Source organism: Anaerovibrio lipolyticus DSM 3074, assembly GCF_900141865.1.
Lineage (GTDB): Bacteria > Bacillota > Negativicutes > Selenomonadales > Selenomonadaceae > Anaerovibrio > Anaerovibrio lipolyticus.
Map to the genome: position 1 here is coordinate 1 of NZ_FQYW01000004.1, position 57,671 is coordinate 57,671.

69 protein-coding genes and 1 tRNA gene (1 of these 70 running past the window's edge) are annotated in these 57,671 nt (G+C 45.1%); 6 read left to right on the forward strand and 64 right to left on the reverse strand.

Going from position 1 to position 57,671, the window contains the following annotated elements; all coding sequences use genetic code 11:
* Positions 1-418 precede the first annotated feature (418 nt).
* The 3 genes from murQ to B6K08_RS01070 are packed head-to-tail and all read left to right on the forward strand — an operon-like array spanning position 419 to position 3,825.
* Positions 419-1,327 (forward strand): N-acetylmuramic acid 6-phosphate etherase, encoded by a 909-nt coding sequence (gene murQ / locus B6K08_RS01060; RefSeq protein WP_080325196.1) that lies wholly within the window; start codon positions 419-421, stop codon positions 1,325-1,327.
* 28 nt (positions 1,328-1,355) lie between these two features.
* Positions 1,356-2,744: a PTS transporter subunit EIIC gene (locus B6K08_RS01065; RefSeq protein WP_039211319.1), complete on the forward strand. Its 1,389-nt coding sequence runs from the start codon at positions 1,356-1,358 to the stop codon at positions 2,742-2,744.
* A 1-nt stretch (position 2,745) separates the two neighbouring features.
* The gene (locus B6K08_RS01070) at positions 2,746-3,825 is read left to right on the forward strand and encodes a DUF871 domain-containing protein (protein ID WP_080325197.1); all 1,080 of its coding nucleotides are present in this window, start codon (positions 2,746-2,748) and stop codon (positions 3,823-3,825) included.
* Positions 3,826-3,906: 81 nt separating this feature from the next.
* On the opposite strand, the gene phnD is transcribed toward B6K08_RS01070, so the two are convergent.
* The 4 genes from phnD to B6K08_RS01090 all read right to left on the reverse strand — a co-directional run bounded on the left by phnD (position 3,907) and on the right by B6K08_RS01090 (position 12,654).
* Positions 3,907-5,832, reverse strand: coding sequence for a phosphate/phosphite/phosphonate ABC transporter substrate-binding protein (gene phnD / locus B6K08_RS01075; RefSeq protein ID WP_080325198.1), 1,926 nt, complete (start codon positions 5,830-5,832; stop codon positions 3,907-3,909).
* A gap of 50 nt (positions 5,833-5,882) precedes the next feature.
* Positions 5,883-7,121 (reverse strand): DUF445 domain-containing protein, encoded by a 1,239-nt coding sequence (locus B6K08_RS01080; protein WP_080325199.1) that lies wholly within the window; start codon positions 7,119-7,121, stop codon positions 5,883-5,885.
* On the reverse strand, positions 7,118-8,347 hold the full coding sequence (locus B6K08_RS01085; protein ID WP_080325200.1) for a DUF445 domain-containing protein: 1,230 nt from the start codon (positions 8,345-8,347) through the stop codon (positions 7,118-7,120). Before B6K08_RS01085 ends, B6K08_RS01080 begins: the two co-directional genes overlap by 4 nt.
* 71 nt (positions 8,348-8,418) lie before the next feature.
* Complete coding sequence (locus B6K08_RS01090) at positions 8,419-12,654, reverse strand: acyl-CoA dehydratase activase-related protein (protein WP_080325201.1); 4,236 nt, start codon at positions 12,652-12,654, stop codon at positions 8,419-8,421.
* 177 nt (positions 12,655-12,831) lie between these two features.
* Here B6K08_RS01090 and B6K08_RS13665 point away from each other — a divergent pair, with 177 nt between their 5' ends.
* Positions 12,832-12,999 carry a hypothetical protein gene (locus B6K08_RS13665; protein ID WP_155851710.1) on the forward strand — a complete coding sequence of 56 codons (168 nt, stop codon included), beginning with the start codon at positions 12,832-12,834 and terminating at the stop codon, positions 12,997-12,999.
* Between the two features lie 55 nt (positions 13,000-13,054).
* Here the strand turns inward: B6K08_RS13665 and B6K08_RS01095 are convergent, their stop codons facing one another.
* The 44 genes from B6K08_RS01095 to map all read right to left on the reverse strand — a co-directional run bounded on the left by B6K08_RS01095 (position 13,055) and on the right by map (position 40,840).
* Positions 13,055-13,747, reverse strand: a complete 693-nt coding sequence (locus tag B6K08_RS01095; protein ID WP_039210250.1) for a flagellar brake protein — start codon at positions 13,745-13,747, stop codon at positions 13,055-13,057.
* 188 nt (positions 13,748-13,935) lie between these two features.
* The gene (gene truA, locus B6K08_RS01100; protein ID WP_039210253.1) at positions 13,936-14,724 is read right to left on the reverse strand and encodes a tRNA pseudouridine(38-40) synthase TruA; all 789 of its coding nucleotides are present in this window, start codon (positions 14,722-14,724) and stop codon (positions 13,936-13,938) included.
* 18 nt (positions 14,725-14,742) lie between these two features.
* On the reverse strand, positions 14,743-15,543 hold the full coding sequence (locus B6K08_RS01105; RefSeq protein WP_039210256.1) for an energy-coupling factor transporter transmembrane component T family protein: 801 nt from the start codon (positions 15,541-15,543) through the stop codon (positions 14,743-14,745).
* On the reverse strand, positions 15,537-16,400 hold the full coding sequence (locus B6K08_RS01110; protein ID WP_039210259.1) for an energy-coupling factor transporter ATPase: 864 nt from the start codon (positions 16,398-16,400) through the stop codon (positions 15,537-15,539). The genes B6K08_RS01105 and B6K08_RS01110 overlap by 7 nt, the downstream gene beginning before the upstream one ends.
* Positions 16,391-17,173 carry an energy-coupling factor transporter ATPase gene (locus tag B6K08_RS01115; RefSeq protein WP_052212384.1) on the reverse strand — a complete coding sequence of 261 codons (783 nt, stop codon included), beginning with the start codon at positions 17,171-17,173 and terminating at the stop codon, positions 16,391-16,393. Before B6K08_RS01115 ends, B6K08_RS01110 begins: the two co-directional genes overlap by 10 nt.
* A gap of 169 nt (positions 17,174-17,342) precedes the next feature.
* Entirely contained in the window at positions 17,343-17,684 is a 342-nt protein-coding gene (rplQ, locus tag B6K08_RS01120; RefSeq protein ID WP_027397575.1) for a 50S ribosomal protein L17, read from the reverse strand.
* A gap of 40 nt (positions 17,685-17,724) precedes the next feature.
* Positions 17,725-18,723, reverse strand: coding sequence for a DNA-directed RNA polymerase subunit alpha (locus B6K08_RS01125; RefSeq protein WP_080325202.1), 999 nt, complete (start codon positions 18,721-18,723; stop codon positions 17,725-17,727).
* Between the two features lie 65 nt (positions 18,724-18,788).
* Complete coding sequence (gene rpsD, locus B6K08_RS01130) at positions 18,789-19,382, reverse strand: 30S ribosomal protein S4 (RefSeq protein WP_027397573.1); 594 nt, start codon at positions 19,380-19,382, stop codon at positions 18,789-18,791.
* 17 nt (positions 19,383-19,399) lie between these two features.
* Positions 19,400-19,792: a 30S ribosomal protein S11 gene (gene rpsK / locus B6K08_RS01135; RefSeq protein WP_027397572.1), complete on the reverse strand. Its 393-nt coding sequence runs from the start codon at positions 19,790-19,792 to the stop codon at positions 19,400-19,402.
* Positions 19,793-19,805: 13 nt separating this feature from the next.
* On the reverse strand, positions 19,806-20,174 hold the full coding sequence (gene rpsM, locus B6K08_RS01140) for a 30S ribosomal protein S13 (RefSeq protein WP_027397571.1): 369 nt from the start codon (positions 20,172-20,174) through the stop codon (positions 19,806-19,808).
* Positions 20,175-20,196: 22 nt separating this feature from the next.
* Complete coding sequence (gene rpmJ / locus B6K08_RS01145) at positions 20,197-20,310, reverse strand: 50S ribosomal protein L36 (protein WP_058965281.1); 114 nt, start codon at positions 20,308-20,310, stop codon at positions 20,197-20,199.
* A 43-nt stretch (positions 20,311-20,353) separates the two neighbouring features.
* Entirely contained in the window at positions 20,354-20,572 is a 219-nt protein-coding gene (gene infA / locus B6K08_RS01150) for a translation initiation factor IF-1 (RefSeq protein ID WP_009645081.1), read from the reverse strand.
* A 138-nt stretch (positions 20,573-20,710) separates the two neighbouring features.
* The gene (locus B6K08_RS01155; RefSeq protein ID WP_027397570.1) at positions 20,711-21,355 is read right to left on the reverse strand and encodes an adenylate kinase; all 645 of its coding nucleotides are present in this window, start codon (positions 21,353-21,355) and stop codon (positions 20,711-20,713) included.
* A gap of 13 nt (positions 21,356-21,368) precedes the next feature.
* Entirely contained in the window at positions 21,369-22,625 is a 1,257-nt protein-coding gene (gene secY, locus B6K08_RS01160; RefSeq protein WP_080325203.1) for a preprotein translocase subunit SecY, read from the reverse strand.
* A gap of 1 nt (position 22,626) precedes the next feature.
* Positions 22,627-23,067 carry a 50S ribosomal protein L15 gene (gene rplO / locus B6K08_RS01165; protein WP_039210369.1) on the reverse strand — a complete coding sequence of 147 codons (441 nt, stop codon included), beginning with the start codon at positions 23,065-23,067 and terminating at the stop codon, positions 22,627-22,629.
* A 24-nt stretch (positions 23,068-23,091) separates the two neighbouring features.
* The gene (gene rpmD / locus B6K08_RS01170) at positions 23,092-23,274 is read right to left on the reverse strand and encodes a 50S ribosomal protein L30 (protein ID WP_027397567.1); all 183 of its coding nucleotides are present in this window, start codon (positions 23,272-23,274) and stop codon (positions 23,092-23,094) included.
* Positions 23,275-23,287: 13 nt separating this feature from the next.
* Positions 23,288-23,788: a 30S ribosomal protein S5 gene (rpsE, locus tag B6K08_RS01175; protein WP_039210370.1), complete on the reverse strand. Its 501-nt coding sequence runs from the start codon at positions 23,786-23,788 to the stop codon at positions 23,288-23,290.
* Positions 23,789-23,810: 22 nt separating this feature from the next.
* A complete protein-coding gene (gene rplR / locus B6K08_RS01180) occupies positions 23,811-24,170 on the reverse strand; it encodes a 50S ribosomal protein L18 (protein ID WP_027397565.1) in 360 nt (119 codons plus the stop codon).
* A gap of 23 nt (positions 24,171-24,193) precedes the next feature.
* The gene (rplF, locus tag B6K08_RS01185) at positions 24,194-24,745 is read right to left on the reverse strand and encodes a 50S ribosomal protein L6 (RefSeq protein ID WP_027397564.1); all 552 of its coding nucleotides are present in this window, start codon (positions 24,743-24,745) and stop codon (positions 24,194-24,196) included.
* A gap of 26 nt (positions 24,746-24,771) precedes the next feature.
* The gene (rpsH, locus tag B6K08_RS01190) at positions 24,772-25,170 is read right to left on the reverse strand and encodes a 30S ribosomal protein S8 (RefSeq protein ID WP_039210371.1); all 399 of its coding nucleotides are present in this window, start codon (positions 25,168-25,170) and stop codon (positions 24,772-24,774) included.
* Positions 25,171-25,206: 36 nt separating this feature from the next.
* Complete coding sequence (locus tag B6K08_RS01195; RefSeq protein ID WP_027397562.1) at positions 25,207-25,392, reverse strand: type Z 30S ribosomal protein S14; 186 nt, start codon at positions 25,390-25,392, stop codon at positions 25,207-25,209.
* A 17-nt stretch (positions 25,393-25,409) separates the two neighbouring features.
* Positions 25,410-25,949 carry a 50S ribosomal protein L5 gene (rplE, locus tag B6K08_RS01200; protein ID WP_027397561.1) on the reverse strand — a complete coding sequence of 180 codons (540 nt, stop codon included), beginning with the start codon at positions 25,947-25,949 and terminating at the stop codon, positions 25,410-25,412.
* Between the two features lie 21 nt (positions 25,950-25,970).
* Positions 25,971-26,303, reverse strand: a complete 333-nt coding sequence (gene rplX, locus B6K08_RS01205; protein ID WP_027407285.1) for a 50S ribosomal protein L24 — start codon at positions 26,301-26,303, stop codon at positions 25,971-25,973.
* Positions 26,304-26,321: 18 nt separating this feature from the next.
* Positions 26,322-26,690, reverse strand: a complete 369-nt coding sequence (gene rplN, locus B6K08_RS01210) for a 50S ribosomal protein L14 (protein WP_027397559.1) — start codon at positions 26,688-26,690, stop codon at positions 26,322-26,324.
* A 39-nt stretch (positions 26,691-26,729) separates the two neighbouring features.
* Complete coding sequence (gene rpsQ / locus B6K08_RS01215) at positions 26,730-26,987, reverse strand: 30S ribosomal protein S17 (RefSeq protein WP_027397558.1); 258 nt, start codon at positions 26,985-26,987, stop codon at positions 26,730-26,732.
* 38 nt (positions 26,988-27,025) lie between these two features.
* Entirely contained in the window at positions 27,026-27,217 is a 192-nt protein-coding gene (gene rpmC, locus B6K08_RS01220; RefSeq protein WP_039210381.1) for a 50S ribosomal protein L29, read from the reverse strand.
* On the reverse strand, positions 27,207-27,650 hold the full coding sequence (gene rplP, locus B6K08_RS01225) for a 50S ribosomal protein L16 (RefSeq protein ID WP_027397556.1): 444 nt from the start codon (positions 27,648-27,650) through the stop codon (positions 27,207-27,209). Before rplP ends, rpmC begins: the two co-directional genes overlap by 11 nt.
* A complete protein-coding gene (gene rpsC, locus B6K08_RS01230; RefSeq protein ID WP_039206677.1) occupies positions 27,650-28,318 on the reverse strand; it encodes a 30S ribosomal protein S3 in 669 nt (222 codons plus the stop codon). Before rpsC ends, rplP begins: the two co-directional genes overlap by 1 nt.
* 18 nt (positions 28,319-28,336) lie before the next feature.
* Positions 28,337-28,669: a 50S ribosomal protein L22 gene (gene rplV / locus B6K08_RS01235; protein ID WP_027397554.1), complete on the reverse strand. Its 333-nt coding sequence runs from the start codon at positions 28,667-28,669 to the stop codon at positions 28,337-28,339.
* Between the two features lie 23 nt (positions 28,670-28,692).
* Positions 28,693-28,974 (reverse strand): 30S ribosomal protein S19, encoded by a 282-nt coding sequence (gene rpsS, locus B6K08_RS01240; RefSeq protein WP_027397553.1) that lies wholly within the window; start codon positions 28,972-28,974, stop codon positions 28,693-28,695.
* A 28-nt stretch (positions 28,975-29,002) separates the two neighbouring features.
* Positions 29,003-29,830 carry a 50S ribosomal protein L2 gene (gene rplB / locus B6K08_RS01245; protein WP_027397552.1) on the reverse strand — a complete coding sequence of 276 codons (828 nt, stop codon included), beginning with the start codon at positions 29,828-29,830 and terminating at the stop codon, positions 29,003-29,005.
* Positions 29,831-29,855: 25 nt separating this feature from the next.
* Positions 29,856-30,137, reverse strand: a complete 282-nt coding sequence (gene rplW, locus B6K08_RS01250) for a 50S ribosomal protein L23 (RefSeq protein ID WP_027397551.1) — start codon at positions 30,135-30,137, stop codon at positions 29,856-29,858.
* On the reverse strand, positions 30,137-30,760 hold the full coding sequence (gene rplD / locus B6K08_RS01255; RefSeq protein ID WP_027397550.1) for a 50S ribosomal protein L4: 624 nt from the start codon (positions 30,758-30,760) through the stop codon (positions 30,137-30,139). The genes rplW and rplD overlap by 1 nt, the downstream gene beginning before the upstream one ends.
* Before the next feature lie 22 nt (positions 30,761-30,782).
* Positions 30,783-31,427: a 50S ribosomal protein L3 gene (gene rplC / locus B6K08_RS01260; RefSeq protein WP_027397549.1), complete on the reverse strand. Its 645-nt coding sequence runs from the start codon at positions 31,425-31,427 to the stop codon at positions 30,783-30,785.
* A gap of 15 nt (positions 31,428-31,442) precedes the next feature.
* Complete coding sequence (gene rpsJ / locus B6K08_RS01265; RefSeq protein WP_027397548.1) at positions 31,443-31,754, reverse strand: 30S ribosomal protein S10; 312 nt, start codon at positions 31,752-31,754, stop codon at positions 31,443-31,445.
* 269 nt (positions 31,755-32,023) lie between these two features.
* On the reverse strand, positions 32,024-33,211 hold the full coding sequence (gene tuf / locus B6K08_RS01270) for an elongation factor Tu (RefSeq protein WP_039205678.1): 1,188 nt from the start codon (positions 33,209-33,211) through the stop codon (positions 32,024-32,026).
* A gap of 20 nt (positions 33,212-33,231) precedes the next feature.
* On the reverse strand, positions 33,232-35,310 hold the full coding sequence (gene fusA, locus B6K08_RS01275; protein ID WP_080325204.1) for an elongation factor G: 2,079 nt from the start codon (positions 35,308-35,310) through the stop codon (positions 33,232-33,234).
* Between the two features lie 38 nt (positions 35,311-35,348).
* Positions 35,349-35,819, reverse strand: coding sequence for a 30S ribosomal protein S7 (rpsG, locus tag B6K08_RS01280; protein WP_027397545.1), 471 nt, complete (start codon positions 35,817-35,819; stop codon positions 35,349-35,351).
* A 54-nt stretch (positions 35,820-35,873) separates the two neighbouring features.
* Complete coding sequence (gene rpsL, locus B6K08_RS01285) at positions 35,874-36,257, reverse strand: 30S ribosomal protein S12 (RefSeq protein ID WP_027397544.1); 384 nt, start codon at positions 36,255-36,257, stop codon at positions 35,874-35,876.
* 136 nt (positions 36,258-36,393) lie between these two features.
* Positions 36,394-36,651 (reverse strand): L7Ae/L30e/S12e/Gadd45 family ribosomal protein, encoded by a 258-nt coding sequence (locus B6K08_RS01290; RefSeq protein WP_027397543.1) that lies wholly within the window; start codon positions 36,649-36,651, stop codon positions 36,394-36,396.
* A gap of 480 nt (positions 36,652-37,131) precedes the next feature.
* Complete coding sequence (gene tkt / locus B6K08_RS01295) at positions 37,132-39,129, reverse strand: transketolase (protein WP_039207702.1); 1,998 nt, start codon at positions 39,127-39,129, stop codon at positions 37,132-37,134.
* Positions 39,130-39,161: 32 nt separating this feature from the next.
* Complete coding sequence (locus B6K08_RS01300; protein ID WP_027397541.1) at positions 39,162-39,542, reverse strand: RidA family protein; 381 nt, start codon at positions 39,540-39,542, stop codon at positions 39,162-39,164.
* 35 nt (positions 39,543-39,577) lie between these two features.
* Entirely contained in the window at positions 39,578-39,943 is a 366-nt protein-coding gene (gene aroH, locus B6K08_RS01305) for a chorismate mutase (protein ID WP_080325205.1), read from the reverse strand.
* Positions 39,944-39,964: 21 nt separating this feature from the next.
* On the reverse strand, positions 39,965-40,840 hold the full coding sequence (gene map / locus B6K08_RS01310; protein WP_039207698.1) for a type I methionyl aminopeptidase: 876 nt from the start codon (positions 40,838-40,840) through the stop codon (positions 39,965-39,967).
* A 206-nt stretch (positions 40,841-41,046) separates the two neighbouring features.
* On the opposite strand from map, the gene B6K08_RS01315 reads away from it, so the two are divergent.
* Together B6K08_RS01315 and B6K08_RS01320 are read left to right on the forward strand one after the other, a co-directional pair.
* On the forward strand, positions 41,047-41,880 hold the full coding sequence (locus B6K08_RS01315; protein ID WP_080325206.1) for a polysaccharide deacetylase family protein: 834 nt from the start codon (positions 41,047-41,049) through the stop codon (positions 41,878-41,880).
* Positions 41,881-41,894: 14 nt separating this feature from the next.
* Positions 41,895-42,296: a hypothetical protein gene (locus B6K08_RS01320; RefSeq protein ID WP_052212064.1), complete on the forward strand. Its 402-nt coding sequence runs from the start codon at positions 41,895-41,897 to the stop codon at positions 42,294-42,296.
* Between the two features lie 94 nt (positions 42,297-42,390).
* Here B6K08_RS01320 and B6K08_RS01325 read toward each other — a convergent pair whose 3' ends face one another.
* From B6K08_RS01325 to flhA, 16 genes are all read right to left on the reverse strand, one after another.
* Positions 42,391-42,990, reverse strand: a complete 600-nt coding sequence (locus B6K08_RS01325; protein ID WP_039207693.1) for a synaptonemal complex protein 1 — start codon at positions 42,988-42,990, stop codon at positions 42,391-42,393.
* Between the two features lie 72 nt (positions 42,991-43,062).
* Positions 43,063-43,138 (reverse strand) — tRNA-Ala (locus B6K08_RS01330).
* A 316-nt stretch (positions 43,139-43,454) separates the two neighbouring features.
* Positions 43,455-44,447 (reverse strand): hypothetical protein, encoded by a 993-nt coding sequence (locus B6K08_RS01335; RefSeq protein ID WP_039207690.1) that lies wholly within the window; start codon positions 44,445-44,447, stop codon positions 43,455-43,457.
* 12 nt (positions 44,448-44,459) lie between these two features.
* Positions 44,460-44,801 (reverse strand): hypothetical protein, encoded by a 342-nt coding sequence (locus B6K08_RS01340; protein WP_052212063.1) that lies wholly within the window; start codon positions 44,799-44,801, stop codon positions 44,460-44,462.
* A 21-nt stretch (positions 44,802-44,822) separates the two neighbouring features.
* The gene (locus B6K08_RS01345) at positions 44,823-46,502 is read right to left on the reverse strand and encodes a DUF342 domain-containing protein (protein ID WP_039207687.1); all 1,680 of its coding nucleotides are present in this window, start codon (positions 46,500-46,502) and stop codon (positions 44,823-44,825) included.
* A gap of 81 nt (positions 46,503-46,583) precedes the next feature.
* Positions 46,584-47,339, reverse strand: coding sequence for a FliA/WhiG family RNA polymerase sigma factor (locus tag B6K08_RS01350; RefSeq protein ID WP_039207682.1), 756 nt, complete (start codon positions 47,337-47,339; stop codon positions 46,584-46,586).
* Between the two features lie 39 nt (positions 47,340-47,378).
* Positions 47,379-47,783: a hypothetical protein gene (locus B6K08_RS01355; RefSeq protein ID WP_039207679.1), complete on the reverse strand. Its 405-nt coding sequence runs from the start codon at positions 47,781-47,783 to the stop codon at positions 47,379-47,381.
* A 3-nt stretch (positions 47,784-47,786) separates the two neighbouring features.
* Positions 47,787-48,272, reverse strand: coding sequence for a chemotaxis protein CheD (locus tag B6K08_RS01360; RefSeq protein WP_027397530.1), 486 nt, complete (start codon positions 48,270-48,272; stop codon positions 47,787-47,789).
* Position 48,273: 1 nt separating this feature from the next.
* A complete protein-coding gene (locus B6K08_RS01365; protein WP_039207674.1) occupies positions 48,274-48,891 on the reverse strand; it encodes a chemotaxis protein CheC in 618 nt (205 codons plus the stop codon).
* A 20-nt stretch (positions 48,892-48,911) separates the two neighbouring features.
* Positions 48,912-49,379 carry a chemotaxis protein CheW gene (locus B6K08_RS01370; protein WP_039207671.1) on the reverse strand — a complete coding sequence of 156 codons (468 nt, stop codon included), beginning with the start codon at positions 49,377-49,379 and terminating at the stop codon, positions 48,912-48,914.
* Between the two features lie 18 nt (positions 49,380-49,397).
* Positions 49,398-51,473: a chemotaxis protein CheA gene (locus tag B6K08_RS01375; RefSeq protein WP_080325207.1), complete on the reverse strand. Its 2,076-nt coding sequence runs from the start codon at positions 51,471-51,473 to the stop codon at positions 49,398-49,400.
* A 20-nt stretch (positions 51,474-51,493) separates the two neighbouring features.
* The gene (locus tag B6K08_RS01380) at positions 51,494-52,738 is read right to left on the reverse strand and encodes a protein-glutamate methylesterase/protein-glutamine glutaminase (protein ID WP_039208051.1); all 1,245 of its coding nucleotides are present in this window, start codon (positions 52,736-52,738) and stop codon (positions 51,494-51,496) included.
* A 12-nt stretch (positions 52,739-52,750) separates the two neighbouring features.
* Positions 52,751-53,431, reverse strand: a complete 681-nt coding sequence (locus tag B6K08_RS01385) for a flagellar brake protein (protein WP_039208058.1) — start codon at positions 53,429-53,431, stop codon at positions 52,751-52,753.
* 37 nt (positions 53,432-53,468) lie between these two features.
* The gene (locus B6K08_RS01390) at positions 53,469-54,386 is read right to left on the reverse strand and encodes a MinD/ParA family protein (RefSeq protein WP_039208061.1); all 918 of its coding nucleotides are present in this window, start codon (positions 54,384-54,386) and stop codon (positions 53,469-53,471) included.
* A gap of 5 nt (positions 54,387-54,391) precedes the next feature.
* Entirely contained in the window at positions 54,392-56,071 is a 1,680-nt protein-coding gene (gene flhF / locus B6K08_RS01395) for a flagellar biosynthesis GTPase FlhF (RefSeq protein ID WP_234985143.1), read from the reverse strand.
* A gap of 1 nt (position 56,072) precedes the next feature.
* A protein-coding gene (gene flhA, locus B6K08_RS01400) for a flagellar biosynthesis protein FlhA (RefSeq protein ID WP_039205767.1) crosses the window boundary here: on the reverse strand, positions 56,073-57,671 show its 3' portion. It continues 477 nt past the right edge of the window; only the last 1,599 of its 2,076 coding nucleotides appear in the window; its start codon lies off the right edge, out of view — the gene reads right to left on this strand; the stop codon is at positions 56,073-56,075.

Here is a 57,671-nt window from a genome sequence, read left to right on the forward strand (position 1 = left end):
TGCAAAATTCCTCGACGTACCAGTTTATGTACGTCTTCGTCGTTTTGCTGCGTCGCGCCTCGCTACGACCAAAAATTACTTCGTGTTCAAGCTGTCTCAGAAGCATTTGCTTCGTGAGTCAGCTTTTATAATATAACCTCTTTTCTCATTCTTGTCAATAACTTTTTTGAAATTATTTTCAAGCTTTGAAAAATAAGTTATTTTGCTGTTTTCACCTTCTGCTGTCCATTCCTGAGCATTGGGTGACGACTTGTCCTATACTACACGTTTCTGTTTTCATTGTCAACACTTTATTTTCATTTTTCTTGTTTTATCATAAATAATGTTAAAAATCGCTACCATTTTTTCAATCTAAAAGAGTATAATTATATGTATCTTTGCGTACCTATCATGGTACAAAATGGAGGATTTATATTTAATGATTAATTTATCTCAAATTGCAACTGAGCAGGCAAATCCTGCCACCAGGCATATTGATGAACTGTCCACTCTGGATATGCTAAGAACTATTAATGCTGAGGATAAAAAAGTAGCCTGTGCCATTGAACCTGCCCTTCCCATTATAGGAAAGGTAGTTGACATTATCGCTGAGAAAATTAAAAACGGAGGCCGTCTTTTCTATATAGGTGCTGGTACTTCCGGACGCCTTGGTATCCTTGATGCTGTGGAATGCCCTCCGACCTTCGGCACTGCCCCAGAGCTTGTTATTGGTATAATAGCCGGAGGTACTCCTGCTATTTTCAGAGCGGTAGAAGGGGCTGAAGATTCCACCAATCTTTCACAGGGAGATCTTAATGAATATTGTTTTAATGACAAAGATGTACTCGTGGGTATTGCTGCTTCCGGACGAACTCCATATACTCTGTCTGCTTTAAAATATGCCAGAGAATTGGGAGCTACTTCCATTTCCTTGACCTGTTCCCCAAATTCTCCCATGGAGGAGGCTGCGGAATATGCCATTGTTGTTCAGCCAGGCCCAGAAGTAATTACAGGCTCTACCCGTCTAAAAGCAGGCACTGCCCAAAAAATGGTTCTTAATATGCTATCTACTGGTACCATGATTAAATTAGGCAAAGTGTACGGTCATTTAATGGTTGATGTCAAGGCGTCAAACAAAAAGCTCACTGAACGAGCTACCCGTATTGTCATGGAGGTTACTGACTGTAATCGCGAAACCGCCATTGAGGCTTTGAATAATGCAAATGGAAAGGCAAAGCTGGCAATTTTTCACATTATTTCCGGTGAAACAATTGAAAATTCCCAACGACTTCTTGATGAAGCAGATGGTTACATTGGCAGGGCCATAAAAAATCTAAACGATAAATAATTTTAAAATGATTTTGTGAGGTACAAAAATGGACTATAAAGATATTGCTGAAAAATTATATTCCCTGATAGGAAAAAAGAATAATATTGTTTCATTCACCCACTGCATGACCAGACTTCGTCTGAAATTAAATGATTATGATAAGGCTGATACTGATGCCATAAAAAAAATCAACGGTGTTATGGGTATTAACCTTAATGAGGATGAGCTTCAGATTATTTTAGGTCCAGGCCGTGCTGATAATGTATACAGTGAATTTGCAGGCATTATGGAAAATACTGACTCTGTTCCATCTGATAACACCATAAAAAATGAGGCAAATCAAAAACCGGTCATTGGTGACGGAAAGGAACTCCATGCCCAGATCCGTGCCAAAAATGCTACTCCTTTGAAGCTCATGACCAAACGCATTGCCAGCATTTTCATTCCTATGATTCCAGGATTTATTGCCTGCGGTCTTCTCACAGGTATATTAGGTATTTCATTTAAGATTAATCCTGAATTAACCAGCTGGCCAATCATTCAGCTTCTTACGGTTATGAGTAATGCCATCTTCTTTGGGCTTAACATTTTAGTTGGTCATAATGCTGCCAAGGAATTCGGTGGCTCGCCTACTATGGGTGCCATTCTTGCCATTGTACTTTGTCATCCTAACCTTGCAAACATAAATCTTATGGATACAAATTTGGTTCCAGGCCGTGGCGGTATTATTGCAGTTCTCATGGTAGCTATTCTTGGAGCTGTTCTTGAAAAATATCTGAAGCGGGTAATCCCTGAAATGTTTAGTCTGTTCCTTACTCCACTTTTGGTTCTCCTTATCGGTGGTTTGGCTGCAATTTTCCTGTTACAGCCTATAGGACAAGTGATTGCTGAATTCATTGGCAATGCTGCTACTGCAGCCATCCAGCATGGGGGAATGTTTACTGGTTTTGTTCTGGGTGGTATATGGTTACCATTAGTTATGCTGGGAGTACATCAGACCATGACACCTATCCACGCCCAGCTGTTATCTGAATACGGTGTCACCATTCTTCTGCCAATACTGGCTATGGCTGGTGCTGGTCAGATTGGAGCGTCCCTTGCCGTTTATGTAAAAACTAAGAATAAATTTCTCAAAAAAACCATTCTTTCTGCCCTTCCAGTTGGTATAATGGGTGTTGGGGAACCACTTATATATGGTGTAACTTTGCCTTTAGGCAAGCCCTTTATTGGTGCCTGCATTGGTGGGGCATTTGGTGGTGCTGTTCAGGCAGCATTTATGGTAGGTGCTTCCGCCATGGGAATTTCAGGTTTACCACTGGCTGCCACCACTAATAACATCCCCGTATATCTTGTTGGCCTTGTTGTAGCCTATATAGCTGGCTTTATTGCTACCTGGATTATAGGCTTTGATGACCCAGAGGAGGAAGTTGAATAATATGAGTAACGGTATTTCAATTTATCTTGGCCTTGATAATCATCTGGATGAAAACATTGAATTAATCAAAAAAGCCGCCAACGCTGGTATCAAGCGCATTTTTACTTCTCTGCACATTCCCGAGGCAGATGCCGAAGTTTTAAAGGCTGAGCTTAAGAAAATCCTTGCAGCTGCCAAAGAATACAACATGGATGTCATCTCCGATATATCACCTAGAGCAATGAAAATTTTAGGCTTTGCTGGCTTTTCTCTCAACCATTTTTCCCAGCTTGGTATTGAAACATTGCGCCTTGATGATGGTTTTACCTTTGATGACATTATCACCATGAGCAACAATGACTTGGGCATCAAGCTCCAGTTAAACGCTTCTACCATCACCAAGGATTTTCTTGAAAACCTAAAGGAAGCTGGCACAGATATGTCAAATATTGAGGCCATGCATAATTTCTTTCCTAGAGAAAATACTGGTCTTTCTGAAGAATTTGTTTACAAAAAGACCCGATTGCTACATGAATATGATATTAAGGTTAGCGCCTTTATTCCAAGCTTTAATCGTCCACGTTCACCAATTTTTGCAGGACTTCCGACATTGGAGCTGCACCGTAAAACCAGCTTTGATTTTTCCTTGCGCCACCTGTTGGCCATTGGGATTGACTCTGTTTTTGTAGGTGACTCCCTGCCAAATGATAAGGAAATATGGCTCTTAGGCAGTTTTTCCGATACCGATGCTGTGCTCCTTCGCCCTGCACCTTGGACCGTCGATGATGACATTATTAAGCTGCTAAAGATGCCATTTACTACTCGTCCTGATGAGTCCCGGGATGTAATCCGCACACAGGAGAGCCGCAGATATGCAAAGGAATCAGCCGTTTCTATAAAGCCAGATAATTGCGGTCCAAGAAATGCGGGCTATATTACATTGGATAATGAAAACTACGGACGATATCAGGGTGAACTGCAAATCATCAAGGAATTTTTACCGCCAGACCATCGTGTAAACATCGTGGCTTCACTGTCAAATGATGAGAAGCTGCTTATAAAGTATTTGACCCCTGGCAAAGCTTTTAAATTTATACTTTGACATAATAGCTACTAAAAAAAGGGATACAACCCAAGCACCACAATGCTTTAGTTGTATCCCTTTTAAATTACGTTTTAGATATTAGCTATGAGCTGCAGCCTTTCTGACTACATCATAATCACCATCATGGGCATCGACAAAGCCATTAATCTTAATGCCCTTCATAATGCTGCCCACAGCGGCATCGCTGTCAGTCATGTTCTCGAATGCCTTGGTAAGCTTCTTGACTACCTCAGGGTCTACATTTGGACCTGCTGCGATGGCATCCTTTGGAATAGGGTCCGTCATGAAGATAATATCCAAATTGTTGGCGGCATTGGCACCGGCCTGATCGAAGGCCTCAGAATAGGTAGCACCAGCCTCAATTACGCCATTCAGTACAGCCTCAATAACCTTGTTGTGGCTGCCCAGGAAACGGGTAGAGCCAAAGAAGGTATCAGGATTCTTGCCGTTTTCAATGAGAGCTGCCTTAGGATATACATAGCCGGAGGCAGATTTCTTGTCAACGAAACCGAAGGACTTGCCCTGCAAATCATTCAGGTTATTAATGCCGCTGCCCTTCTTGGCAATAATGTAACCGGTATAATTGGTTGCATTGTTAACCTTTGGGGTTACCAACGGAGTAATATTGGCGGTACTCTTGGCAGCAACATAAGCCGCAGGCGAGAACCAGCCCACATCAGCCAAACCATTCTTCAAGGCATTGCCCAAAGCCTCATAGTCATTTACAATAATAGTTCTGGCCTTCATGCCGATTTTTTTGGCTACCTCAGCCAAAATTGGCATATGGCTTGCCCGTATTTTTTCCGGTGCCGTAAACGGATTTACTGCAAAAATAATCTCGTCCTTATCCTTGAACTGTACAGCTACCCGCTGCAAGTTATCACTTACCGCCAGCAGGGAGTTGGCATATTCGCCGATTTCATCCAGACTGGCCAGCTGATGGCTGACAGATGAGCTGGTCTCCTGAGTATTGCCCGCAATATCCACAGTAGCCTGACCAATACTTTCAATAACCTTGGCCATTTCATCTGTGGTAGCACACTGCTTGTTGGACATATCGCTGAGACTGCTTACCACATTTTCAATAGTACGAATATTATTTACCATCTCACCCATAGCCGCGGAAGAATCTGCTGCCATGGCTTCTACACTGGTCAGCCGCTCAGAGCCTTCACGCATACTCTTTGTGACATCGGAGGTAGTACCGGTAATTTCCCTAACAATTTCCTCAATTTCCTTGGAGGTTTCTTCACTTTCAGCCGCCAGCTTCCTTACTTCCTCCGCTACTACAGCAAAGCCCTTGCCATGCTCACCGGCACGGGCAGCCTCAATAGCCGCATTCAACGCCAGCAAATTGGTCTGACTGGAAATACCACGAATCTTTTCTACGAAATTCTCAATCTTTTCAGAAGCTACATTAAGCTCATCAATATCGGCCACCGCAGACTGCACTACCTCACCGACATTGTTGATGGCCTTGCTCACCTCATCTATGGCAACACGGTATTTTTCTGCCAGGGTAGAAGATTCCTTGCATTGTTCCAGGCTGGAGGTAGCCGTCTCAGACACATTATGTGCGGAACCGGCAATTTCCATTACACTGGCAGAAGCCTCCTCCAGACTGCTGGCATTTCCCTGACTCTTGGAGCTGATGGATAATGCCAATTTATCCAATTTATCCAAGGTTCCTCTGAACTGTCCAATACCCCACAATAACTGCTGGGAAGCATAGGCCATTTCCTCAGAAATCCCCAATAAATCGATATTTGACTTGTCTGCCCGAACCGGAGCCACGCTTTCCCTAGCTATTCTGTCTGCCGGTCTCACGGCAGGCTTTGGAGATACAGGCTCTCCGCCCTTTAAAATACTATTAACACCGGCTGCACCAATACCCCCTGCAACCACAATACCAGCTACAATTCCAAGAGCGCCGCCTAACAATGCGCCAATAATACAGCCAATAGCTGCACTAAGTACCTGGCATAAAATAAGTTTTGATTTCATTCCCTAAATCGCCCCTTTTTTCCTTAATATTGCTTTTTAAGCAAGACTTACTATATTAAAATACATGAAATTGAATAGATACACAAGCCTATTATTGCACCAACAATAGATCCATTCATCCTAATCCATAACAAATCAGGCTCCGCCTTGTCATAAATCAGGTGATTCATCTGGTCATCTGTAAGGCTTCCTAGTACATCCTTTGTAATATCACCCAGCATCTCCTGTGCCTGAAGGGCACCTCGCCCAGTGATTCCATACACCGTTTCGTTAATATATCCCTTCATACTGGTATCTTTATCCAAAAGCTTCCAGAAGGTATCCACCAATACTCTTGCCAACCAATACATGAATTTGCCTGCTTCATTACCCCCGGCAAAATCAATTTTGGACATAGAATTTCTTATATAAAAAGTCTCTTCACTAGAATTCGACCACATATTGGAAAATTCCTGCTTCAATTCAGAATTTTTTAGGGTCTTTTTTACTATATCCGTCAATGATGATAAAACAGCTTGTCGCTCATGGCTTTCAGGAGTTGCCAGCTTTTCCAACAGCTTTACAGCCTGTTGTTGGGTGAGCTCTGCTGCTTCCTCCACATTGACCAGATTGGAATTCTGGGCACCCGCCATCATCATCTTGGCCATAGGACTATTCAGCTTCCCCTCGATGTATGAATCCAAATAATCCACCAGATTGTCCTTGAAGCTATCCTGTGATACGTAACGCCCCGTGCCGTTAATAAATTCATCAGCTAATCTTTCCAGGATATCACTGTTTTGGGTACCATTGCTTAATTCATCCATCAGTTTATCAGCCATAGCCGGACTGTTTACCCACCCATCCAGCTTATTTGCCGCCATTATCTTAATACCATTGACATTATCTGTCAAAAGCCCCTGGAGCCATTTGGCCGCTTTGTCACGATTAGCCTCTACGGACAGCCACTCACTTATTTTTACTGAATAATCAATGGATTTTGCCTTGCTCAAAAGCTTCTTTTTTGAGAAGAATTCCTTTCGCAGCATTTTCCCCGTAGCTTCCACAAAAGCATCCCGCCGTCTTGGCAGTATAGCAGTATGGTATGGAAAGCCCAATGGCTTTTTAAACAATGCCGTAACTGCAAACCAGTCGGCAATACCACCCACCAGAGCCGCCTCTGCACAAAACAACAAGCCCTTGGCAAACAGGTTATCAGGATATTCTATATGAAGGCACAAAGTAAACAGAAATATTACCGCCGCCCCCAACAGGGTTTTATCGGCCTTGTTCCAGCTATGCCATATCATGGATGAATCACCTGCCCTGCCAAATAAACTAAAATATACAACGCCATACCCGCCAGGGAGCCCACCACAGAGCCATTTATCCGAATCATTTGCAGGTCATCTGCCACCTTTTCCTCGGTAAATTCCACCAGCTCTTCATTGGAAAGTCCATTAAGACGTTCTTCTATCATATTTGTAATGGTATCATGATGAGCCTCCAGCTCTCTTGCCATCCATCCTTTAATGACAGCATCCATTTTTTCTTTCCACTGGTCATTTTCAACGAACTTTTCCAAAAAATCCCGGGCAGCCCGTTGAACCTTGTCCCCCATTTCATTATTGGATATAACACCATCGAGATATTTTCTCACCATGGCTTCTATTTTGTCCTCCGAGGAAAATTCCCGTAGCTTTCTATCCAAATTGTCCTTTATTCTCTGATTTTGGCACAGCATCTGCATTCGTACCAAAAGCCACTGGGAAACCTCAGCCCATTTTTCCTCATCTGTTCTTACTGAATCCATCCAGCTTTGAGCTTTTTTCACCAGCAAGCCGCTGACCTTTTCCTTGTCCAGCCCCATAAGGCCCATGACAAAGCCACGTCCCATACCGTCTCCCTCATATTTTTTGAGAAACTCTCCCACATTTTCTTTCAAGATAGAAAGTATGGCTTCCTCATGGAGCAGGTCTTCCCCGGCATTTAGCAGCCCTTTAAGAATAATATCAGTTATTTCCCTGGATGAAAGGCGATCCAATATGTCATCGGAGATAGCGGGAAGGATTTTATTGTCCACCGCCTCCTTTATAAAAGGAGTCACCTTCTTTGTCAGCGTCTGGGCGTCCATATCCCTGAATACCACATTGGTAATCTCCTCAGCCAGGGAAGAGAGACGGTCCTTCCCCTGAATATCAATGTACTGGGCCAGCAGTCCAGCCACATTCTGCTTGTCAACAAAATGCATGACATTCTCAGTGCTGAGGAGGTCATGCCCAACAAATTCCACCAGAGCATCCATTATGCGCTGGCGGTTTCTGATAATAATTTCAGTTTTATAAGAAATGCCCAGTGGTTTTCTGAAAATAGCCGTCACTGCAAACCAATCAGCCATACCGCCTATGGTCGCTGCCAAAAAGCCATTATGGAGCATTCCGCCCCAAAAGCCATAGCTTGCAGGCCAGGACATGGTAGCCCCCGCCCCCAATACACTTATAGCCAGTGCCACTGTAGCCTTATATTTCTTTTTCATTTAATACCTCGAACATTCAAAATGCTGTCTAAAAAAGGTAAATCTTCCCCTTTTTCGGACAGCACTTTTATTTATGCTTTTTTGAAAGCCGACTCTGCCTTTGGTCCCCTTTCCTTGGCCACAGACAGCATCAGTTTAATGCGATTCATCTGGTTTACCTCACTGGCCCCCGCATCACAGTCAATAGCCAAAATGTTGGCTCCCTTATAATGACGGCGCAGCTCGTGAATAACTCCCTTGCCGGTAATATGATTTGGCAGGCAACCAAATGGCTGCAGACATACAACATTTGGCACGTTATTCTTAATGAGCTTAACCATTTCTCCTGTAAGGAACCAGCCCTCACCGGCCATATTGCCAAGGGAAACGTGTTCCTTGGCCATTTCGGCAATTTCCTTAATGGTATGAGGCGGTGTAAATCGCTTGCTGTGCTTCATTGCCTTCCTTACAGGGCGGCGGTAGAATTCCATGAGCTGAATAAACATCTGGGAAATCAGCTTGCTCTTCAGCTTGCCATCAAGCAGCTCCCGCTTAACCACTGCATCATAGGCAGAATACATAAAGAAATCCACGAAGTCAGGCATTACCACCTCAGCCCCCTCCTCGTAAAGAAGGCGCTCAATATGGTTATTGGCCACAGGATGATACTTGGCAAGAATCTCACCTACAATGCCAACCTTCGGCTTCCACATATTTTCATCAATAGGAACAGCCTCAAAGTCATCAACAATAGCCTTGATATTTCTGGAGAACCGCTTATAGCTGCCCTTCTTCTCATTGAGATCAGCTTTGCAACGCTCCATCCAGGTATCATAAAGACGGTCACTGTCCCCTATGTTCAGCTCATAAGGCTTGGTGCGATTACGTACATTCATAAGCACATCACCGTACACCGCTGCCTTAATGGCATCAATAAGGCTATCCCTGTCAAAATGGAAGGCATCTGTTTCAAGTCCCCAGCATGCAAATACTGGAATCTGAGGATATCCAGCATCCTTCAAGGCCTGCCTCAAAACATTTATATAGTTTGTGGCGCGACAGGCACCACAGGTCTGGAACAGCATTATGGACGTATTATTAGGGTCACACTTACCCTGCTGAACTGCGTTAATAAGCTGACCAATAACCACAATAGCCGGATAGCACATATCGTTATGCACGAATTTCAGCCCCACATCAATGGCGCTTCTAGGCATTTCCGGAATTATAACGTTATAGCCGTGCTTGTTAAGCACTGACTCAAAGAGCTCAAACTGAATTGGTGCCATCTGAGGCGCCAAAATAGTATGGGTACCCTTACATTCCTCAGTAAAATGAGGTCTCTCGGAAATCTCCAGCTGCTGGTATTCCACAGGCTTTCTGCGAGCCAGTGCCGCAATAAGGGAACGGAGCCTGATACGGGCAGCTCCCAGATTACTTACATCATCCAGCTTAATCATGGTATAAATCCGTTCGTGGTCCTCCAAAATGGACTTAACCTGACCGGTGGTCAAAGCATCCAGACCACAGCCAAAGGAACTGAACTGAATCAAGGTTACATTGTCATGCTCTGCCACATAATGAGCCGCATGATACAGTCTCGCATGGTAGCTCCACTGATTTACAATTTTCAATGGCTCGGACTTAACTGGCAAATGGTAAACAGCATCCTCGGAAATAATTGGCAAATCATAGCTTTGAATCATTTCCGGAATACCATGATTTATCTCAGGATCCACGTGATATGGACGGCCTGCCAATAAAATGACATGCTGCCCCTTGGCCTCTGCCTCCCGCAGGATTTCAACGCCTTTCTGGCGCACCTCCTCACGATACGATTCTAATTCAGCATAGGCCCTTTCCGCAGCCCTTGCGATCTCAGACTTTTTCAGCCCCTCAATTTTTCCCAGCTCTTCATTGAGGCGCTTTACCATCTTTTTCTTATCATTAATTGGCAGAAATGGTTCCAAAAATTCTACATTCTTTTCCTGTAAAATATCCATATTGCCACGGATATTTTCCGCATATGAAGCCACCACCGGACAATTGAAGTGATTGTCTGATGGGTGCATATCGTCAGTCATATTATACGGCAAGCATGGATAGAATATCTTGTCAATGCCCCGCTCCACCAAATCCATAATATGACCATGAACCAGCTTGGCCGGATAGCACAGGGAATCAGAAGGAACCGTGGCCATGCCACTGTAATACAGCTGAGCGGAGGATTCGCTGGAAAGCACCACCTCATAACCAAGGTCTGTAAAGAAGGTAAACCAGAACGGATAATCCTCATACATATTGAGAACCCGCGGAATACCGATCTTTCCCCGCTTGGCTTCCTTCAAAGGCTCGTAGTGATTAAACAGACGTTCATACTTGAACTGATAAATATTGGCCGCCTTCCGCTCCTTCTTTTCCTTGCCTGCACCCCGCTCACAGCGATTGCCAGTGAAATAACGGCCACCATCAGGGAAAACCTGAACGGTTACCTGACAGGAATTTCCACAGCCTTGGCAACGGAAGGAATTGCTCTTTACGGTAAAGGTCTCCAGCTCATTAAGGGGCAAAATTGAGGAGTGGTTTATTCCGGACTCCAAGGAAAGAATAGCCGCACCATAGGCTCCCATCAATCCTGCAATATCCGGTCTTATTACATTACGTTCCAGCAACAGCTCCATGGAACGGAGAACTGCATCGTTGTAGAAGGTACCGCCCTGTACCACAATATTCTCCCCAAGGGAGCTTACATCTTTCAGCTGCATTACTTTAAATAATGCATTTTTTATAACTGATAAAGCAATGCCCGCAGAAATATCTCCCACAGCGGCACCATCCTTCTGGGCCTGCTTTACCTTGGAATTCATAAATACCGTACATCTTGTGCCTAAATCAACGGGAGCCTTGGACTCCAATGCTTTGGCCGCAAATTCTCCGGCTGTCATCTTAAGGCTTTGGGCAAAGTTTTCTATAAAAGAGCCACAGCCTGCAGAGCAAGCCTCATTAAGAGTAATACTGCCGATACTTCCCTTATTGACATAGAAGCACTTCATATCCTGACCGCCTATATCCAATACAAAGGATACATCCGGGCAGAATTCCTGGGCTGCTCTCAGATGGGCAAAGGTTTCCACCTCACCATTATCCGCGTGAAGAGCTGCCTTAACAATTGCCTCACCATAGCCGGTGGTGGTTACAGAAGCAATATAGGTATCATCATTCATGGCAGCATAGAGCTCTTTCATCTCATCTACCACAGTATTCAATGGTGAACCGTGGTTACTTCCATAGGATGTATAAAGCAGTTCCTTGCTGCTGCCTATAGCCGCCAGCTTGGTGGTGGTAGAGCCGGCATCTATACCCACATAGATAGGTCCATGATAGCTGGACATATCAGCCTTTGGTACCTTGTCTCTGTCATGACGGGCCTTAAATTCCTCATAAGCCTGCTCATCCTCAAACAGGACAAAATCCGCCTTACGGCTTTCAGAGGCCATTACCTCCTCGGCCTTTTTAATACTTTCCTTAAGCTCGCCAAGCTCAACAGGGCGTGCTTCCTCACTCATGGCCGCCCCTACGGCAACAAAGTAATTGCCATCATCCACCTTGACCACGTTTTCAGGAGCCAGCTTCAATGTTTCAATAAAGCGTCTTTTCAGCTCCGGCAAAAAATGCAGCGGACCGCCCAAAAATGCCACCTTGCCATCAATAGGACGCCCCTGTGCCAAATTACTGATGGTCTGGTTTACTACAGCCTGGAAAATAGACAGAGCTATATCCGCCTTTGAAGCACCATCATTCATAAGAGCCTGAATATCCGTCTTGGCAAATACACCGCACCTTGAAGCAATGGTATAAATCTGCTTGCCCTTCTCAGCCAGTGCATTAAGACCTTGGGCATCAGTGGACAAAAGGGACGCCATCTGATCAATAAAAGAACCTGTTCCACCAGCGCAAACACCATTCATACGCTGCTCAGGAGCCTCACCGAAATAGGTCACCTTTGCATCCTCGCCCCCCAGCTCCACAACAGTATCCGTATGTGGTATCAGGGACTTAACAGCAGAGGCACAGGCAATAACCTCCTGAACAAAAGGCAGACCAATACGTTCAGCAATACCCATGCCGGCAGAACCAGTAAGGGCCAGAGAAAACTTTTTGTTTTCAATAACCTTGCTTAAAGCATGAAGGTTTTCTTTCAAAACAGAATTGATTTCGGAAAAATGACGAGCATATTTCTGGTACACCAATTCTCTTTCCTTGTTGAGAACTACTACTTTAATCGTGGTGGAGCCAACATCAATTCCAACCCGTAAAAGAGAATTCATTCTTTCACCACCCGTGAATGTAAAACTATCGAAAACCTGTAAAATACAGGCATAATTACCCTAATGTATATTATAACTCAGTTGTTCAATTTTTTCCATCTTAAGAAAAAGAGAGTATTGTACGATTATTATTATGTGATATAATTTTCCTATGCGGGATATTATAGGGGGATGCTTATGAACTTTGAAGACTACTATGCTTTGGGAGAACAGATACACAACAGCCTGTTGGATGTCAATAGTCTTAAGGATGAGATGAAGCAACTGGACAAGATGCTGGATGACATTCAACAGAAGCTGGACTCAGCAATTGATTTAAAGACAATTAGACAGCACAATATGTAATACTCAAAAAACGAGGAGCCGGTCACTTATATACGACCGGCTCCTTTATTATCCATTAATATCTTATGCATTTTTGGGGTGCTTTCCTCTGTAAATCAAAAATATAATTGATGATTTTGTCCTGGATTTTGAAATCTATATTGGTAAACTGTGCCCCAATATGATACTTTCTTTCCTCTGTTTTTTCATCAAGCTCAGTGTACCTAACCACAGTGGCCATATGGTTGAATAATCCTATCCCCGGGATTTCACTAATTTCCACTGTTATTTTTTTACCAACATCCAAAGGTCTGTCCAGCAGGAAACAAATGCCACCACCACTTAAATCCACGCCAGTAGTGAAAATCATTTCCTCCTCGGCCATGTTGTCATCCAGCAGCCTGACCACCAATGGATTATCAAATTTTATACGAACAAATTCTCTATGCTGTATTTTCTGCACCTTAACAGGCTTATCGGTATACCACACGGGAATATTTTCAATTACCCGACGCTGAAATCCCACAGCAAATTTATAATAGCAACAGCCATCAAAAAAATCACATGTAAAGCTCGTTCCCGGAGAAATTCTTGCAGGACATTTGTCCTCATCTACCGGCACCGTCAGAACCAACTCCCCATCACCTATATTCTCCAGCTTACTGAATAAAGGTCTTTCGTCGTCCGGCAAGGAAATATTCAGCTGTTGCCCCAGCTTTAAAACCACATCCGGCCTGACAAATATATCCTGCGATAAAGCTCCTCTCATCTATGCCATCCCCCCATTTCTCAAAAAGTTATCCCCTACAACAATATTACACATACAAAGAACTTTTGCAACATTGTAACAACTGAACATCTGTAAAAAAAATAATGATATAAAGGAATAATCTCTTCTCCGTAAATATTATAGCATAGATTTTTATGGTACTAAATACCCATATCTTGAAAAATCAATTAAATTTTAGAATAAAAAACTTTGTCAAGAAATAGTCCCTGAGCTGGTGCTGTGGCTCCTGCCTGGCTTCTATCCAAGGAGTCCATTATCCGCTTAAAGTCCCCCACAGACTTCCAACCGAGGCCCACGTTACCAAGGGTCCCAACAATATTCCGCACCATATGATACAGGAACCCGTTAGCATGGAAGGTGAGCTCCACTATACGTCCCCCCTGCTGGACCTCCAGAGCTGCCTCGTAAATATTTCTCACTGGACTCACCGGAGGGCCACCAGCTGCCCTAAAGGCACTGAAATCATGCTCTCCCTTGATTAGCTCCAGGCAGGCCCTCATGGATTCCACATCAAGCTCCTTCCTTATATTCCAGCTGTAGTTTCGCTCAAAGGGATCTGGAATATCTCCCTGTAGAATACGATATTTATATATTTTGCTCACAGCACTGTGACGGGCACTAAACTCCCTGTCCGCCTCTGCTGCCTCCAAAACCACAATATCTGGTGGAAGAATACTGTTTACCGCCCGCGGTACCCTATCCACTGGAATGGAGCCATCCGTAAAAAAGTTCACTACTTGCCCTCTGGCATGAACTCCTGCATCGGTACGTCCTGAAGCCGCCAGCTCCACTGTATCCCCAAACACCTTCTGGAGCCTGTCCTCCAAAATATTCTGCACCGCAACAGCAGGAGGATTCTGTCGTTGAAAGCCGTTATAGTTGGTGCCGTCATAGGCCACCGTCAGACGTATATTGCGCTTCCGCGCCTTCATTATATCTTTGTGTTCAGGCTTCATATTCCATCCTTTTAAATCTTACAACGTAAACTGCACCACGATTAGACTGATGAGGAACACACTAAATATTCCTCCCGCCCAAAAATCTACATCGTGAAGTCGCTGCTGTTTCATACGGGTTCTGTCAACTCCCCCCTGATAGCAGCGAGCTTCCATTGCAATAGCCAACTCATCAGCCCTTCTGAAGGCGGAAATAAAAAGTGGCACCAATACCGGTATCATTCCCTTGGCTCGCTGGAAAAAATTACCATCGTCAATGTCAGAGCCTCTGGACTGCTGGGCTTTAATTATCTTGTCTGTTTCCTCCAGCAGCGTTGGGATAAAGCGCATGGCAATAGTCATCATCATGGCCAGCTCATGGGCAGGAAAACCAATTTTCTTCAGAGGTGACATTAATGACTCCAGAGCATCCGTCAGCTTAAGCGGTGATGTGGTAAACATCAGAATTGAAGATGTTGCAATCATCAATACCAACCGTAGACTTATAATAAATCCCTGTATTATTCCCTCTTTGGTCATTACAAAGTTCCACACCTTAAATATTGGTTCTCCCGGTGTACTGAACAAATGAATGCCAAAGGAGAAAAGAATAATCCACCATAGTGGCTTTATTGACTTTAAAACAGTTCCCACAGGAAGTCCTGACAGAAGCACCACACCTATGGCACCTGCCGTCATAATCCCATAATTAATATGATTATCGAATAAAAACACCGCCACTATGTAAATAAAAAGCAGCACTATCTTTACCCTGGCATCCATATCGTGAATGGGAGAATTACCGGGAAAATATTGTCCCAAAGTGATATCTGTCAGCATTTTCCCTTCCTCCTTAACGCCTCAATAATTTCCTCTACTGCTTTATCCATAGTATAGGCATTATTCTGTATCTCCAGACCATTTTGGGCCAGTTCATTCATTATAGTCTTTACCTCAGGCAGCTCCAAACCAGCCTGACTTATAATCTCCTTTTTTGAAAAGGCCTCCTCCGGGGTGGCCTCCATTGTAACCTTCCCCTTGTTCAGGATAATGACATTATCTGCATAACTGGCAATATTATCCATATTATGGGAAATCAGTACAATAGTTGTGCCCTTTTCTTTGTGGAGCCTTCTGAACTTTTCCATAAGGGATTCACGCCCCTTTGGATCAAGGCCTGCCGTAGGCTCGTCCAGTACCAGATATTTTGGTTGCAAAGCCAGAATACCTGCTATAGCTGCCCGACGCTTCTGGCCGCCACTAAGCTGAAAAGGAGAACGGTGAGCGTACTTATCATAATCGAGATTTACGAAGTCCATTGCCTGCTTAACCCTTTCCTGGGTTTCATCCTCACTGCAGCCTATATTTCTAGGACCAAAGGCGATATCCTTGGCAATGGTTTCTTCAAAAAGCTGATACTCAGGGTACTGAAATACGATACCCACCTTCCGCCGGGCTGCCTTAGCCTCTGTATTTTTTTTGCCTATATCCACACCATCCACAAGAATAGTGCCCTTACTAGGCTTCAACAGCCCATTAAAATGCTGTATCAGGGTTGACTTCCCTGACCCGGTATGCCCTGCAATAGCGGTTATTTTCCCCTCCGGAATAGTAATTGAAATATCATCCAGAGCCAGGTGCTCAAAGGGGGTCTTGGGCATATAGGTATATGATATGTTTTTTAATTCTATTGACATATTGCCCTCACCAAATCCTCTGTATTAATAATAGACTCTGTAATCCTAATACCTTTTTGCTGAAGTCTGTAGGCCATCTCAGCAGCCATAGGCACCGCTAGGCCCCGTTTCTTCATGGCTCCAATATCCCTAAAGATTTCCCTTGGTGTACCACTTGCCACCAAATGCTTCTGGTCCATGACAAATATCCTGTCGGCCATTGCCGCTTCCTCCATGAAATGGGTTATATAAACCGTGGTAATTCCCCGCTCCTTGTTAAGACGTGAAACTGTCTCCATAACCTCATGGCGTCCTCTTGGATCCAGCATGGCAGTTGGCTCGTCCAATACAAGACATTTGGTATTCATAGCCAAAGCCCCTGCTATGGCCACCCTTTGCTTTTGACCACCTGAAAGGTGATGGGGGGAAAAATGGCGATACTCCTCCATATCCACCGCCCTAAGGGCCGCCGTTACGTTACGGCGAATTTCGTGAGGGTCAAGACCAATATTTTCTGGTCCAAAGCCTACATCATCCTCCACGATAGCAGCGATAATCTGATTATCAGGATTCTGAAAAACCATACCTATCTGCCTTCTAATGTCATAGGTATGCTCCTCATCTTTGGTATCCATACCGTCTACCAGGCACTTTCCCGATGAAGGCAGCAGCAGGCCATTAAAATGCTTGGCCAATGTGGACTTTCCTGAGCCATTTGTGCCCAGAATTGCCACAAACTCCCCCTCTTCAATCTTTATATTTACATTTTCAACAGCCAGCATCTCATTTTCCATACCGGCATTATAAATGTGTGTTAAATCAACGCATTCAATAAAACTCACGCAAAACACCTCTAAATCAACATTATAGCCTAGTTCTATTGTCAACGCAATTAAGAATAAAGGTTAACAACAAAAAGAGGCACTCCGTAAGGAATGCCTCTCATATATCGTTAGCTGTAAATTACTTTACCAACTCAAGGATAACCATTGGAGCTGCGTCACCACGACGTGGGCCCAGCTTCAGGATACGGGTATAACCACCCTGACGATCCTTGCACTGCTCAGCGATTTCACCGAACAACTTTCTAACAACATCTTCATCAGCAAGCTGAGCAATAGCCTGACGACGAGCAGCCAAATCACCGCGCTTAGCGAGAGTGATAAGCTGTTCTGCAAGGCCGCTGATCTCCTTAGCCTTAGCCTCGGTAGTCTCAATACGCTCATGCTTGAAGAAGGAAGTCAGAATGCTCTTGAACAGTGCCTTACGAGCACTGGAGTTACGACCTAATTTTCTGTAAGCCATTTATTTCCCTCTTTCCTATATCTTAATCTCGAAATGTCAATCAGTTATCTGCCAAATCATCGGCAGAACCATCATTTTCCTTAAGTGACAGGCCCAGTTCCTGGAGCTTGTTCTTGATTTCCACCAAGGACTTGTTACCAAGATTACGAACCTTCATGATTTCAGCCTCAGTCTTGTTGATGAGGTCACGAACTGTCTTGATTTCAGCTCTCATCAGGCAATGATAAGAACGAACTGTCAGTTCAAGCTCCTCAACCTTCTTATCAAGAATTGGAGCATCAGTCATATCAGCAGTGCTTACAGCAGCAGTCTCTGGGACCTCTGCAGCAGCAGCTGGTTTGGTATCAATTATCAGATTGCTGAAGAGCTTCAGTCTTGCAATCAGGATACCTGCTGCCTTGCTGACAGCCTCCTCAGGAGTAATAGAACCATTGGTCCAAACCTCCATGGTCAGCTTGTCATAGTCGACAGTGTCACCCACACGGGTATCTTCAACTCTGTAGTTAACACGGCGTACAGGAGAGAATATAGAATCAATAGGAATCTCACCAATAGCCTGATCAGGTTTCTTATTCTTATCACTTGGAACATAGCCAAGGCCATGCTCTACGGTCATCTCTATATTAAGTGAACCTGTCTCGTTAACAGTTGCGATATGCAGTTCTGGGTTAAGGATCTCAATATCAGCATCGTGAATAATATCAGCTGCTGTTACTTCCTTCTCACCCTGAACCTCGATGCGGATTGTCTTAGGTTCATCGCTGTGCATCTTAAGGCAGAGCTCCTTAAGGTGAAGGATGATGTTGGAAACATCATCGCGAACACCTGGAACTGTGGAGAACTCATGCAACACACCATCAATCTTGATGGCGGTAATTGCTGCACCTTGCAAAGAGGACAAGAGAATGCGGCGAAGGCTGTTACCAAGGGTAATGCCATAACCGCGCTCCAAAGGCTCGCAGATAAACTTACCATAGCGGCCGTCCTCACTGATTTCCTCTATCTGAATCTCAATCTTCTGCTTGTCGATTTCGATCATCTGGAATTGCCCTCCTCAATAAATCAATGCATATATGTACAAATACGACAATTAATACACAGATATTATTTGGAGTACAACTCGACGATTGCCTGGCTGTCAACAGGAATGTCGAAGTCATCTGCAGCAGGGAATCTGTTGATGGTGCCGGTGAAGTTATCGGAACCTACAGTGATCCATGCTGGAACGCTGAGAGCGCTGTTGGACTCAGCCAGCTCCTTGAAGAATGCATTGGAGCGAGCCTTTTCGGAAACTGCTACAACATCATTTACATCAACGAGAGCGGATGGAATGTCCAGACGCTTGCCGTTCAGAGTGATATGACCATGACGAACGAGCTGACGAGCCTGCTTACGGGTGGAAGCAAGACCAAGACGGAATACTACGTTGTCGATTCTTCTTTCGAGAAGGCTGATGAGGTTATCACCAGTGATACCCTGCATCTTCTTAGCCTTGTTATAGTAAGAACGGAACTGCTTCTCCAGTACACCGTAAATGAACTTTGCCTTCTGCTTTTCCTTCAGCTGAACACCATACTCGGAAACTTTACCGCGGGTACGACGTGGCTGACGGTTGGAACTCTTATTCAGACCAATAACACCTGGCTCGATACCGAGGGAACGGCATCTCTTCAGTGCTGGTACTCTATCAATTGCCATTTAGTTTGCACCTCCCATTATACTCTTCTACGCTTTGGTGGACGGCAACCATTGTGTGGAATTGGGGTAACATCCTTAATCATGCTAACCTCAAGACCAGTTGCCTGCAGGGAACGGATTGCAGCCTCACGGCCAGCACCAGGACCCTTAACGTAAACATCAACCTGCTTCAAGCCATGCTCCATAGCAGCCTTTGCAGCAACCTCTGCTGCCATCTGAGCTGCGAATGGAGTGCTCTTTCTGGAGCCACGGAAACCAAGTCCGCCTGCGCTTGCCCAGGAAAGTGCATTACCGTTCTTGTCGGTCAAGGTAACGATAGTATTATTAAAGGTGGAGCTGATATGAGCAACACCAAATTCGATATTTTTACGGTCCTTCTTCTTAGGACGTACAGATTTCTTAACTGCCACTCTCTAGCCCTCCTTATTTCTTCTTACCAGCAACAGCCTTTTTAGGGCCTTTACGGGTACGTGCATTATTCTTTGTGTTCTGTCCGCGTACAGGAAGACCCATACGATGACGACGACCACGATAGCAGCCGATCTCAACGAGTCGCTTTATGTTAAGGGACTGCTCACGACGAAGGTCACCCTCTACTACAACCTGCTTATCGATGATATCACGAAGCTTAATAACCTCATCTTCGCTCAGATCACGGGTACGAGTATCTGGGTTAACACCAGTCTCCTTTAAAATTCTCTGAGAAGTGGTAAGACCAATACCATAGATATATGTTAATGCGATCTCAATTCTCTTATCACGTGGCAAATCTACACCGGCAATACGTGCCATACATCAAGCACCTCCTTCTTAATTATCCTTGTCTCTGTTTATGTTTTGGGTTCTCGCAAATAACCATTACACGACCCTTACGCTTAATAACCTTGCATTTTTCACAAATTGGTTTAACCGATGGTTTAACTTTCATTGCGTTATGCCCCTTTCATGTACTATCCTTGATTACTCAAAGATTATTTAAAACGATAGGTGATACGGCCACGAGTTAAATCATAAGGTGTCAGCTCAATAGTGACCTTATCCCCTGGCAGAATGCGTATAAAATTCATTCGAATCTTACCGGAAACATGCGCCAAGACAACATGACCGTTCTCCAACTCCACCTGGAACATTGCATTTGGCAGTGCTTCCAGGACTTTACCTTCAACTTCAATTACATCTTGTTTAGACATAAGTGGTATTGCTCCTTAGTGTCATAACCTAGGAAAGGTGGCCGCAGGAGCGGCCCCATCTTCCGGCATCACAGCTTTCGCTGCACGATTCTTCTATAATAATTCGGTAGTACCAGGCAAAACTGCCTGCCATAACTCTTAAGCCTTCAGGGCATCAACCATATCCTTGAAAACTTTGTCGATAGCCTGACGTCCATCAATCTCTAAGTATAAACCAGCTTTCTGGTAATAGTCAATCAATGGCTTAGTCTGAGCTTCATATACGGACAACCGATTCTTCATAGTTTCCTCGGTGTCATCTGCTCTCTGATAAAGCTCGCCACCGCACTCATCACACTTGCCTTCAACCTTTGAAGGGCTGAACTTAATGTGGAATGTGGCACCACAGCTCTTGCAGATTCTGCGTCCTACTGCTCTCTCAACGAGATCAGAGGAAGGAACAGTAATATTAACAACGCTCTTAAGGCTAAGTCCCAAATCAGCCAAAATCTTGGTAAGGGCATCAGCCTGATCAACAGTACGAGGGAAACCATCCAGAATAAAGCCTTTCTTGCAATCATCCTGGGCAAGACGCTCACGAACAATGCCGATGGTAATTTCATCTGGAACGAGGTTTCCGGCATCAATACATGCCTTCGCCTGCTTTCCGAGTTCAGTACCTTCCTTGATAGCAGCACGGAACATGTCGCCAGTGGAAATATGTGGAATACCAAACTCTTTCACCAGGTTAGCAGCCTGAGTGCCTTTCCCAGCACCCGGAGGGCCCATTAAAAGTAAATGCATTTAATTAATCCTCCTAATCCATAAAACCTTGGTAATGACGCATAACAACCATGGACTCAATCTGCTTCATGGTATCAAGGCCAACGCCTACAACAATCAGCAGTGCAGTTCCACCAAAGTTTACACCCTCAAGATGAGTTGCGGATGCAATAAATGTTGGAAGAACGGCTACCAGTGCAAGGAATAACGCGCCAGCAAGCGTAATTCGAGTCATGACATAATCTAAATATTCTGCCGTTGGCTCTCCCGGACGAATGCCCGGGATAAAACCACCGTATTTTTTCAGATTCTCTGCCATATCCGATATCTTTACAGTAACCGCGGTGTAAAAATACGTGAAGAAGATAATCAACAGTGCATAAACTGTTGTTTGTAGCGGTGTACCCCACGCAAAATACCCGGCAATAGTTTTTACCCAGGGGATATCAATAAACTGGGCAATAGTTACTGGAAACATCAGCACGGATGACGCAAAGATTATTGGAATAACTCCCGCGGTGTTAACCTTAAGCGGGATGTGACTGGACTGTCCGCCATAAGATTTATGACCAACAACCCTCTTTGCATATGATACTGGAACCCGGCGATAAGCTGTGTGAATTGCAACAACAAACACAATCATCGCTACAGCAATCACTGCAAAGAAGAAAACATTAATATAACTAATGGTTCCTGTCTGTAGGTAATTATAAATCTTTCCAATGTTGTTTGGCAACGCAGCAACGATACCGGCGAAAATGATCAGTGAGATACCATTACCTACGCCGTTAGCAGTTATCTGCTCACCAAGCCACATGAGGAAAACTGTTCCTGCTGTCAGTGTAATCGCAATAATGAGGATTGACACTGGGCCAGGATTTAGGATAGCCTGCTTCAAACCAATGGACATACCCATGGCCTGTAAGAAGGCGAGTAATACTGTGAAATATCTTGTAACCTTAGTGGTTTTCTTATAGCCTTCCTGACCTTCCTTTGACCACTGCTCCAATGTAGGTACAACCACATTTAAGAGCTGGATGATAATGGAAGCATTAATATAAGGCGTAATACTCATAGCAAATACTGAAAACTTACTAAGAGCACCACCAGAAAACATATCCAGTAAACCGAAAAGACTGCCATTGTTGAACAGTGATTCAATAGCTGAAGGATCAACACCTGGAACAGGAATATGAGTACCCATTCTGAAGATGGCGAACATTATCAGCGTAAAAGTGATCTTTGCTCGAAGCTCCGGAATCTTGACGATATTAGAGAGAGCTGATAACAAATCAGATCACCTCAACTTTTCCACCTGCTGCAGTAATCTTTTCTTCTGCGGACTTGGTGAAGCCGTTGGCTACAACAGTCAGCTTCTTGGTGAGCTCACCATTGCCGAGAATGCGAACACCGTCGCGTACGTTCTTAAGGACACCAGCCTCAATCAATGCAACAGCATCAACAGTAGCACCATCCTCAAAACGGTTCAGAGTCTCAACATTAACCTCTGCATAAACATTAGCAAAGATATTCTTGAAACCACGCTTTGGTAATCTACGATATAAAGGCATCTGACCACCCTCAAAGCCAGTACGAACGCCGCCGCCGGAACGGGACTTCTGACCCTTCTGGCCTCTGCCGGAAGTCTTACCATTGCCGCTGCCCAGACCACGACCAACGCGGAAAGCGTTCTTGCGGGAACCAGGAGCTGGAGATAATTCATTTAACTTCATCTTTTAAGTGCACCTCCTTGAATCTCAAGCCTGCTCTTCAACAGTTACGAGATGCTCTACCTTGTGGATCTGGCCACGGAGAGACTCGCTGTCTGGAAGCTCAACTGAGGAATTTAACTTCTTAAGTCCTAATGCTTTAATAGTAGCACGCTGAGTAGCTGGTCTACCGATCAGACTTCTGGTAAGAGTAATTTTTAAATTTGCCATTTCAAAACCCTCCTTAACCTAAAAGTTCCTGTACGGTCTTACCGCGAAGCTCAGCTACCTTCTCAGCCTGCTTCAGCTGCTCAAGACCCTTCAAGGTTGCACGAACCATGTTATTAGGATTGGAAGAACCAAGGGACTTGGTCAAAATATCCTTAATACCAGCAAGCTCGAGAACTGCACGAGCTGGGCCACCAGCGATAACACCAGTACCTTTTGCAGCTGGCTTCATCAGTACACGGCCTGCACCGAAAATACCAAGCATCTCATGTGGGATAGTAGTACCCTTCAGAGAAACATCAATAAGGTTCTTTTTAGCGTCTTCAACGCCCTTGCGAATTGCCTCTGGAACCTCTGCAGCCTTACCTAAGCCTGCACCAACCTGACCCTTCTCATTACCAACAACAACAAGTGCGCTGAAGGAGAAGCGACGGCCGCCCTTTACAACCTTGGCAACTCTATTAATATATACAACTTTTTCCTGGAACTCAGGAGTCTCGTTGTCCATTCTAGCCATCTATGTACCTCCTTTACAAATATTAGAATTTCAAGCCGGCTTCACGAGCGGCTTCAGCAAGTGCTGCAACACGGCCATGATATACATAACCACCACGGTCGAAAACTACCTCGGTAATACCCTTTTCCAAAGCACGCTTAGCCACTGCCTCGCCTACTGCCTTGGCAGCCTCAATATTACCACCGTAGTTCTTGAAATCCTTATCCTTTGTGCTGGCAGATACGAGAGTAACACCGTTAACATCGTCGATAACCTGAGCATAAATATTGCTCAAGCTGCGGAATACGTTAAGACGTGGTCTCTCAGCAGTGCCGGAAATATGATTGCGTACACGCAGGTGACGCTTCTGACGAGCTTTATTTTTATCTTCCTTAACAAACACTGTCGGTTACTCCTTTCTGGTTATTATTTCTTACCCTTGGCGCCAGCCTTACCTACCTTACGGCGGATGTGCTCGCCTTCGTACTTAATACCCTTGCCCTTATATGGCTCTGGTCTTCTGTAGTCGCGAACCTTGGCAGCGATAGCGCCAACAACTTCCTTATCAATACCGTTTACAACGATCTTGGTAGGATTTGGTACCTCGAAAACGATACCAGTAGGTGGCTCAACAATAACTGGGTGAGAGAAACCAAGAGACAGGTTCAGGTTCTTGCCCTGGAGCTGTGCTCTGTAACCAACACCATTGATCTCAAGAGTCTTTGCGTAACCCTCAGTTACACCAACAACCATGTTGTTGATCAGGGTACGGGTAAGACCATGGAGAGATCTGTGATCTTTATTATCTGAAGGACGCTCTACAGTGAGTACACCGTCCTCTAATTTAATCTTCATATCCTGGCTGAAAGAGCGAACTAACTCACCCTTTGGGCCCTTTACGGTAACCTTATTTCCATCCTCAACCTTAACGTTTACGCCAGCTGGGATAGTAATAGGTGCTCTACCAATTCTAGACATCTGTACACCTCCTGACTTCTAAATAATTACCAAACGTAAGCTACAACCTCGCCGCCGAGACCAGCCTTGCGAGCATTCTTATCGCTCATGATTCCCTTGGAAGTGGAAATGATGGCGATACCCAAACCGCCGAGAACTCTAGGGAGCTCAGCAGCCTTTGCATACTGGCGCAGGCCTGGCTTGGAAATACGCTTAATACCAGTAATTACCTTCTCACGGTTAGGACCGTACTTCAGGGATACAATGATAATACCCTGCTTACCATCCTCAGTGAAAGTGAAGTCATTGATGAAGCCCTCTTCCTTAAGAACGCCAGCGATGGCCTTCTTAATGTTGGAACCAGGAATCTCAACCTTTTCATGATAAACGGAGTTTGCATTACGCAAACGAGTCAACATATCTGCAATAGGATCAGTCATTACCATTTAAACCGATATCCTCCTTTCATTTTCGCCTTTAAGTTACCAGCTAGCCTTGGTTACGCCAGGAATGGCACCCTTGTAGCTCTGCTCTCTGAAACAAATACGGCACATATCGAACTTTCTGATATAACCGTGCGGACGACCGCAAATCTTACATCTGTTGTACTTGCGAACAGGGAACTTTGGTTCCTTGCTCCACTTTTCAATCATTGCCTTCTTGGCCACAGTCAGTACCTCCTTCTTTACGCTTTAAAAGGCATACCCATGAGCTTTAAGAGCTCGCGAGCTTCCTCATCAGTCTTGGCAGTTGTTACAACTACGATATTCATACCGCGGAGCTTGTCAATCTTGTCATACTCAATTTCAGGGAAAATGAGCTGCTCCTTCAGGCCGATTGCGTAGTTACCGCGACCGTCGAAAGAATTGGAACCGATACCACGGAAGTCACGAACGCGTGGAAGTGCAACATTCATGAACTTGTCGAGGAACTGATACATGCGAACGCCGCGAAGAGTAACCTTTGCACCGATTGGCATGCCCTGACGGAGCTTCCAAGCTGCCAGAGATTTCTTTGCTCTGGTGAGAATAGGCTTCTGGCCTGCGATAATAGTCAAATCATTTACAGCGGAGTCAAGAGCCTTAGGATTACCTACAGCCTCGCCAACACCCATGTTAATGATAATCTTAGAGATTTTTGGGAGCTCCATAACATTCTTGTAGCCGAACTTTTCGGTCAGAGCAGGAACTACCTCTTTAATGTACTTTTCCTGTAATCTATCCACTAGATGGTCCTCCTTTCCTTATTATTTGGTCTGGTCTATAACTTCGCCGCACTTCTTGCAGGCGCGTACAGACTTACCATTTACATCCTTGTGAGCAATACGGGTAGCCTTGCCACAAGCTGGGCATACGAGCATAACCTTTGCCGCAAACATAGGAGCCTCTTTAACAAGGATGCCACCCTGTGGGGCACTCTGATTTGGCTTAGTGTGACGCTTAACCTTGTTTACGCCCTCAACTACAACCTTATTCTTCTTAGGCAGAGCCTGAATAACCTTGCCCTGCTTGCCTTTATCTTTGCCAGACAATACCAGTACGGTATCGCCCTTCTTTACATGCAGTTTTGTAATGGACAAAATAGCACCTCCTGACTATCAAAGAACTTCTGGAGCCAGGGAGACGATCTTCATGAAATCTTTATCACGAAGCTCTCTTGCAACTGGTCCAAAAATACGGGTTCCTCTAGGAGTCTTATCCTCCTTGATAATTACGGCAGCGTTTTCGTCGAAACGAATGTAAGAACCATCGTTACGACGCTGGCCCTTCTTGGAACGTACTACAACGGCCTTAACAACGTCGCCCTTCTTTACCATACCGCCAGGGGATGCAGATTTTACTGCAGCCACAATAATATCACCAATGTTAGCATACTTGCGATAAGAACCGCCAAGAACACGGATGCACATAATTTCCTTAGCACCGGTGTTGTCGCCAACATTGAGTAAAGTCTGTTGCTGAATCATCAGTTAACCTCCTCAACCAGAATTTCCATCATCAGGAAATTATTTAGCTTTCTCAACGATCTCTACAAGTCTCCAACGCTTATCCTTGGAAAGTGGACGAGTTTCCATAATGGAAACAGTGTCACCAATGTGAGCCTCGTTATTTTCATCATGGGCCTTGAACTTAACAGTCTTCTTAACGGCCTTCTTATATAATGCATGCTGCTCGATGTCAAGAACTGCTACTACAATAGTCTTGTCCATCTTGTCGCTTACAACTTTACCAATTTTAGTCTTGCGTTCATTTCTTTCGCTCATTAGGGAGCCTCCTTTCATATGCATATCAATTCGTTCAATTAAGCATTAGCCTTTTCAGTCTGTACAGTCTTAATACGGGCAATAGTCTTCTTTACTTCCTTGATACGCATTGGGTTCTCCAACTGGCCAGTAGCGAGCTGGAAACGGAGGTTAAATAACTCCTCTTTGAGAGAAGCAAGTTTCTGGTTAAGTTCCTCAGCGCTCAAATCACGAATTTCATTAACCTTCATTTACTTCACCGCCCTCTGCTTCTAAATCTTCACGAACTACGAACTTTGTCTTGATAGGAAGCTTGTGGCCTGCAAGACGCATAGCCTCAGCAGCTACCTCACGAGAAACGCCGTCCATTTCGAACATTACGCGGCCTGGCTTAACTACTGCTACCCAGTACTCTGGTGAACCCTTACCGGAACCCATACGAGTCTCAGCAGGCTTTGCAGTTACAGGCTTGTCAGGGAAAATCTTGATCCAAACCTTACCGCCACGCTTAATGTAACGAGTCATAGCAATACGGGCTGCCTCAATCTGTCTGTTAGTGATCCATGCTGGCTCGAGAGCTACAAGACCATACTCACCATGAGAAACCTTGTTACCACGCTGAGCCTTACCCTTCATGCGACCACGGAACTGTTTACGATATTTTACTCTCTTTGGTAATAACATTAAGCTTCGCTCCCTTCAACAGCAGCAACAGGCTGCTTTTTCTCAGGAAGAACCTCACCCTTGAAGATCCAAACCTTGATACCGATACGGCCATAAGTGGTAGCTGCCTCTGCAGTACCATAGTCGATGTCAGCTCTCAGAGTATGAAGAGGAATGGAACCCTCACGATAGGATTCGCTACGTGCGATTTCAGCGCCGCCGAGACGACCGGAGCACATAATCTTAATACCCTTTGCACCAAGACGCATAGTACGGCCTACAGCCTGCTTCATAGCACGACGGAAAGCAATACGACGCTCCAGGGAGCCTGCAATGTTCTCAGCTACCAGAGTTGCATCCATATCTGGATTCTTAATCTCCTCAATGCTGATGTCTACATTGCTGTTAGTGAACTTCTTGAGACCAGCCTTGATCTGCTCAATGCCGGAACCACCGCGGCCGATTACCATACCAGGCTTTGCAGTGTGGATAGTCAGCTTCAGACGGTTCTTAGAACGCTCAGTCTCAATCTTGGAAACGCCGGAGCTCTGAAGAAGGTTCTTCAGGTGACGGCGAATTTTAATATCTTCATGCAGATTAGCTGCATAATCTTTGCCAGCATACCACTTAGCATCCCAAGTCTTTACGATGCCAAGTCTTATACCATGTGGATTTACTTTCTGACCCAAGTTTATAACCTCCTTTTATTACTTTTCGTCTACTGCTACGGTGATGTGGGAAGAACGCTTCAAAATCTTGAAGGCCTGGCCACGGGAACGTGGATGAATACGCTTCATAGTTGGTCCCTGATCAACGAAACAAGAAGAAACATAGAGGTTATCAACATTCATATCAAAGTTGTTCTCAGCGTTTGCTACTGCAGACTTGAGAACCTTTTCTATAGCTTCAGCACCAACTTTTGGTGTGAACTTTAAAATCGCAAATGCCTCAGCAACGCTCTTGCCACGGATAAGATCCATAACTACGCGTACCTTGCGAGGTGCAATGCGAACATATTTAGCAACTGCTTTTGCTTCCACAGAGGAATCCTCCTTTCAATATCTTATCTAAGACCGGTCTTTCTCTCTTCACCGGCATGACCCTTGAATGTACGAGTTGGTGCGAACTCACCAAGCTTGTGGCCAACCATGTCCTCAGTTACATAAACTGGAACGTGCTTGCGGCCATCGTGTACAGCGATAGTGTGACCAACGAAAGTTGGCAGAATAGTTGAACTTCTGGACCAGGTCTTTACGACCTTCTTGTCGTTAGCTGCATTCAGGGCATCAATCTTCTTAGTTAAGCTTTCATGAACATAAGGTCCCTTTTTTACTGATCTTGACAATTTATATCCTCCTTCCGGTGATTATCTCTTATTTGGTACGGCCTTTAACGATTAACTTATCAGAAGCCTTCTTACGGCGGGTCTTAGCACCCATAGCGCATTTACCCCATTTAGTAACAGGATGCTTGCGGCCAACTGGGGAACGGCCCTCACCACCGCCATGTGGATGGTCATTAGGGTTCATAGCTACACCGCGGTTTTCAGGGCGGATACCCAACCAGCGGTTACGGCCAGCCTTACCAATAGTGATGTTCATGTGCTCGGCATTGCCAACTACACCGATAGTTGCACGGCAGTTAACATGTACCTTACGCATTTCACCGGATGGCATACGAAGGGTTGCATAGTCACCCTCAATTGCCATGAGCTGTGCAGAAGCACCAGCGGAACGAACCAGCTGAGCACCCTTACCAATCTTAAGTTCAATATTGTGAACCTCGGTACCTACTGGAATGTTCTTTAATGGGAGACAGTTACCTGGCTTGATGTCGGCATTAGGACCGGACTCAACCATGTCTCCTACCTTAAGACCGTTAGGAGCGATAATATAACGCTTCTCACCGTCTACATAATTTAAAAGTGCAATACGGGCACTGCGGTTTGGATCGTACTCGATAGTTGCAACGCGTGCTGGGATACCATCCTTAGTACGCTTGAAGTCGATAATACGATATAAACGCTTATGGCCGCCGCCCTGATGACGAACGGTCAATCTACCCTGCTGATTACGACCACCGTGCTTCTTCAGACGCTCAACGAGGGACTTCTCAGGCTTATCAGTAGTGATTTCATCGAAAGATGCTACAGTCATGAATCTTCTGCCTGCAGAATATGGTTTAAAACTCTTTACTGCCACTTAATTAACCTCCTTTTCCCTAATCTTACGCTTCGAAGAACTCGATGGTTTCGCCAGCTGCAAGTTTAACAATAGCTTTCTTATAATCGGAACGCTTACCAACGAAGCGACCCATACGCTTTTTCTTACCTTCAACATTGACGGTGTTTACACCAGCAACCTTTACATTGAAGATAGTAGAAACTGCCTTGGCAATTTCAATCTTGTTGGCAGCCTTGGCTACCTCAAATACATATTTGCCCTCAGCCATGAGAGTAGTGCTCTTTTCAGTAATGAGAGGGCGAATGATAATATCACGTGCTTCCATTATGCGTATACCTCCTCAATACGAGCGATGGCATCCTTAGTGATGAACAGCTTGTCAGCGTTCAGGATGTCAAATACATTCAGGCCGATAGTGTTAATGGTCTTAACACCTGGGATATTACGGGAAGACTTGTCAACGTTCTCTGCATAGTCTGCAGTAACGATGAGAGCCTTGTTATCTACACTGAAGCTCTCCAGCATCTTTACAACTTCCTTGGTCTTAGGAGCGTCGAAGTTAATGCTGTCGAGAACTACGATTTCACCATTAGCAACCTTGTCAGACAGAGCGCACATGATAGCAAGGCGACGCTGCTTACGAGGCATGCTGAATGCGTAGGAACGTGGGGATGGACCGAATACGGTACCGCCACCTACCCAAATTGGGGAACGGGTGGAACCACTGCGAGCACGGCCAGTACCCTTCTGCTTCCAAGGCTTACGGCCACCGCCGCGAACCATGCTGCGGGTCTTGGTAGCATGATTACCAAGACGCTGGGAAGCAAGCTGCATAACTACAGCCTGATGTACCAGACCTGCGTTCATCTCTACGCCAAAAATATTTTCATTTAATTCGAGATCGCCAACCTTCTTGTTAGCGATGTCGTAAATTGCTACTGTAGGCATTATTACTTATCCTCCTTCCGAATTAGTTTTTACCCGGTTTAACGGTTGCCTTTACAATTACGAGGCCCTTCTTAGGACCAGGAATTGCGCCCTTGATAAGGAGCAGGTTACGATCTGCATCAACTCTAACAATGGAGAGACGCTGTACGGTAACCTTGTTGCCGCCCATCTGACCTGGCAGCTTCTTACCTTTAAGAACACGACCACCGTGACCACTGATCATCGCACCTGTAGAACCAGGCTCACGATGAGACTTGGAACCATGTCCCATTGGTCCACGAGCAAAATTATGACGCTTGATACCACCGGCAAAACCCTTACCCTTAGAAGTACCAGTAACGTCAACTAATTCTCCGGCGGAAAATATGTCAACACCGATTACATCACCAGTGTTATATTCAGAAGCATCAGTCAAACGCATCTCGCGGATGTACTTAACAGGAGTAACACCAGCCTTTGCGAAATGACCCTTCATAGGCTTGTTTACCTTGTGTTCCTTGACTACGCCGAAGCCAAGCTGTACTGCATTATAACCATCATTTTCAACAGTCTTGTTCTGTACAACTACATTGTTGCCAGACTCAACAACTGTAACTGGAACAACCTGACCCTCTTCAGTGAAGATCTGAGTCATGCCCAGCTTTCTACCTAAAATTGCTTTAGCCAATTATTCCACCTCCTCTTATAACTTAAGCTCGATATCAACACCTGCTGGCAGTTCGAGACGGGTTAACGCATCTACTGTCTTAGGGGTTGGCTCCAGAACATCAATAAGACGCTTGTGAGTTCTCATTTCGAACTGCTCGCGGGAATCCTTATTAACGTGTGGAGAACGCAGAATTGTGTATACCTGCTTCTCAGTTGGGAGCGGAATAGGGCCAGATACCTGTGCACCGGTTCTCTTTGCAGTTTCAACAATCTTAACTGCACTCTGATCCAATGCCTTGTGATCATAAGCCTTCAAACGAATTCTGATTTTCTGCTGCTTAGACAATTTATTTTCCTCCTTCTCGTCCGGGCTCCAGGCCCAAACATTTCTCCGTAGTAGTTCCCTTACTAACGCCCGAAGCGTTGCAAGCCATCTACCACGTCATCGCATTGGGGGGTACTTAGAAGCACACCGCTTCTTATTATATATACCATACTGAAAATGTCAATATGGAGAGTACCACAAACCTTATTATAAGGGCGACCCGTGGGCCGCCCTTACTATATAAGGATTTTAAATGAATCTATTAAGTTACTAAAACCAGCTACTCAAGATTAAGCGTCGATCTCAGTTACTCGACCAGCACCTACAGTGTGGCCACCCTCGCGGATAGCGAAGCGGAGACCAGCCTCGATAGCGATTGGAGTGATGAGCTCTACGGACATCTCTACATTATCGCCAGGCATTACCATTGGAACATCCTCAGGGAGGGTTACAACGCCGGTAACGTCAGTAGTTCTGAAGTAGAACTGTGGACGGTAGTTGGAAGTGAAAGCAGTGTGACGGCCGCCCTCTTCCTTGGTCAGTACATAAACCTGACCCTTGAACTTGGTGTGTGGGTGGATGGAACCTGGCTTAGCAAGTACCTGACCACGCTGAATTTCCTTACGATCAATACCACGGAGCAAAGCACCGATGTTATCACCAGCCTGTGCGCTAGGGAGCAGCTTGCGGAACATCTCGATACCGGTTACAACAGTGGAACGAATCTCGTCAGCAATACCTACGATCTCAACAGTGTCGTTGAGGTTCAGCTCACCACGCTCAACACGGCCAGTTGCTACAGTACCACGACCAGTGATAGTGAATACGTCCTCTACTGGCATCAGGAAAGGCTTATCGGTATCACGGGTAGGAGTTGGGATGTAAGCATCAACCTCAGCCATCAGCTTGAGGATGTTAGCCTTCTGCTCTTCGTCGCCCTCGAGAGCCTTCAGAGCGGAACCAGCAACTACTGGAATTTCATCGCCAGGGAACTCGTAGCTGGAGAGCAGCTCACGAACTTCCATCTCAACGAGCTCGAGGAGCTCAGGATCGTCAACCTGGTCAACCTTGTTGAGGAATACTACCATTGCAGGTACACCTACCTGACGAGCGAGCAGGATGTGCTCACGAGTCTGAGGCATAGGACCATCAGCTGCGGATACTACCAGGATAGCACCATCCATCTGAGCAGCACCAGTGATCATGTTCTTTACATAGTCAGCATGGCCTGGGCAGTCAACGTGTGCATAGTGACGGGACTCAGTCTCGTACTCAACGTGTGCAGTGTTGATGGTGATACCGCGCTCTCTTTCCTCTGGAGCCTTATCAATGTTAGCGTAATCCTCGAACTGAGCCATACCCTTCTCAGAGAGAACCTTGGTGATAGCAGCAGTCAGAGTGGTCTTACCATGGTCAACGTGACCGATAGTACCAATGTTAACATGTGGTTTTGTTCTTTCAAATGTTTCCTTTGCCATTTTGGATTATTTCCTCCTTATTATTCGCCTTTATTCTTGGCAATAATGCCATCTGCGATATTTTTAGGAACTTCCTCGTAGTGAGAAACTTCCATTGAGTAGTTACCGCGGCCCTGAGTCTTGGAACGCAAATCAGTGGAATAACCGAACATGCCGGAGAGTGGTACGTAACCGTTGATAACCTGGGCACCATTACGTGCTTCCATGCCATCGATGCGACCACGACGGGAGTTCAGGTCACCGATTACATCGCCCATGTACTCTTCTGGAACGATAACCTCAACCTTAACATAAGGCTCGAGAATTACTGGATCAGCCTTGAGAGCACCGTTCTTGAATGCCATGGAACCGGCAACCTTGAACGCAGCCTCAGAGGAGTCAACCTCATGGTAAGATCCATCATAAACGATAGCCTTAACATCAACAACTGGGTAACCAGCGAGAACGCCGGCTTCCATAGCCTGCTTAATACCAGCCTCGATTGGGTTGATGAATTCCTTAGGAATAGCACCACCAACAACCTTGTTCTCAAAGCTGAAGCCAGCACCTGGCTCCTGAGGAATGAGCTGGAGTTTGCAGTGACCATACTGGCCATGACCACCGGACTGACGAACGAACTTGCCTTCGCAGTCAACCTCCTTACGGATGGTCTCTCTATAAGCAACCTGAGGGTTACCTACTACACAGTCAACCTTGAACTCGCGAAGCATACGGTCAACGATGATCTCCAGGTGAAGCTCACCCATACCGGAGATGATAACCTGACCAGTTTCTTCATCAGTACGAACGCGGAAGGTTGGATCCTCCTCAGCCAGCTTCTGAAGGGCAATACCCATCTTCTCCTGGTCGTTCTTGGTCTTAGGCTCAACTGCTACGGAAATAACTGGATCTGGGAATTCCATGGACTCCAGAATGATTGGTGCATTCTCATCACAGAGGGTATCACCAGTGGTGGTGTCCTTAAGGCCTACTGCAGCAGCGATATCACCGCTGTATACAACCTCCAGTTCCTTACGGTTATTTGCATGCATCTGGAGGATACGGCCGATACGCTCCTTCTTGCCCTTAGTGGAATTGTACACATAAGAGCCGGAGGAAAGGGTACCGGAGTAAACTCTGAAGAATGCCAGCTTACCAACGAATGGGTCAGCCATGATCTTGAATGCTAATGCAGCAAATGGCTCCTTATCGCTGGAAGGACGGGAATCCTCCTCGCCAGTCTCAGGGTTAACACCCTTGATAGCGGCGATATCAGTAGGAGCAGGCATGTAGTCAACAACAGCATCCAGCATAGGCTGAACACCCTTGTTGCGGTAAGAAGTACCGCAGGTAACTGGGCACATCTTACAAGCAATGGTAGCCTTGCGGATTACAGTCTTGATCTCCTCTTCGGAAATCTCCTCACCCTCAAGATACTTCATTGCAAACTCATCATCGAAGTCGGAAAGAGCTTCCATGAGAATCTCACGATATTCTTCAGCCTTATCCTTCATATCAGCAGGAATCTCAACTTCGTCAGCTACCTTACCAAGGTCATCCTCGTAAATGATAGCTTCCATCTTAACAAGATCAATGATGCCCTGGAAGTCATCCTCAGCACCGATTGGCAGCTGGATTGCAACTGCGTTAGCCTGGAGACGCTCCTTCATCATGTTGATTACGTTATAGAAATCCGCACCAGTAATATCCATCTTATTTACATAAGCCATACGTGGTACGCTGTATTTCTCAGCCTGACGCCATACGGTCTCAGTCTGAGGCTCAACGCCGCCGCGGGCAGTCAGAACTGCAACGGCACCGTCCAATACTCTCAGAGAACGCTCTACCTCTACAGTGAAGTCAACGTGGCCTGGGGTATCAATAATATTGATACGATGTTCCTTCCAATGGCAAGTGGTAGCAGCGGAAGTAATGGTAATACCACGCTCCTGCTCCTGCTCCATCCAGTCCATGGTGGCAGCGCCTTCATGAACCTCACCAATCTTGTGGTTGACACCTGTATAGAAGAGGATACGCTCAGTAGTGGTTGTCTTACCGGCATCGATGTGAGCCATGATACCGATATTACGAGTCTTTTCGAGACTATACTCTCTTGCCACTTGTATATCGCTCCTTAAAACTTAACTACTATAGAAGATTACCAACGATAATGTGCGAAAGCCTTGTTAGCCTCAGCCATCTTGTGGGTATCTTCCTTCTTCTTGATTGCTGCACCAGTGTTGTTAGCTGCATCCATCAGCTCGCCGGCAAGTCTCTCATCCATGGTCTTTTCGCCACGCAGTCTTGCGTAGTTTACAGTCCAACGAATACCGAGGGTCATGCGACGGTCAGGACGAACCTCAACTGGAACCTGGTAGTTAGCACCACCAACACGGCGGGCACGAACCTCCAGAACTGGCATAACATTCTTTAATGCAGTCTCAAAAACCTCCAGTGGATCCTGGCCAGTCTTGGAACGAATTATCTCAAATGCATCGTATACTACTCTTTCAGCAACACCCTTCTTACCAGAAAGCATTACCTTGTTGATGAACTTAGTGACGATCTTGGAATGATACACTGGATCTGGTAATACGTCACGCTTAGGTACTGAACCTTTTCTTGGCATCTGTTTTTGCCTCCTTCCATAATCTTCAGTCTTTAGAATTGTTTTTAGCAGATATTATGCTTTCTTAGCCTTAGCGCGCTTAGCACCGTACTTGGATCTACCCTGGGCACGGTCCTGAACACCTGCGGTATCCAAGGAACCTCGAACAATGTGATAACGTACACCTGGTAAATCCTTAACACGTCCACCTCTGATCAAAACAACACTATGTTCCTGCAGATTATGGCCAATGCCTGGGATGTATGCGGTTACTTCAATGCTATTTGTCAAACGAACACGGGCAACCTTACGCAAAGCGGAGTTTGGTTTCTTAGGAGTTGTAGTGTAAACTCTTGTGCAAACGCCACGTTTCTGTGGGCAATTCTTTAATGCCGGTGCTGTAGATTTATCCTGCATGCTCTGTCTGCTCTTGCGAACTAACTGATTAATTGTAGGCATACATGCACCTCCTTCCTTCAAATTGAGTATTTAGTATTTATTAAAAAATCACACTGTCCGTGCCTTCCCCTCTGGGGAAGGTGGCAGCCGACAGGCTGACGGATGAGGTCATCTCTTTGTAGACAGTATAATTTTTTTAACAATGGCCTTGTTTGAGAACCGCCACTGCAGCAGCCTTAACACCAATCGAGCAGGCCTTGCCAAGCTCTTCCATGGTATATGCTGCTTCCACTGGGATCTCTTTATCCTCACAGAGTATTTTTAAGGGATCTGTAACCCTGCCCTCTGCGTTGGCACCCAGAAAAACGCAAGCAACCTGTTCCTTGTTGATGGCTTTGGTTACCTGTTTGATACCTGTAACATGCTCTGCCTTCTTCAATTCATCCAGCTGCATACGCTTCACTCCTATAAATTGGAAATCCTCATACCTTAGGCACAAAGGTATTTTAGCACCCCCTAAAACCAATGTCAACACTTTATTTTTCAAGCTTTTCATTGTACACGCAGTCTGGTGTGTCATAAGTTACACATGCACCTCTTATTGCGTACTTATGTCCTTATATTGCGCACACGATTTGTTTTTTCTGGAACACTTAACCAACACTTGCTCATTTTTAACTTATTTTCAACTCATTTTGCACAATTTTTCAACTGGCTTTACTAAATAATTTTTGATATTTTTTTGTATTTTTTTGAGTACAATATGAAAAATATATCAAAAAAAGTGGGGCAGGTTATGGGCGCCTATAGCAGTTGAACACTGAGCGTTAAAAAACTATTTTTTACAGACCTGATTTAATTATTGTAAAAAAATCGTTTTAGCTAAGTGCTTTTGCGATAGGCGGCCATTACCTGCCCGAATATATTTAAAATTTTACTTTAATCCTGCAATAACTTTCCGCATTGCTTCAGCTACATTCTCCTTGTTGAAGCCAAACTTCTCAAAGAGCTGCGCAGCAGGTGCAGATGCACCAAAAGAAGTCATGCACACGGTAGCACCATCAAGGCCAATATATTTTCCCCAGCCAAAGTCCTTGCCAGCCTCTACAGCTACACGGGCACGGACATTCTTAGGAAGAATCTTGTCCTTGTACTCCTGGCTCTGCTCCTCAAAAATATCCATACATGGCATGGACACAACGCGAACATCTACGCCCTCATCCTTAAGGATTTCCTGGGCTTCAATGCCAAGAGCGACCTCGGAGCCGGTGGCAATGATAATACCATCCGGAATTTCCTTGGAGGAATCGGATACAACATAGGCGCCCTTCAGAGCTTCCTTGCTGCTGCCAGTCAGTGGAGTCAGATTCTGGCGTGTCAGAACCAGTGCAGTAGGCGTCTTTGTACTGGTAATAGCACTGTACCATGCCGCAGCAGTTTCCATATCATCTGCCGGGCGGAACACATTAATGTTTGGCAGACTGCGGAGCATTGCCAGCTGCTCAATTGGCTCATGGGTAGGACCATCCTCGCCTACACCAATACTGTCATGGGTCAATACATAAGTAACAGGCAACCCCATAATAGCAGCCAGACGAATCATTGGCTTTAAGTAGTCGGAGAATACAAAGAAGGTACCCACAAAAGTGCGCAGACCACCATGGAGGGTAATACCATTGGCAATAGCACTCATAGCCAGCTCGCGAACACCGAAATGGATATTCTTTCCGGCATAATTATCCTTGGCAAAGAAGGACTCACCCTTCATTTCAGTCTTATTTGAAGGAGCCAAATCAGCACTGCCACCGAACATGTTTGGCAGAATAGCATTCAGCTTGTTGATAAGGTTACCAGAAAGGGCACGGCTGGCAGTAGGCTTATCATTTCTTGCCCAGAATTCTTTATTATTAAGAAGAGCCTCTGCATCTACTGGTGCATGGAACTCCTCCCAACGCTTGGCCTCCTCAGGGAAATTAGCACAATATGCCGCAAAGAGCTTGTTCCATTCGGCTTCAGCCTTTTCACCTCTGGAAGCCAGCTCCCTATAATCAGCATAAACCTCGTCAGGAACCTTGAAGGCTTCCTGCTCAGGCCACTGCAGATTTTCCTTGGCAGCCTGAAGATTTTCCTCACCAAGAGGCTCACCATGGGCACTGGCAGTACCCTGCTTGGCAGGACAGCCATAACCGATTTCCGTATGAACACGAATGAAGGAAGGTCTGGTAGTATCAGCCTTGGCCTTTTCTATTGCTGCACCAATAGCGGCACAGTCAGTACCATCAGCCACATCTATGGTCTGGAAACCAAAGGCTTCCATGCGCTTCATAACATCCTCGGTAAAGGCAATGTCAGTGCTGCCTTCAATGGAAATACGGTTGCTGTCATAAATAACAATGAGCTTGCTCAGGCCCAGAGTACCTGCAAGAGAGAAGGCCTCAGAGGAAATGCCTTCCATAAGGCAGCCATCGCCGCCTAAAACAAAGGTATAATGGTCCACTACTTCATAGCCTGGCTTGTTGAACTCAGCAGCCAGATGTCTTTCAGCCATTGCCATACCTACAGCCATTGCCATACCTGCTCCCAATGGACCGGTAGTAGCCTCAACACCAATAGTATGGGCATATTCAGGATGACCAGGAGTTAGGGAATCCAGCTGACGGAAATTTTTCAGATCATCAATGGTAAGCCCATAGCCAAAGAGATGAAGCAAGGAATAAAGCATGGCAGAGCCATGACCACCAGAAAGAATAAATCTGTCACGGTTAGCCCACTTAGGATTCTTCCCATTATGATTCATGTGCTTGCCCCATAACTCGTATGCAATTGGTGCACAGCCCATTGGAAGTCCAGGATGGCCGGACTTGGCCTTCTGAATCATTTCAGCAGCCAGTATACGGATAGCATTTACGCTATTTTTCTCTACATTACTCAAAGAAATTCACTCCTTAAAATATCTTGAATATATTACTTGGAAGCAATTACGTCAATTTCAACCAAAACATCCTTTGGCAGCTTGCTCACCTCAACGCATACGCGGGCAGGACAATTTTCAGTAAAGTACTTGCCATAAATTTCATTTACCTTGCCGAAGTCTCCCATGTTGGTAATATAAACGGTAGTCTTTACTACATCAGAAAGGGTATAGCCTGCTGCAGTAACAATGGCCTTCAGGTTTTCAAGAACCTGAGTAGTCTGCTCCACAATGCCGCCTTCCACAACAGCACCAGTGGCAGGAACCAAAGGAATCTGTCCAGAAACAAACAACATGCCACCGGCAGTTTTAACGGCCTGAGAATAAGGGCCAATGGCACCTGGGGCATTTGTAGTAGCAATAATCTCGTTCATAATTAATCCTCCTTGCAAGATAAACAATAAATAACTTATTTATTATTGGCTAAATCAGGACGCAGATTGGCGGCCCTTCCTAAAAAAACATGCTTGATTTCACGCTGCTTCAGGTCAGTATCCACCAACAAGAGAACCCTGATACATTTTTCCATGGCTCCCTCCACATCCATCTGGCGGGCATCAAAAAGCGGAACGGCATCAAAGCCTGGCAGCTTTCTGGCACCGGAGGCTGGAAAAGCTGCGGTTATATCCTCAGTGGCACTGAAAATTGCCGCCCCAATATCCTCCGTTTTCACATTATTTCGCTTCAGCATTTCGCTGACAACTTCCTGGGTTGCAGCCCAAATTGCCTGGGCAGTATTTTCCTCTACAGTAGTAGCTCCACGTAATCCCCGCAAATCCATTCCTCCCATACAATATTAACTGGACAATACCTCTGTGCCTGTTTCGGTAACCAAAATGGTCTTTTCCCACTGGGCGGATAAAGAGCCATCCTTGGTCCGTACAGTCCAGCCGTCCTTCTTGTCAACAGTAACCTTATACTTGCCCGCATTAATCATTGGCTCCACTGTAAATACCATACCCGGAACCAAAAGCATCCCGGTTCCTGGCTGTCCCACATGTGGCACAAATGGCTCCACGTGAAAATCCTTGCCTACACCGTGACCCCCCAATTCGGTAACAACGGAATAGCCATTGGCCTTGGCATGGGCATTTACTGCAGCACCAACATCTCCCAGCCAGCCCCAAGGCTTAACAGCCTCAATGCCCAGCTCCATACATTCCTTGGCTACCCGCACCAGCTTTTCTGCTTCCGGGCTGGTCTTGCCACCTACAATAAACATACGGGAGGCATCAGCATAATAGCCGTCCAAAATAGTGGTAATATCAATATTCACAATATCCCCTTCCTTAAGAATGGTTTTCTTGGAAGGTATACCATGACAAACTACTTCATTAATTGAGATGCAGATGCTCTTTGGGAATCCCTCATAATTCAGGCAGGCAGGAATACCGCCATTCTTCTCGATAAATTCCTTTACGGCTGTATCAATAGCCTCTGTATTCTGGCCTGGCTCCACCATGGTCCCTGCCAGATCCAGTGCGGCATCATTCACCACACCACTTTTTCTGATCCCCTCAATATCTGCTGGGGTAAGTATTATATTATGAGGTGGCTTACACTGGGATTTAAATACATCATATTTATAGGAATCAATGCGATCATCAAAATCAAGATGGCACTTCTTGTATTTAAGTCCACTGCCACACCAACACAAATCATTTCTGTTCATTCTATTGGATGCTTCCTTTCAACAACTATAGTCCAATCTTTATTTAAACATAGTAATTGTGAAGTGGCAAGTTTTTTCTCTTGGCTCTTTGCACTTATTATTTTATCATATGACAGTAATTGACATCGTATATTTAGGGTATTACAATAAAAAACGGTGGCTCTGTCAATGGGGCACAGGCTAAACAGAAAGGATTGTCCTTAATTTTGAAAAATAGATTTCTTACTATTATATATGTTATCTTTTGCTTTATCCTGATGATAGGTCTATGGAATATCCGAGAAAGCAAGGAAGGTATACCGGTGCTGAACTACCATCAGATAAATCCAACGGAAAAGAACCCTTTAACAGTACCAACCAGTGATTTTGCAGCTCAGATGAAATATTTGGAGGAAAACGGCTACCACACTATTTCTCCTGATGAGCTTCAGGATTTTCTGGTTGATGGCAAGGAGCTTCCCGAAAAACCTATACTTATCACCTTCGATGATGGCTATGCTGACAACTATGAATATGCTTATCCTATTTTAAAAGAGCATAATATGAAGGCAACTATCTTTCTGGTTTCCGACTTCATGGGACGCTTTGAAAATTATCTCACCTGGGACAAGGTGTATGAAATGAGCGAAAATCAGATTTATATTGGTAGCCACACATTAAGCCACTTTGAGCTTACTCCCCTTGATCAGGCAGAGCTGGTAAATCAGCTGGTGGGTGGAAAGCTGGCAGTGGAATGGAAAACCTTTAAATTCTGTGAGTATATTGCTTACCCAGGTGGCTTTTATCATCAGATGGTACTGTCCGAAGTGAAAAAGGCTGGCTATAAGGGTGGCTTTACCGTATATAATGATTATGTCCGTCAGGGTGATGACCCTTATACCATCAACCGCATTGCCATATTTGGTTCCCAACATTTTGTAATGCCAAGATTTTGGATTCGTCTTCACATGGCTCCAGTAGTTGGACGCTTGGAGCGCTTCCGTTCCAAGCTCATTGATGCCGGTTATCCGACTTTGGCAGAGCTCATTTTTATACCATAAGGAGATTTCTATCTATGATAGCTAACATCATATCATACGTCTGCCTCATCGGCCTTATCGTTTTCTTCCTGGTGGCCATGCGCCGCATTTTAAAAAGGGACAATGTCATAAATGAGCTTATTCTCGGCTTTTATGATTACCAGACCATCTCCAAAGAAGAGCTTATTTCAAGAATGTACCAATACGCCTGCAACGATTTTCGTTTGAAGGGCCTCATAAATAAATTCAATGCCACAGAAGAGGATTACACCATTATTTTTGACAAACTCATCTACTGGGCAAACTTCAAAAAGCGCAAGCGCTATATTCCTGTTAATTCCTTCTTTTTCTATGGTTCCCTGAAATATCTCCTTCAGCATAAGGATGATGATGCAAAGCCAATAACCATGAAGATGATGAATTATTTCCACTTTTGATATTTCTGATAACAAGGTTTTTAAAACTTAAAAGGGACTGCTCCGGCAGTCCCTTTTACTGTGTCTGTATTTATATGGTTTTATGTATATGGGCTTATTTATCTTCCATCTTGTGATGATATTTCTTAATATCACCCTTGAGAATATCAATATCAATGTCAAAGCCTGCAGCATGACCTGGTTCCCCTTTAATGGCCCTGTCATAATTGTAGGAGCTGTTTACCACAACCTCATCGGTGAGCTTTTCGCTGTTGCGGATAACAATGTTTCTGAAAACTGTTAGGTACTCACCCTCCATTTTCTCCACATAAAGCTCATCCTTCAGCTTCTGAATTTCTGCCTCATACTCAGTTGCAGGCTTGAAGTTCTCCAAAGCATGCTGATAGTCATTATATGCCTCATCCCGTTTTACAACGGTACCCTCATTCAGATGCTCCTTCTCAATCAAATCACCGATAACGGGATATTTTACCTTTACGTAATCAAGAATTTCCTTATTTCTGTTCAGCTCACGTATTTCTTCCTCCAGGGCCTCAATCTCCTGATCCCGCTTCTGCATTTCAGCGTTCAGGGTCTTGATGCCCTCTTCCTTTTCCTGCAACAGTTCACGGTCAGACACCTTTACGTAAACTACACCCATTACGCAAAGCAGTGCAAAAATACCGGCAACCACCATTGGCATAACATTTTCCATTTTCTGCTCCCCTTCTCTTTTATATAATGAAATTAAAAAGCCTCAGATTCCTCTGAGGCCTAGTTTACAATATGGTGGAGACGAGGAGAATCGAACTCCTGACCCCCTGCTTGCAAGGCAGGTGCTCTCCCAGCTGAGCTACGCCCCCATATACTCGTTCTTTCACTGTCATGCGTTGTTGCTCCTCAGTGTCCTCGGTCAGCGTATCATTCAATACGCTTCGGTCGGACGCTTCGTCGCGCCTAGCCTGTCAGCGAAATAACTTCGCATCTAACTTAATCTTTTTGTCACATTACTTTGTTGCTCTTCCTCGTACTGTGACAAAAATCCTGCGCAAGCTTTACAGTCAGCGAAATAACTTCGTATTTCACTTATGCTTGAAGTTAAACATAACAACTTCACACAAAAAGTATTATATGAAACCACAGACTTTATGTCAACAAGATTTTCATACAATTTCGCGTTTAGATATTGTGGATTTGCTTTAGCAAGGCAATTGCATTCATGCCCAAGCCTGTAAAACGTGCCACATCCTCTGGGGTATAGCCAGCCATTAAGAGCTTTCTGGCTATTTCAGTCGCATCATCCCTATCATCAATCTCCGGATCCTCAATCACCGGTTCCACCGGCTGTTGTTCCATCATAGGCGCAGCAGGCTCAGATACATATTCTGGTGCTGTTGTATATCCAGCTTCCTGATTTGATTCATACTCTGAAGCTATCCCATACTCAGGCCCCATTTCCAGCATTGGCTCCGGCTCAGAGCTTATATCTATATTCAGCCCCATATCGTGTTGAGCCGCCTCAAGATTTTTAGAAACCTCCCGAAATGCCTCCAAAGCAAGCTTTGCTTCCTCGGAAATGCCACTGTCAGCGTCAGCTTCTGGCTGGTTAACAGCTTCAGTAGGGAACTCATCATAAACACCCTGAGCGTCTTCCAAATTTTCCGCTGATATTTCAGAGCTCTGTGGTAAGTTTTCTGCGTATTCCACATTTTCAGGAATCACCAGATTCGGGTCCTGCATATTAGACTCCAGCAGCTGGGAAAAATCACTTTCTCCATCCCGAGGGAATACAACTTCCTCAGATGCCAAAGGTTCAGCTGTTGGTTGGTTCACTGCTATTGATTGTGGCTCAGCTACTGACTGTGCCTGGAACTGTTGGGATTGAACAGAATTAACCACAGGACTTTGCTGCAGCTTCTGCAGCTCGTCAATACGCTGCTGCAACATCTCCGCCTTATAATCAGCTTCTCGGAGCAGGCCCTCCAAATGGTCTATATGGCCTGCCATGCGATTAATAATCTCGTCTGCTGATTGCTCCAGCTCATAGCGAAGCCTCCCTGCCGAGGCTTCCATAACCTCAGGATCCTCTTCCGCCTTCTGGAGCTGCCGACGAGCCAATAATACAATAATCGCTCCGACAATAATTATAAAACCTAAAATCTCAGTGGTCATCTAACTCTCCCATTAAAAACTAATATCTATATTTTGACCTCTATATTGGTCAACTGCCATTTTCTCTGGCTCAGCTTCCTGCATTTCTTCTTCGCTGTTCACTGGAGCCGCCTTGCGCTTCTTCCCACGATAGCCACCTTTGCCCCGCTCCTCGTCAGGATTATCCTTGATTTTCTGGCCTTCAGCTTCTTCCTTGCTGCGTACCTGCTGCTGCAGATGCTCCTGCTCCTGCTGGTCCTTTACAGCCTGATAATCATGTACCACTGCTCCATGTTGATTCATATTATGCTGAATCTGTCCTACGTCCGCCGACTGTGGTACAGTCATTCTGATATTCATTGGGCTAAAATCCATAAAAACAGCCCCTTTCGCCTATCAATATGCACCTATTTTTATGAAATCATCTTCCACATACTGGGTGCAACATTTCTCCTCCACCTGAACATTCTTCATAATAGAGTTTATGCTTAATCTGGCCCCCGGATACATGGTATCCTTTACCCGAATCTTGCCACGCTTCATCTTCTGAAGCTCTACGTCCAGCTCCTTTAGGAGCCGCTCATTGCGCTCCACTGTTCCTGCCAATGGGAACTGGGAACGAATTAAAGCATTAAAACGCTCTGCCTTATCAGGTGGCAGCTGACTTATATCCAGCTTACCAAGGGTGTTAATCATCTTGGTTACCTGATCAAGGCGTTTCTTTGCCTCATTATATTCCTTTAATACAGTCTGATACTGCTTCTGAAGCATTGGATTAACACCAACAGTAAGGCGGGTAACCACATTGGAAACATTACCTATGTTGGTAGCTCTGATTTCTTCACCTGCCGCTAAATTTCCACCATTAATAAGCCCCTTTTTGCCTTCAACAATAAGAGTATGGCCTGCTCTGATGGTGGAGTGCATGGCAACATCCGTAATTATTACATTGCCCCCGGCCTCTATATCAGCATTTTCAGCAAAGGTTGCCTGGAAATCATTTTCAGCGCGGACAGTGCCTCGGCTCATTCCCTGCACACCGCCCTTGACAATGATATTTCGACCACTAACATCGCCGCCGCTTATCATGCCCTTTATCTCTATATCACCAGTGGCCTTAAGCTGGAATCCCAACTGAACACTGCCGTTAACAGTAACACCACCCACAAAATCTATATTACCGGTGGCCAACCCCACATCACCCTTAACCTCTAAATGTGGGTCAACGCTTATCTTGTTCCCGTTATCCACGATCTGACCATCAATTTCGGACACAACAAAATTTTCGTCCTTAATTACGGTGTTTTTACCAGCTGGAACAGGCTTTGGTTTACCTGGCTTCTGACGAATTGTGGCCCCATGAACATTGGTTCCCGGCTTTCCCTGGGTGTGAGGAATTCTCTCAGCCAAAACCTGCCCCTTCTTCGCCAAAAGGAAAATATTAAGGTTCTTGTAGTCCACACGATCATATTCGTCCGCCACTGGCCTACCAGTAATGCTCATGTCAAATTTCTTAATTATCTGAGCATCAAGGCCATGCTCTGGTGGAATACCAAATGCAACCTTTGTAATACGTCCTGATGCAGCTGCTTCCTTAACAGCTTCCTCGTCAATTCCAAAAACAATATTCTTGACAGCCAGAGCTTCCTTTATCATATCAACAGTTGGAATTGCCTGATTCTCTCTAATATCGAAGCGAACTGTTACCTCCAGCTTATCCTTGGAAACATCCACAAATACGTTGCCATATTCCCTGTTTTCGTGTAATTCCTCTGTTGTAAGCTGGACATCAGTATTACCGTGACGCCCACCTTCTTTATAATTTTGAGGAACCACAAACTTATCAGATATTTTTGTCGTAATTCCATTTGCTTCACGTACAAGTCTGGCCAAAAGCTCCAGATTATAGTCATCAACACTGAATTCCTTCAATATCTGACGCATATCTGATAATTCAAATTGAATACCCGGTTCTGTAGATTCATATACAGTCAAGTATACACCATCATTGCGGAATTCAAATAAATAACCAGAATCACGACTACCCACTGTAGAGACTGAACTTGTATTATCCATAAACAGCCCTCCTTTGGTTATCCCACCCTCTCCAGAGGAACAACCAACAAATGCATCCTTGCATTTGCAAACTGATTTATTTTAAAGATCTAAAGCCTCGTTTGCCAAAAAGCCCCTCAGCTTAAATACTGCCTTTGTATGCAGCTGACAGATACGGGCCTCAGATAAATGCAATACCTGGCTGATTTCCTTCATGGTTAACTCTTCGTGATAATAAAGTGCTATTACCAGCCGTTCCTTTTCGGACAGCTGATCTATTGCCTTGGCCAGTGTTTCCTTCATTTCCACTGTTTCCAGGCTTTTTGTTGGGTCATTTACAGCAGAAGATGCTGTTTCAAATTTTATATATTCTCCCAAAGGGATGATTGTAGAGGCACTTACCTGCTGCTCCAGTGCATGAAGCTGATCCATAGTTACTTCAAGAGCATCTGCCAGCTCCTCATCTGTTGGGGTGCGTCCCAAATCTCCCTCCAGAGTAATTATCGTGCTTTCATATTTTTTTATTTTCTGACGCAAGGAAACAGATATCCAATCCCGGGCTCGAAGGTCATCCTTCATGGCTCCGCTGATTCTGATACCTGCATACGTCTCGAATTTATTGCCCCGATTGTAGTCATATCGGGACACAGCGTCCATTAAACCAAAATACCCGCTGACCTTCAGGTCATCGGTATCCACATGACTTGGCAGACTGATGGCCAATCTGCCTGCTATAATATTAACCAGTGGGAGATAATGCTCTACCAGTTGATTCCTGATATCTATGTTGTCCTTGTCACGACTGTATTCAATCCAAAGCTCTTTAACTTCCTCAGGACTTAACTCTGTGCTCTGCAACTTCTCTCACCACCATTATTAAATCCACACAAAAAACACTTATTCCTCCTGATCAGTTGCCACATGACGCAACTCATCAGCCTGAAGCGGAGTAAAGCCTCCTTCTTCAGACGAATCAGATTCCTCCTGAGGAGTTTCTTCCCCAGCTTCCCCTGAATCCTCTGAATTCTCCTCTGTTTCCTGTTTGTCCCCTACTGCCTGTTCTTCTTCCTTTTCCCCATTCTTCCAGTTTTCCTCAAACTCATGAATTATTGAAGCATAACCCAAACGGTCAAACAAGAAGATAGCAATATAGACAACCAGTCCCGACACTATAAAGCTACAAAATGCCCGGCCAAGAATAATCTGCAACCGGGCATCTGATAACAGTCCTGCGACTATAGCAGTCAAAGCTGCTATAGCCCCACAAACCGAAGCTGCACCTAGCTTAAACACATCAATCACCGTCTAAATTTCTTTCTCGCCCTTATCAATGGTCTTAACCTTGTATACACCATTTGATAAATCGATGGATACTGTACGACCATAACTGCCACCCGTATCTTCACCGATAATAGGAATACCTAAGCCGGCAAGAACGTCCTTGGCAGCTTGAGCATTTCTTTGCCCCACACGCATTATATCTGTAGCGTTGGCAAAAGCAAACATCTGGGCGCCACCAGCAATTTTGGCAACCAATCTGCTCCTGGAAGCACCCAACTTCAGCACTTCATTCAGCATGTCTGGTATACCAGTATCCGCAAATTTTGCCCTGTTTTCGTTAGCCCTGGACTGGGTACTGTCTGGCAACATTATATGAAGGAGCCCGCCGACCTTAGTCTGCGGATCATATAGTGAGATGCCAATACATGAACCAAGTCCATAACTAATTAATGTTGATGGAGCTGTACCGACTTTTGCATCGGCCATTCCAACCTTAACTAATTCTGGCATATCATTCAACTCCCACTGCAGACAGTATAGTTTCCAATGAACCAGGATCAGGTACCAAGAAGAAGTGGCCCTTGATACCCTCATCATCGGTATTGAACTCAGTCTCAATAACTAAAGCATGGTCACCCATCTGACCAAGCTGAATCAATACTACGCTTAAAATAGCACCTGCCATATCCATTGCCAAAGCCGGAATAGTTGGCAACAAGGATATATTGGTAAAATTGAACAAAGCGTTCAAATATGCACCGGAAAGGATATTACCTATCTCCATAAGTGCGGACTCATCCATAAAGTCCAGCTTCTGTGTTTCACCGCGTTTCTTGCCCATAAGCATGTCAACGAGATAGAACGCACTATCCCTTGGCAACAGGAACAGAATATTACTAGGAGCCTTACCATATACTCTGAGGAAAACTCCTACAACCATAACATCAGGTCCGCCTACCAGGTCAGGAACCTCACCAAGGGGTACTATTGATACCCTTGGTACGTTCATATCGATGCGTCTGTTTATAATCTGGGATAAAGCAGTAGCTGAGTTTCCAGCACCAACATTACCAATCTCACGTAGCGCATCCATCTGGTTAGCAGATAAGCTTGCAACATCATCTGACATATCTTCACCCCATCCAGAAATTATTCTTCGCCAGTAAGACCAATGATTTCGCTAATGTTAAGCTGAATTATCAGTCTTCCATCAACCTTGCCAATACCAGAGATAAATCTTGAATTTGCATCTGTACCGGTTACAGCTCTGGTAGAATCAATGTCATCCGCATTGATAGTTCTAACCTCAGTAACTGCATCAACCAGCATACCTACAGAAACCTCATCCAGCTGGACGATTACGATACGAGTATTTGCAGTATATGGAGTATCCTCCAAACCGAGACGACGTTTTAAGTCGATTACCGGTAATACACTACCACGGAGATTTATTACGCCCTTTATAAATTCCGGAGCAAATGGAACTCTGGTAATATCTGTCAGGCCCTTGATTTCCTGAACATTCAAAATACTAAAACCATATTCTTCATTTCTAAGCTTAAAAGCAACTACCTGAACCTCGCCGTCAGATACTACCTGTCCTTCTATGTTAGCCATTTTTCACCCCTCCTATGATTACATCAATGAACTTACGTCCAGGATCATAGCAACATGACCATCACCCAGAACAGTAGCACCAGCCAGCATCTTCAGACCGGACAGGAGCTTGCCAAGTGTCTTAATAACGATTTCCTGCTGACCGATGAGATTATCAACAACAATACCCATCTTGTGATCACCAACATGTACAACAACCACAAAGATGTCTTCCTCGTTGGTATCCTCTCCCTTAGGAACGCTAAGAACTTCGCCCAAACGGGCAATTGGAATAATCTCACCACGGAGAACAATAACCTCCTTGTTCTGTACAGTTTTAATATCATCAGGAGTGATATTAATGGTACTGTCGATAGAGCCAAGAGGAATTGCATACATCTCATTCTGAACCTTAACCAGCATAGCCTGGATAATAGCCAGAGTCAGAGGCAGCTTAATCTTGAATACCGAACCTTCATCAATCTTGGTTTCAACATCTACATTACCGCCCAAGGACTCAATCTTGCTGCGAACAACATCCATACCTACGCCTCGTCCGGATACGTCGGTAATAACCTCCGCAGTGGAGAAGCCTGGCAGGAAGATAAGACGAACTGCATCAGAATCTGGCAGTGCATCAGCCTCCTCACGGCTAATCATTCCCTTTTCAACGGCCTTGTTACGAATTTTGTCTGCATTGATACCAGCACCATCATCAGTAACCATGATTACAACATTGTTACCTTCATGGCGGGCAATGAGACCGACCTCACCAGTACGAGGCTTGCCCTTTGCTTCACGCTCATCAGGGTGCTCAACACCATGGTCAAGGGAATTACGAAGGAGATGCATCAATGGATCGCCGATTTCGTCGATAACTGTACGGTCCAGCTCTGTATCCTCACCCTCAATTGTAAGGTTGATTTCTTTGTTCAGTTCCTTGGTAAGGTCACGGACCATACGAGGGAATCTGTTAAATACCTGACTAACTGGCACCATGCGGACCTTCATTACTACAGACTGGAGGTCAGTGGTAACTCTATCCATCTGCTCCAAAGTCTCTGTAAGGTCTGTCAATCTATGGGTCATGCCAATCTGCTCAAGGCGAACCTTGTTGGTAACAAGCTCTCCTACCAGATTCATGAGTGTATCCAGCTTTTCAATATCTACACGAACTGACTGACCACCCATATGAGTCTTCTTGGCATCCTTGGCTGCTGGCTTAGCATCAGCCTTCTTGGCTGGAGCAGGTGCTGCCTTTGCTGCAGGTGCTGCCGCCGGAGCTGCTGGAGCAGAAGCTGCTGCTGGAGCAGCTGCAGGAGCTGCTGGTGCTGCTGCCGTTTCAGGATCAAACTCTGTTACGTTTGCAACTGTGATCTCAGAAATAGCAGAAACTGCATTCTCAACAGTCTTGGCATCAGCATCGCTGACAATAATCACATCAAAGCTATGATCAAATTTCTCCTGTTCCAAATCCTCTGCAGGTGGAACAGACTTAATTACATCACTGATTTCATCCAACGCATTCATTACCATATATGAACGGGCTGACTTTAAGATACAGTTCTCAGAAATTTCTACGTGAACGTGATAAGGAACAAGGCCGCTATTCTTTGCTTCAACAATAACATTTTTTTCAGTATCACTGATATGAATAGCACCAGCTTCCCCGGAAGCCTCTGAAGCAGCCTCTGTGGCAGGTGCTGCTTCAGCTGGTGCAGCATCTGCGGACTCACCCTTGGCAATTGCATTTACCTGGCGCACCAAATCGGATACATCTACAAGATCCTCAGACTCACCATTGCTGATATTCTCAACCATTTCCTGTAAGGTATCCAAGCACTTGAAAATTACGTCTATAATTTCAGGGCTAACCTTCAGCTGTTCCTTACGGAGCATATCGAGCAAATTTTCCATATCATGGGTTAATTCTGCTGTCTTTGTGTACCCCATAGTTGCGGACATGCCCTTTAAAGTATGGGCATTACGGAAGATTTCATTTAAGACGGACAAATCCTCCGGATCATTTTCCAGACTCAGCAGGCCGTCATTCAGAGACTGCAAATGTTCCCGCGACTCGTCCAAAAACATTTCCATGTACTGATTTGTTTCCATTTCTATTCCCCCTGATTAACTTATTTTCTAACTGCATTCATAATTGCTTCGGCTATGTTCTGAACGGGCAGGACCTCGTCAGATATTCCAGCGTCCACAACGGCCTTTGGCATCCCATACACTACGCAAGTCTCCTGGGACTCGGCGATAATATATCCTCCGGCCTCTTTAATTTTTTTCATTCCAGCGGTGCCATCACACCCCATGCCGGTTAATATGACGGACACCACATCACCGCCATACTGGGCAACAGAGTCAAACATAATATCTACTGCCGGGCGATGGGCCGCCAAAGGTGGTTTCTGATTCAGCGAGATTACTCTTTGTGAACCGCTACCAGTTATCTCCATGTGATAATCACCTGGAGCTATGTAAACACAACCCGGTAAAATTGGCTCCATATCCTCAGCTTCCTTAACCTTCACCTGAGATATGTCATCCAAACGCTCCGCCAATGATTTGGTGAAGCCTGCGGGCATATGTTGCACTATTACCATGCCACACGGCATATCAGCCGGTAGCTTGGGAACCACGTACTGCAAAGCCTTTGGTCCGCCTGTGGACGTACCCAAAGCAATGAGCTTATTTCCTCCCGAAGAACCACTGCTGTGAGCACTACGCATTTTCAGATATGGGTTCTCCCTTTTCGCCAGCTTCTCTGTAACCGAGCTATGCTGCTTTAATATGGAGGAGGTTCTTGAGGTTGCAGTCACATGAGCAGTGGGCTTCAGGCGACTGGCAACAATCGAGGTGGGGGTTATTCCCCTATTAGGTACAGTAGCACCTTTTCTCTCAAGTATATTTATTCGCTTTAAATTCGCTGCTTCCTGCTTTTTTCCTAGAATATTATCATTATTTATAATTTTTTTTACTTTCGCAGTTGCCGCATTGCGACTTTTTTCCAGAATTTCATCCTTGATGGTGTCTATTCGCGATACTGATCCGCCTGCTTTGGTGATGAAATCCACCGCTCCAAGCTGAAGGGCCCTGATGGTTTCATCAGCATCCTTCTTGGTCAGACTACTTAGCATAACCACAGGTGTTGGACACGATTCCATTATCACTTCCAAAGCCTGCAAGCCATTCATAATGGGCATATTTACGTCCATAGTTACCAAATCCGGCTTCAATCTTGAAACAAGCTTGACCGCTTCACTACCATCCGGAGCAGTTCCAACTACCTCAAAATCAGGAGCCGATGCAAATAAATCTGACAGCACATTCCTCATAAAGGATGAATCATCAGCTATTAATACGCGAATCATACCGACACCCCCTCAAAGATTATCAATCCCCTTGGCCAATCCTTTTCTCTGTAAATGGAAGATATATCTTATAAGCCGATTTTGGACATTTCTGTCAATTGACAGGAATTCCGTACCTATATGATAAACTTTTTCCCCGTTAACATCAATTTCAGCACAGCGGGCTACACGGCACATAAGCTTTAAAAGGCCAACATCCGGAATATCATCAAGCTCTATGGCTACCTTGGTATCCACAGGCAATGGGCGTTTAAATGCAAAACACACACCGCCACCGCTAATATCCACTGAGGATGTAACTACCATTTCTTCCAGGGCTCCCTCCTGATTTACAGGACGCACAACCACCGGCAAAGTAGCTTTTACGCGAACAAATTCACGGTTCTGAGCCTTTTCAACTTCCTCTGGTCTGGAAATATACCAAACAGGTATATTTTCTATACCCTTATCCATAAAAACAGCACGGAAAAGATAGAAACAACGCTCATCCAACACCTTGCAGATGACATTAGTACCTACCTCCGGTATTAGAGGACGATGCTTATCATCTACGGGCATTGCCAGAACCATATAATTGTCTTTCATGTCCTCAATTCTGCTATTATAAAAGCGGGTATCATCCATAAGAGATACCTGTGCTCTTTGCCCAAATCTCAGCACTTTATTAGCTTTGACAATTTCTGCTCTCTTCATTGTATTTCCTTTCCAACTCATCGCGTTTAAGAAGACATCACTTCCTAAACAGTCTTCTCAGGAATCCGCGCCAGCCAAGTTTAATCTTCTCCTGACGCCCATTGACGAGACCACTGGCAATAGATGCTATACATCTGGCCGATATTGCCTCCGGATGCCCTGACATTATAGGCACCTGAGACCTTACCGACTTCACCATCATCTGATCGTCATATATATATCCAATGCACTCTACGGAAAGCTTCAGAAATTTTGCTGCGGTCCTTGATAAAGTGCCAACCACTTCCCGTATTTCGGGCTCATCAATAACCCGATTTACGACAAGCTTAAGGTTTGGATTTTCAGTAGTTCTGCTGTAGCCCTTCATAACGGCATAAGCATCAGTTAATGCTGTAGGCTCCGGGGTGGTAACCAACAGTACTTCATCAGCAGAAACGATAAAATCAAGCACGTTTTTGCCAATACCAGCACCCGTATCCACCAATATAATATCTGCCCAATCCTCGCAGGCCCCCAGCTTATTAAAGAGTACCTCCCGCTCGGTTGCGGTCATCTCAGCGGCGTGCTCCATGCCGGAGCCTCCGGAAATATAGCTCACACCATAAGGGCCTCTGAGAAGAACATCCTCCAGGGCTACATCGGGATCAAGCAAATTCATAAGATTCACCCTAGATGAAGTACCCAGCAAAATATCCACATTGGCCATGCCCATATCGGCATCGATTATAATTACCCGCTTGCCCATGTTGCCAAGGGCAATAGCCAGATTAACTGTAAGATTTGTTTTTCCAACGCCCCCCTTGCCGCTGGTTATGGCAATAGTACGAGGGCCCTTGGATTCCGCCTTGATTTTTGATATTTTTTCTTTTTCATCTGTCTCCTTGGGAATTGGCGGTTCTGGATAAACATTCTTATCCTCCACAAGGCGACGGAGATTTGCTGCCTGATCATTCATAATACTTACCTCAGCAGCATTTCTACCAGCTTCTGATAGCTGGCCGGAGTAATATCATCAGGAACACTCTGTCCGTTGGTAACATAGGACAAAGCAATTTTTTTCTTGTAAAGAAGATTCATAATAAGTCCTAAAGAGCTGGTTTCGTCAGTCTTGGTAAAGATTACCCTTTCAGGCTCACAAGGCATAAATCTGTTCAGGATTTCCTCAGCATCCCTGTGCTTGGTAGTAGAGCTAAGTACAAGATGCTTTTCAATGTCCTTGTTTGCCTTTAAAAGTCCCATGAGCTCCTTCATCTGGAACTCATTGTACTGGCTTCTTCCAGCAGTATCAATAAGAATAAGCTGCTTGTCAGAGTGCTTTTCAATAGCCTGCTGCAATGCCTCAGGAGAATAAACAATCTCGATGGGCAAGCCCAAAATGTCAGAATATGTCTTAAGCTGCTCCACTGCAGAGATACGATAGGTATCGGCAGTAATCAGAGCTGCGCTTACACCTTTTTCCAACACGAACTTAGCAGCAATCTTGGCAAGAGTTGTGGTCTTGCCCACACCAGTTGGACCTATGAGGGCCACGATTTTAGGTTTATCAGAATAAAGGGTAATGCCCGAAGCTACCCTTATTGTCTTTTTTAGGAATTTCTCCAAAGAACGATGCGCTTTTTCGGAGTCCTTGTCTTCAAGAATTTCCGCTCCGGAAAGGCGACGGATCATATCCTGAATAATTTTTTCATCAATATCACATGAACGAAGGGCCTGCTGGAGAGTAATCTCCTGGTCCTGATCAGAAGCTGCTTTCCCCATACGGGCCAGCATTTCTTTCATTTCGTCAAGCTCATTCTGCAAAGACTGAATGGTTTCCTGGTCATCCTCGACCTGCTTTGCCGCCTTGACGAAGGCTTCTTCCTTGGCAGCAGCCTCTGCCATAGCGGCCAAATCTGCTGCAGAAGGTTCCGCAGCCTTTACTGGCTCCAGTTCTTCCTTTTTTTCCATAGGCTTAATTATACGACCTACAGTAATGAGATTTTCATCGGCACGGGATGCGCCTAAAGCTGGCTGAACACTATCATTGTCAGCTGCTTTGATGCGGTCAAGAGAGGATAAAATATCCTCAAACGTAGACTGGACCTGTGGCCCTTGGGTATTGCGCCCCCCAACTGCAGAGGCAGTATGTCCCGCATCATACTGATCAGCCCTAAGCTGTGCATTATCAACACTAAACTGGGTGCCTGCAGTCTGATACTGGGAAACAGCAGTTTTTCTAGGAATAATAGGCGGTACCATAGGCTCTGCAGCAGATGCTCCCATAGCAGGAGCGGAAGCCTGATTCCCCATGGTTGGAGCCGAAATCGGATTGCCCATGACTGGAGCCGAGGCTGTTTTTCCCATTGCATGAGCAGGAGCTGATGATGGTGCTGCAGTAGCCGCTGACATACGAGGCGGAACTGCAGCTGTTGCCTTTTGTGACGGAGCAGAAGCTTTTGCAGCTGCCCTTTTAATCGGCTTTTGCTGTGGCTCATCCTCCACAGCAGCAATTACCTCAACCACTTCCTTGCTGCCAAAGCCAAGAAGTCCACCTTTTTTTGAACGAGTTGTATGTAAAATAACTGCATCTATGCCAAGCTCAGCCTTAACATTAGCCATGGCTTCCTTCAGCGTAGGCGCCTTAAATGTTTTTATCCTCAATTTAGATCTTCACCACCCCAATAATCTGTATCTCTACAGTTTGCTCTATCTCAGCGTGAGACAGAACGATAATCCCAGGAACGGACCTTTCAACCAATTTTCTGAAATACAGGCGTACAGTCGGGCTTGTAAGGGCAATTGGCTGATACCCCATGTCCGTCAGCTTCTGCAGTTCTGCACCCAATGCGGTAAGAATCTTCTGCATAGTATCAGGATCAAGACTTACATAGGAACCCCGGTCGGTACGCTGAACGGCACCGGCAATGCGGTTCTCAATGGTAGGGTCAAGTGTGATACATGTAAGCTGATTATTCTGGGTATATTGCTGAGTGATTTGTCGAGACAATGCGTGTCTTACATACTCAGTTAAAATCTCAGTATCCTTAGTGGCACGGGCATAATCCGCCAATACCTCCAAAATAGTAGCCATATCTCTGATAGATACACGCTCCCGCAGGAGATTTGCCAATACCTTCTGAATTTCGCCAACACTCATCAGATCAGGCACAATCTCGTCCACAAGGGTAGAGTTGGTCTTACGTGCATTATCAATAAGGTTCTGGGTCTCCTGACGGCCAAGGATTTCATCGGCATGGGCCTTGATAACCTCAGTCAAATGAGTTGCCAGAACAGATACAGCATCTACTACAGTATAACCATTCAACTCAGCCTGCTCCCTTGATGCTTCTGGAATCCAGAGTGCCGGCAAGCCAAAAGCAGGCTCCTGTGTTTCAATTCCCTGAATTTCCTCAAACACAGTACCTGAATTCATCGCTAAGAAGTGGTCTAGTAATAATTCGCCCTTCGCTATCTCAATTCCTTTAAGTTTTATAATATATGCGTTAGGTTTTATTTGAATATTATCACGAATACGAATGGTAGGAACCACCAAACCCAGTTCCAATGCGCACTGACGCCTAATCATAACGATACGGTCAAGAAGGTCTCCGCCCTGGCCGGTATCAACCAGTGGAATCAAGCTGTAACCAATTTCCAGCTCCATAGGATCAACCTGCAGGAGAGAAACAATATTTTCCGGCTTGGTCGCCTCGGTTTTGCTCTTTTCCTTTTTCTGGACAGTGGCAGTTTCCTCAACCTGTTTTTGGCCTCTGGTCTTCTGATAACCAATAAAGGCACAGACTGCAGCCAAAATACTGAACGGCAGTCCTGGAAGGCCTGGAACCAGTGCCAATGCCAAAAGCACACCGGCAACGATAAAGAATACACGGTCATGACGACCCAGCTGGGTAACGAGGTCGTGACCCAAATTGCTGTCAGAAGCAGCACGGGTAACAATAATACCAGTTGCAGTGGAAATCAACAGAGCAGGAATCTGGTTTACCAAACCCTCACCTACAGTAAGCAGTGTATAGTTGGAAAGTGCCTGCTGAACTGTGAGATTTCTCTGAACCATGCCGATGATAAAGCCACCGGTTATATTAATCAAAATAATGATGATAGCCGCAATAGCATCACCTTTTACGAACTTACTGGCACCATCCATGGCTCCGTAGAAGTCAGCCTCGCGCTGAATCTTCATTCTGCGCTCACTGGCCTCAGCATCGGTAATGGCACCCTGGTTAAGGTCAGCATCGATGGA

Coding starts and splice junctions, on each gene's coding strand:
- B6K08_RS01155 (WP_027397570.1), bottom strand. CDS start 21,355: ATGCATTTACTTTTAATGGGCCCTCCGGGTGCTGGGAAAGGCACTCAG.
- rplD (WP_027397550.1), bottom strand. CDS start 30,760: ATGCCTACAGTAGCAATTTACGACATCGCTAACAAGAAGGTTGGCGAT.
- B6K08_RS01080 (WP_080325199.1), bottom strand. CDS start 7,121: ATGATATGGCATAGCTGGAACAAGGCCGATAAAACCCTGTTGGGGGCG.
- map (WP_039207698.1), bottom strand. CDS start 40,840: ATGAACAGAAATGATTTGTGTTGGTGTGGCAGTGGACTTAAATACAAG.
- rpmD (WP_027397567.1), bottom strand. CDS start 23,274: ATGGCAAATTTAAAAATTACTCTTACCAGAAGTCTGATCGGTAGACCA.
- truA (WP_039210253.1), bottom strand. CDS start 14,724: ATGAAGCCTGAACACAAAGATATAATGAAGGCGCGGAAGCGCAATATA.
- murQ (WP_080325196.1), top strand. CDS start 419: ATGATTAATTTATCTCAAATTGCAACTGAGCAGGCAAATCCTGCCACC.
- B6K08_RS01335 (WP_039207690.1), bottom strand. CDS start 44,447: ATGACCACTGAGATTTTAGGTTTTATAATTATTGTCGGAGCGATTATT.
- rplO (WP_039210369.1), bottom strand. CDS start 23,067: ATGAAGTTAAATGAATTATCTCCAGCTCCTGGTTCCCGCAAGAACGCT.
- rplW (WP_027397551.1), bottom strand. CDS start 30,137: ATGGAAGCACGTGATATTATCATTCGCCCTCTCATTACTGAAAAGAGC.
- rplF (WP_027397564.1), bottom strand. CDS start 24,745: ATGTCTAGAATTGGTAGAGCACCTATTACTATCCCAGCTGGCGTAAAC.
- B6K08_RS01345 (WP_039207687.1), bottom strand. CDS start 46,502: ATGGATAATACAAGTTCAGTCTCTACAGTGGGTAGTCGTGATTCTGGT.
- infA (WP_009645081.1), bottom strand. CDS start 20,572: ATGTCTAAACAAGATGTAATTGAAGTTGAAGGTAAAGTCCTGGAAGCA.
- B6K08_RS01065 (WP_039211319.1), top strand. CDS start 1,356: ATGGACTATAAAGATATTGCTGAAAAATTATATTCCCTGATAGGAAAA.
- B6K08_RS01375 (WP_080325207.1), bottom strand. CDS start 51,473: ATGGAAACAAATCAGTACATGGAAATGTTTTTGGACGAGTCGCGGGAA.
- phnD (WP_080325198.1), bottom strand. CDS start 5,832: ATGAAATCAAAACTTATTTTATGCCAGGTACTTAGTGCAGCTATTGGC.
- B6K08_RS01090 (WP_080325201.1), bottom strand. CDS start 12,654: ATGAATTCTCTTTTACGGGTTGGAATTGATGTTGGCTCCACCACGATT.
- rplP (WP_027397556.1), bottom strand. CDS start 27,650: ATGTTATTACCAAAGAGAGTAAAATATCGTAAACAGTTCCGTGGTCGC.
- B6K08_RS01110 (WP_039210259.1), bottom strand. CDS start 16,400: ATGTCAATAGAATTAAAAAACATATCATATACCTATATGCCCAAGACC.
- rpsM (WP_027397571.1), bottom strand. CDS start 20,174: ATGGCACGTATTGCCGGTGTAGATTTGCCACGTGATAAGAGAATTGAG.
- B6K08_RS01290 (WP_027397543.1), bottom strand. CDS start 36,651: ATGCAGCTGGATGAATTGAAGAAGGCAGAGCATGTTACAGGTATCAAA.
- rpmC (WP_039210381.1), bottom strand. CDS start 27,217: ATGAAGGTTAATGAAATTCGTGATTTGAGCGCTGAGGAACTTAACCAG.
- rpsG (WP_027397545.1), bottom strand. CDS start 35,819: ATGCCAAGAAAAGGTTCAGTACCTAAGCGTGACGTATTACCAGATCCA.
- B6K08_RS01085 (WP_080325200.1), bottom strand. CDS start 8,347: ATGAAAAAGAAATATAAGGCTACAGTGGCACTGGCTATAAGTGTATTG.
- rplQ (WP_027397575.1), bottom strand. CDS start 17,684: ATGGCTTACAGAAAATTAGGTCGTAACTCCAGTGCTCGTAAGGCACTG.
- rplN (WP_027397559.1), bottom strand. CDS start 26,690: ATGATTCAGCAACAGACTTTACTCAATGTTGGCGACAACACCGGTGCT.
- rpmJ (WP_058965281.1), bottom strand. CDS start 20,310: ATGAAAGTTAAACCATCGGTTAAACCAATTTGTGAAAAATGCAAGGTT.
- B6K08_RS01385 (WP_039208058.1), bottom strand. CDS start 53,431: ATGAAGAGAGCAGAAATTGTCAAAGCTAATAAAGTGCTGAGATTTGGG.
- B6K08_RS01340 (WP_052212063.1), bottom strand. CDS start 44,801: ATGGATTTTAGCCCAATGAATATCAGAATGACTGTACCACAGTCGGCG.
- B6K08_RS01365 (WP_039207674.1), bottom strand. CDS start 48,891: ATGTCAGATGATGTTGCAAGCTTATCTGCTAACCAGATGGATGCGCTA.
- rpsE (WP_039210370.1), bottom strand. CDS start 23,788: ATGGCTAGAATGGACAACGAGACTCCTGAGTTCCAGGAAAAAGTTGTA.
- rpsD (WP_027397573.1), bottom strand. CDS start 19,382: ATGGCAATTGATAGAGTACCAGCACTGAAGAGATGCCGTTCCCTCGGT.
- B6K08_RS01360 (WP_027397530.1), bottom strand. CDS start 48,272: ATGCCAGAATTAGTTAAGGTTGGAATGGCCGATGCAAAAGTCGGTACA.
- rpsQ (WP_027397558.1), bottom strand. CDS start 26,987: ATGAGCGAAAGAAATGAACGCAAGACTAAAATTGGTAAAGTTGTAAGC.
- B6K08_RS01095 (WP_039210250.1), bottom strand. CDS start 13,747: ATGAGAGGAGCTTTATCGCAGGATATATTTGTCAGGCCGGATGTGGTT.
- B6K08_RS01070 (WP_080325197.1), top strand. CDS start 2,746: ATGAGTAACGGTATTTCAATTTATCTTGGCCTTGATAATCATCTGGAT.
- B6K08_RS01300 (WP_027397541.1), bottom strand. CDS start 39,542: ATGAACGAGATTATTGCTACTACAAATGCCCCAGGTGCCATTGGCCCT.
- tuf (WP_039205678.1), bottom strand. CDS start 33,211: ATGGCAAAGGAAACATTTGAAAGAACAAAACCACATGTTAACATTGGT.
- B6K08_RS01125 (WP_080325202.1), bottom strand. CDS start 18,723: ATGATCGAAATCGACAAGCAGAAGATTGAGATTCAGATAGAGGAAATC.
- B6K08_RS01380 (WP_039208051.1), bottom strand. CDS start 52,738: ATGATTCGCGTATTAATAGCTGATGATTCATCCTTTATGAGGAATGTG.
- B6K08_RS01325 (WP_039207693.1), bottom strand. CDS start 42,990: ATGGAAAATGTTATGCCAATGGTGGTTGCCGGTATTTTTGCACTGCTT.
- B6K08_RS01320 (WP_052212064.1), top strand. CDS start 41,895: ATGATAGCTAACATCATATCATACGTCTGCCTCATCGGCCTTATCGTT.
- B6K08_RS01370 (WP_039207671.1), bottom strand. CDS start 49,379: ATGGCTAACATAGAAGGACAGGTAGTATCTGACGGCGAGGTTCAGGTA.
- B6K08_RS13665 (WP_155851710.1), top strand. CDS start 12,832: ATGAACTTTGAAGACTACTATGCTTTGGGAGAACAGATACACAACAGC.
- rpsL (WP_027397544.1), bottom strand. CDS start 36,257: ATGCCTACAATTAATCAGTTAGTTCGCAAGAGCAGACAGAGCATGCAG.
- B6K08_RS01105 (WP_039210256.1), bottom strand. CDS start 15,543: ATGCTGACAGATATCACTTTGGGACAATATTTTCCCGGTAATTCTCCC.
- B6K08_RS01115 (WP_052212384.1), bottom strand. CDS start 17,173: ATGGAAAATGAGATGCTGGCTGTTGAAAATGTAAATATAAAGATTGAA.
- B6K08_RS01390 (WP_039208061.1), bottom strand. CDS start 54,386: ATGAATGATCAGGCAGCAAATCTCCGTCGCCTTGTGGAGGATAAGAAT.
- rpsH (WP_039210371.1), bottom strand. CDS start 25,170: ATGGTAATGACTGATCCTATTGCAGATATGTTGACTCGTTTGCGTAAT.